We start from the raw sequence: 57,671 nt of genomic DNA on the forward strand, positions 1-57,671 counted from the left end.
AATCTTTACTCACAGGCGTTGCGATATAACCGCCACCGATACGGAGTTGCAATTTCTCTGATGGCAAGTATTCGATACCCGCTTTAATAGAACCTGCTTTTGTATAATTCTTAGGGGAATGCGTGTCAGGAGTATTTGCACCACTATAATCAAAGTTTAGTTCTTTATAAATATCGTAATTGATCACCGTTCCATCCACAGCCATTTTCACTTTGTCACTGATCGGGAATGTTACACCAACAGCAAAAGTAGATGGGAGTGGAAGTTCGGCGCTAAATTTACTATCTGGTGGAAATGTTCCTTGCGCCGCTTCAGGTACTGTGAATTTAGCATCTCCATCTTTTAATTTCGTAACAACTTTAGATCGGTAGCTCATAGAAATGGCAAATTCTTCATTTAAGTTGTAGTGAACACCGACATTATATCCTGTTCCAGTACCGGTTCCTTTTAATTCAGCCAACCCTGATGACCCATCTTGGAAATAAACGGGAACAGCACTTTGTAAATCCACAGAACCAATGTTATACACAAAACCCCCACCGATGCTGAAGTTGTCCGTTAATTTGACACTGACGGTAGGTTGGATGTATATGGCGCGTAACGACAAACTAACTAAACTGTATTTACCTGTCCATTCAGTGCCCCAGTCTACTGCACCTCCATAAGGTGTATATATTCCTATACCCGCTTTCCACCACGTATTTTTAGGTCCTACTGTGGCAAAAACAGAAAAAGGTGGCGTTATCTGATTTTTAGTATGATCCACCACAGAACTTCCTGTTGCTTGAAAAGCAGATTTAAACATAACACCATTTCCGTTTACAGAAACCGCATTGTGGCTCATTTTTGAAAGTGCTCCTGGGCTATAAAAGATGGAAGATTCATCTATAAAGTAGGCAGAACCTGCACCACCCATACCGACAGATTTTGGACTCTGAAGATTGACTTGAGATCCCTGTGCTAAAAGTAAAGACGGCGATACACAAAGCAAGGTAATTAGTAACTTCTTCATATACATCAAATTTGGTTTATCGTTTGTGTTTGAATTACAATGCTAACATAGTAAATTTTTGTGGCTTTTCGATATTATTTTGGCGAAAATTGATAAATATTTATTTTGAAAGAATGTGTGTTAATAAATGTGATTTTTGTAGTAAGATTAACAGGAAATCATTAAATTGCTAAAAAAAATAATTATGGCAACAGTAGCATTCAAAGGTGGAGCAGTTAATACGGTTGGAAATTTACCAGCAGTAGGAAATCAAGCTCCAGATTTTAAATTGACAGCAGGTGATTTATCTGATAAATCATTAGCAGATTATAAAGGAAAGAAAGTAGTTTTAAATATTTTCCCAAGTGTAGATACAGGTACCTGTGCAGCATCTGTTCGTGCTTTCAATAAAGCAGCGTCAGGATTAGAAAATACAGTGGTGTTATGTATTTCCAAAGATTTACCATTTGCTCAAGGACGTTTTTGTGCAGCGGAAGGTTTGAATAATGTGGTTACATTGTCGGAATATAAAGACAGTAATTTTTCAGATGCATATCAATTGCGTTTTTCCGATGGCCCTTTAGCGGGTTTATTGAGCCGTGTAGTCATTACATTGGATGAAAACGGTAAAGTTTTATATGAAGAGCAAGTTGCGGAAGTGACAGAAGAGCCAAATTACGAAGCTGCATTGGCATCTTTGAAATAAGCAGATCATAAATAAAGAATAGAGCCATCTTCTTGGAGATGGCTCTATTTTTTTTATTTAGTTTTTTCCAATGCCTGTAAGATATCCTGGATAATATCTTCCTGATCTTCTAAACCAACCGATAGACGCACACTACCCGGTTGAATACCAAGGTTTAGACGTTCATCTTCTGTTAATTTCGAATGCGTTGTAGAAGCAGGATGGGTAGCGATTGATCTTGCATCCCCTAAATTAGAAGTATATAAAATCATATTTAATTCGTCTAAGAAACGGAAAGCTCGCTCTTTTCCACCTTTAACAACAAAAGTGACAATACCACCACCGGCCTTCATCTGTTTTTTTGCAAGCTCATATTGCGGATGGGAAGGAAGAAATGGATATTTAACATCTTCAATTTCTTCGTTTGTTTCCAAAACTGTTGCTAATGCTAATGCGTTGCTGCAATGTCTATCCATACGTAAGCCCAGTGTATCTAAGCTTTTAGAGATGACCCAAGCATTAAAAGGAGATAAGGAAGGACCAGTATGGCGAATGAAAAACATTAATTTGTCGATCAATTCCTGTTTACCTACAACTAATCCACCAAGGACACGACCCTGACCGTCCATATATTTTGTAGCAGAATGAATTGACAAATCAAAACCATACTTTAATGGTTTTTGAAGATAAGGTGTTGCAAAGCAGTTGTCAATGGCTAAAATAATATTAGGATATTTTTTCTTTAAAGAACCTAACCATTCCAGATCTACTAATTCCAGACCAGGGTTAGAAGGTGATTCCAGGAAAATAATTTTTGTATTCGGCTGAATGGCTTTTTCCCATTCTTCGGGATCGACCGCATCAACATACGTTGTTGTTACTCCCCAACGAGGGAATAGTTGCGTAAATAGTTGGTGAGTTGAACCAAAAATAGCGCGTGACGAAACAATATGGTCACCACTTTCAACAATACCTGCAAAAGAGGCAAAGACTGCTGCCATACCCGAAGAGAAGGACAGCCCAGCTTCTGCTTCCTCTAGGATACAAACTTTGTTAATAAGCTCTGAAGTATTTGGATTGGCATAGCGGGAGTATATCATTCCTTGCTCTTCATCAGCAAAAATAGCTCTTCCCTGTTCTGCGCTATCAAAGATAAAACTAGAAGTAAGATATAGGGGCACCGAATGCTCACGTGTTGCAGAACGATCGGCTTGTTCGCGGATGATTTTAGATTGATCTTTGTTCATGATGAGGTAAAGGTACAAGTTGTAAATTTTATTTTTTATATTTTATCAAATAATTTTGCGTAAAAAATAATCAGTAGAACAACTTAGGTTTTGTAAATTTATAAGATTCCAATCTCAAATAACAGCCTATCATACAGTTAAATCGATTGTAATGCGATTCATTTAGTTTTGTCAATATTGATTCGATTCTGAATAAGTACTATTAAAAAGCTAGGATAAGTGTGGTATAGGTAGATGTGAAGCTTTAAATTTTGATAATTATCATAGTTTATGATGTATTGCGAAGGTATAAAAAGAGCGGAAGTGTATGGGTACATTTCCGCTCTTTTTATTATTGCCGAATGATTTTTTATTTTTGAGGCATATGTTTCGCCATTTCATCCATAGAGAATCCTAATCCTTTAGCAACTCCTAGTCCTAAATTCATGTCGGCTCTAAACCAATGGCACAGTTGTCGCATAACAATTTCATCTCGTTTTGGTCCTTCAATTCCGGACATAGCACCTACTATATTTTGAATGAGATGTTCTTTCTGTCCAGCATCCAATAAACGGTATAAATCACCTGGCTGGGTATAATGATCATCCTCACCAGGAGCGTTGCGGTCATAATTATCAGCCACTAGGCTATCTACTTGCAATGCAGGTTCCTTGTAGGATTGGTCTTCGTAATGACCATCAAAACTATTTGGATAATAATTTGGAGCTGCCCCTTGATTCCCATTGACAGTCATCTGACCATCACGTTGATAATTATTAGTCATAAAAGGACATCTGTTCACAGGAATCTGTTCATAATTTCCCCCTAGACGATAACGTTGAGCATCAGGGTAAGATAATATACGTCCCTGTAGCATTTTATCTGGTGAGAATCCAATTCCATCTACAATATGTGCCGGAGCAAAAGCCACTTGTTCTACATGAGCGAAGTAATTATCTGGGTTTTGATTTAATTCCATTTCACCAACCTCGATGAGAGGATATTCTTTCTGTGACCATACTTTTGTTAAGTCAAATGGATTCCAACGGAACGTTTTAGTCTCCGATTCTGTCATGACTTGGATATAAAGCTTCCATTTCGGAAAATCACCCTTCGCAATAGCTGTATGTAAATCACGTTGTGCATAATCCATATCTTTAGCGCGCATTTCATCAGCTTCTGCACCTGTCAAATTTTTTATTCCTTGTTGTGTTCTGAAGTGGTATTTGATATAGACACGTTCATTTTGCGCGTTGATCATAGAGTACGTATGACTTCCATAACCGTGCATATGTCTGAATCCAAATGGCGTTCCACGATCGGACATCAAAGTCGTTACTTGGTGCAATGATTCGGGATTGAGTGACCAGAAGTCCCAGACCATGGTTGCCGATTTACAGTTAGTATGAGGATCTCTCTTTTGAGTGTGAATAAAATCAGGAAATTTTTTAGCATCCTTGATAAAGAAGACTGGCGTGTTATTACCGACCAAGTCGTAGTTTCCATCTTCGGTATAAAATTTAACAGCAAATCCGCGTGGATCACGTTCGGAATCTGCCGAACCTCTTTCTCCTCCGACAGTTGAAAAGCGAATGAATAATTTTGTTTGCTTTCCAATACCATTAAAGAGTTTTGCTCTTGTGTATTTCGAAATATCATTGGTTACCGTGAAGGTACCATAGGCACCAGAACCCTTAGCATGTACAATACGTTCCGGAATACGTTCTCGGTTGAAATGAGCCAGTTTTTCATGGAGGAAATAATCTTGTAATAGCACCGGACCTCTTGGGCCAATTGTCATCGTGTCTTCGTAGTTTACAACAGGAGCGCCCGATGCTGTTGTAATTTTTTTGTTTCTATTGTCTTCCATTTTTAAAAAATTTATGAGTTTTCCCCTATTGTTCTACAACAAATTTAAATGAAATGAATGAGCTTATCTTATTGATAATCTTGATGCCTTATCAAGATTAGTGATGACTATTTTGTATATGTAATATAAATATAATCAATCGATTGCTTGAGGAAAATGATTTTGTTAGATTTTTAATACCCTAAAATTAAACTATATTTAAACCTTAAAACCTTTATCTAATTATATGTTTACTTTTCTATTCTCTAGTCTTCTCTGGGTAAATGGTAGTTTTTTGCTATCTGAACCGGTAAATCCACCAAAACCTTATGGAGCACTTCCTTCCGAACGGCAGTTGAAATGGCATGAAATGGATATGTATTGTTTAATACATTATACACCAACTACCTTCCAAAATAAGGAGTGGGGATATGGTGACGCAGATCCTGCTATCTTTAATCCTACAAATTTTGATGCTAATCAAATTGCTAAGGCAGCGGCTTCTGGGGGCTTTAAAGGGCTCATCTCTGTTGCAAAACATCATGATGGCTTTTGTTTATGGCCAACAGCCACGACAACTTATAGTGTAGCGTCATCTCCCTGGAAACAAGGAAAAGGGGATATGGTTAAAGATTTTATGACTGCGACGCATGCAAACAACATGAAATTTGGTGTTTATCTTTCTGCTTGGGATCGAAATGATACCAGATATGGAACAGCCGCTTATGCTGATGCATACCGGGCGCAATTGACTGAGTTAATGTCTAATTATGGTGAATTGTTTACCTCTTGGCATGATGGCGCCAATGGTGGAGATGGTTATTATGGAGGTTTAAAAGAGAAAAGGACGATTGACCGCAACACCTATTATGCGTGGGAGGAGAAAACTTGGCCAATCGTTCGTAAACTGCAACCGATGGCCATGATTTTTAGTGATGTTGGTCCAGATATGCGTTGGGTAGGAAATGAAAGTGGATTTGCGGGAGAAACCTCATGGGCTACATTTACGCCGGAAGGCCTTGATGGGAAAAAAGCAGTTCCTGGATTGGTAAATGAAAAAACACTGACTTCAGGAGTAAGAAATGGGAAATACTGGATTCCTGCGGAATGTGATGTACCACAACGACCAGGGTGGTTTTATCATGCCGAGCAGAATGCGAAAGTAAAAACACCAACTGAACTGTTTGAGATCTATCTGAAATCTGTAGGCCGTGGTGCAAATATGAATCTTGGATTGGCACCGATGCCATCAGGACAACTGCATGAAAATGATGTGAAATCACTTGAAGCTTTCGGAAGAAAGGTGAAAAAAACGTTTGAAAATAATTTAGCAAAAGATGCGCAGATTACGGCAACAACTACTCGCGATCATGAAACTGGAGAATACGGGACGAAATATATTATCGATAATGATCGCTATAGCTATTGGGCAACCAATGATGATGAGCATCAAGCTGCTCTGGAAATTAAATTGAAATCAGCGCAAACATTTGATATTATCCAGATCAGAGAAAATATTAAATTAGGACAACGTCTGGATAGTGTTTTAGTTGAGCAGAAAGTGAATGGGCAATGGACCTTGCTCACTAAAGCTACCAGTATCGGAGCAAATCGATTAATGAAACTGACGAAGCCCATTACAACGGATGAACTACGAATTCAATTATTTGCACCTGTAGCGATTACAGTAAGTGATTTTGGTTTATTTAAAGAATTTGATGAATCTTTTGAATTTGAGGATACTGGATTCAAAAAATTAAGTGCAAGGCAGTTTACGGCAGCAGCTTTTACGGAATCGGCAAAAGCAATAGATAATAATGCGGAAACTTTTGCAACAGTCACTGCTTATGAGAAAGGATTTGTTTTTGAATTGAAAGAAGCGATTAACGGGTTTGGATACTTACCTCGTCAAGATGGTAAAACAATCGGTACAGCTACGAAGTACAAAATTTACAGCAGTCAAAATAAACAGCAATGGGAACTTTTGAAGGAAGGTGAATTTTCAAATATCAAAGCAAATCCGATTTTACAGCAAATCATTTTTGACGATGTTGTAAAAGTAAAATACATCAAATTTGTTCCAACGGAAACGTTAACCAAAAATGTATTCACAGTAGCATCCTTTGAATTATATTCTAAGTAAGAAATGAAAGGTATAACAAAATCAACATTATTTGCGCTGGCAGCCATGACTTGCTTGCAGGCGCAAGCGCAAAAAAGAGACGCTTTAACCATGTGGTATGACAAACCTGCCAACCGCTGGGAAGAAACGCTTCCTTTAGGCAATGGGTTAATCGGAATGATGCCTGATGGGGGTATTCAGTCTGAATCATTGGTATTAAATGAAATTTCCATGTGGTCGGGTTCTGCCGAAGACCCTAATAATTATAACGCATATAAGAGTGTCAGTGAAATTCAGAAGTTATTGATAGCTGGAAAGAACAAAGAAGCAGAAGAACTGGTCAATAAGAATTTTGTCTGTAATGGCCAAGGATCTGCTTTCGGAACCGGAGCCAATGCACCTTTTGGTTGTTATCAGAATTTTGGATTTCTAAAATTCAATTTTAAACTAAGTGCTGAAGGTGTTTCAAATTATGAAAGATCCTTAAATATTGGCAATGCAACCGCGCAGACTTCCTTTACTGTAGGAGGAGTGGATTATAAGAGGACTTATTATACTTCTTTTGATCAAAATGTAGGTGTTGTACACTTAACTGCTTCAAAGAAAAAAAATATCAGTTTTGCTATTGCCTTAGAAAGAGCTGAAAATATTGATTCTTATCAAGTTAAAAATGGGGAGATTATTTTGCAGGGTTCTTTGCCAGATGGTAAAGGCGGCAAAAACTTACAGTTTGCGAGTAAAGTGAAGATTAGATTTAAGGGCGGAAAACTAACGGATGATGGTAAGCAATTGATCTTGACAGGTGCCGACGAAGCTACTGTTCTTTTTGCAGCGAGTACGAATTACTATGGAACTGATCCACAACAGGTGATCAGCCAGGATATCGCTACTGCTGAAAAAATAGCACAAGAAAAGCTCTATAGCAATCATAAAAAAGCATTTGCAAAGAAATTTGATCGTGTTGCTTTAACCATCGCAGATGATCAGACTAAGGTGAATATTCCGACTGGAAAACGTTTACAGCAATTTTTTGAAAATCCAGCCTTAGATAATGGATTGGCCGCATTATATTTTCAATTTGGCCGCTACTTGAGTATTTCAAGCACAGCTCCCGAACACAAGAATGCATTACCTCCAAATTTGCAGGGATTATGGGCACATCAGATTCAAACACCTTGGAATGGGGATTATCACTTAAACATCAATGCACAAATGAATCACTGGGGAGTGGAAGTAAGTAATCTATCTGAATACCATACCCCTTTTATTGCCCTGATCAAGCGTATTGCAAAGACAGGTGAAAAAACGGCTAAAGCTTATTACAATGCGCCAGGATGGGTCGTTTATATGATGACAAATGTTTGGGGTTTCTCAGCACCCGGAGAAAATGCATCTTGGGGGTCGAGTACAGCTTCAGGATGGTTATGTAATCACCTGTGGGAGCATTATCAATTTACTCAGGATAAAGCCTATTTAAAAGAAGTTTATCCTGTATTAAAAGGAGCAGCAGAGTTTTATGATTATATTTTAGTTAAGGATCCTAAGACAGGCTGGTTGGTTACTTCACCTTCAGTTTCTCCAGAAAATGGATTTCGTCTTCCAAATGGTGAAGTCGCATCAGTAGTGATGGGACCTACGATTGATAACCAAATTGTTAGAGAACTTTATGGGAACTTGATTCAGGCGGATAGTCTTTTGCAATTAAACGATCCTTTTATTCAAAAGTTAAAAGATAAGTTGACACAGATTCCACCAGCAGTAGTGGTAAGTAAAAGCGGCCGTGTGCAAGAATGGTTGGAAGATTATACTGAAATAGAACCAAAACATAGACACGTTTCACATTTATATGGATTATATCCGGCTCATTTCATTTCACCACAACAAAATAAAGAGTGGGCAGAGGCCGCTCGTAAAACATTAGAAGTAAGAGGAGATGAGGGGACAGGCTGGTCTCGCGCATGGAAGATTCTTTTCTGGGCAAGGTTGCAAGATGGTGACCATTCTTTAGAAATTTTAAGACAATTGCTCAAACCAGCTTTTGTTAATGAAACGACCTATCAAGGAGTCGGAGCAGGTACTTACCCTAATCTGTTCTGTGCACATCCGCCGTTTCAGATAGATGGTAATTTTGGAGGTTCTGCCGGAATTGGAGAAATGCTTCTCCAAAGCCATTCCGGATTTATTCACCTACTGCCGGCATTGCCAAAAGCATGGAAAGATGGCGCCGTAAAAGGATTGAAAGCTAGAGGAAATTATACGGTTGATATGACTTGGAAGAATGGACAGATCACCAATTATAAAATAACGGGACCAAATAAAACTGTTGTTAAAGTATTAAATGGATCGACATACGAAAATTATAAAATAAAATAATTTATAAATAAAATTCTGTAAATTGGTTGTAAATTCATGATGAGTTTACAACCAATTTTTTTATGAACCAACCACTTTACTATTGTCTGATATGTTTCGTCTTTTTTATAAGTTCATGTCAGTCCAATCCAGAAAAAAAGCAGGAGAAAAAAGGAACACCAATTGTCTATAAAATTACGGGGTCTTTAAATCCCGAAGTAAATGGTACCGTTTATTTGCAAGATCACGATAATTCCATGCAGCAGTTTCGTCGAGCTAAAGTAGAACAAGGCAAGTTCGTTTTAGAAGGCGAGTTGGTCATTGATGCATTTTATGATCTGATCATCAGGTCCGATTCGGGAGCTGTGAAATCCTTTAATTATAGCACGCCCCTTTATGTGGAAGCTGATGCTGATTATGATGTTGCTATCAAGGAAAAAGGCGATCATTTTAGTATTGAGGTAAAAACAAATTCATTGACGACAAATGAACTGATAGCATTCAATAAAAACAAAGAAAAAGTACAGCACGAATTAGATGAACAGCTTGCCAAATACAGCGACGAAACTGCTGCTTTGAATGCTAAGCTCATGAACTTTAGCAGAGGACAAGAGTCTGTCTATAATCAAACTATAGATAGACTTGAAGAAATAACAAAACAGTCGAATGAAATTCGGGCTAGAAAAGATGATAAAAGATTTTACGAAGAATATGTTTTGAATAGCAAACAAAAAGCATCATTTCTGATTCCCTATTCCTTTAAGTACATCAGCCTGAATAAGGAGAATTATAAAGATTATGATCAAATTTTAGCACATTTAGATCCTGCTATTCAGAAACACCCACTTGTTAAAGCAGCTGTTGCAAAAGTAGATGATGTCAAGAATTATTATGCTAATATGCCTGTTTTTCCGGCTATTACTCCTCGTAATCTAAAAGGTGATTCTTTGAAGTTTGACCAGCTAGTAGATAAGAAAATGATAATTGTTGCGGTTTGGTCAAGTAAAGGCAAAAATTCAAAAATGGATTTACCGGTTTTAGTACGCAAAGAAGCCGAATTGAAAAAAATGGGTGTTGAAGTTGTGTATTTGACCGATGATGAAGATTATGAACGTTGGAGGGCAAGCAATCGACAAATCGGATTAGGAATGAACAGTTATTTGTTAAACGTGACTGATCGTGATTTTATCGAAAATAGCTATAATGTTATTGGAACCCCACGATACTTATGGCTGGATCCAAAATCAAGAACTGTTATTGAACTGGCAGGTGCAGATCCAACGTTACCAGATTTTATTAAAAATGTCAAGAATAAATTATAATACAATTTACGTTTATTGTCCGCTATAATGTTTAAATTTGAATAATTAAACAATATCTGTTTTTTTGTAGCTATTTGTAAGAATGAAAATTGTTCAGTTTACCGTTCCTGTCCCCAATCAAGGTTCCGTTTGTGTACAAGAAGATCTGTTGGTTGAATTTTACAGCAACTATCATCGACATAAAGAAATCCAACTGACATACATTCTAAAGGGGGAAGGTACTTTTTTGATTGGCAATTTTACACATCAATTCAAACAAGATGAAATTTATATTGTAGATGCCGATGAACCGCATATGTTTCAACGATCTGAGCTAGTTCCTGATCCTGATTTAAAAGAGCAGATCCATGCGATTCATATATTCTTTGATTACGCCCGGTTTAAAGATTTCTTACAATTGCCGGAATTGACAGAAGTCCGTTCATTTCTAGAAAATATCAATGTAAGTAAAAAACTGGACGCCGCTTCAAATCCAGGGATCAAACGTAAGTTTTTACAGATTAATGAGACGGATGGGTTAGATCGTTTAACGGCATTTATGGGGCTTGTCGATTATTTAGCTGAAAAAGTAGATCTATGGACTTCACTTTATACAGGAATTCCTCAAAAAAAGTATTCTGACGCAGAAGGGATTCGCATTAATGATATTTTTCAGTATACATTTAAGCATTTTGAGAAAAAGATAGCCTTGGAAGATATCGCGGCAATTGCCCATATGACACCGCATGCCTTCTGTAAATACTTTAAAAAACACACCCGAAAAACTTATATTACTTTCCTCAATGAAATTCGCATTGAGCAAGCTTGTAAAATGCTGATACATGGTCTTTCTGAGAATGTATCGGATATCGCTTTTAAAACCGGCTTTAATAATGTGGTGAATTTTAATCGTGTATTTAAAAAAATCACGAAGGTATCTCCCAGTGAATACCTGATGCAGCACAAAATTAAAGACATGAACTAATACCTAATCAATACCTATCGTAATGAATATCAGATTACAGCATTTCCTTTTTAGTTTTATATTTTTATTTCTCCTGTTTCCCAATTGTTTTGCACAGCGTTATGCGATCGATACGTTACAATATCAAGGTACTGATCAAAAGGTTGTCAACCTAGTGATCTTGGGCGATGGTTATACACAGGCGCAGTTGATGGATTTTGAAGAAGATGCCAAACGTTTCACAGATTATTTCTTTCAAACGGAACCCTTTCGTCAGTACAGTAATTACTTTAATGTATTCGCGATTAAAACACCGTCTTTAGAATCTGGAGCTGTACATGCTTGTACTGCCAGTGACTGTGTACACGGCAATACGGATTTGAGTCAATATCCAGCCCGCTTTAATAAGTTTACAAAAAAATATCCAGTTCCTATTGCATCACCTAATACCATCTTTGGAAGCAGTTTCGATAACGGAGGACTGCACCGGCTGGTGGTACCACAAAAGTATCAGGTTATCGAGCAGGTATTAAAGGAGCATATTCCCAATTATACACAAGTTGTGATTTTGGTAAACTCTCCCTTTTACGGAGGTTCTGGTGGTAAGTATGCGACAGCAACCGTTAACTTTATGAGTAATGATATTGCTGTTCATGAGATCGGTCATTCTTTTTCTATTTTAGCCGACGAATATTGGGCAGGTAATCAATATGCAATTGAAGGTCCTAATCGTAGTCAGGAGTCTGATCCGACAAAGGTTCCTTGGAAGAATTGGGTCGGGACACAAGGTGTTGGTGTATATTCTTACGGAGGATCAGGATCAAAGTCGACTTGGTTTAGACCGCATGAATTTTGTAAAATGCAATACTTAGTGGCTCCTTTTTGTGCTGTTTGTCAAGAAGTTTTTGTAGAGACCATACATCAGAAAACAAATCCAATTCTAGCTACCCTGCCAGTCGCGAGTAAACCTGTAGATGCAGATAGCATGTCTGTTTTCTCTTTAAAATTGTTAAAACCATCCCCCAATACACTTGAAGTGAAATGGTATCTTAATAATCGGTTAATTGATCAAAATATTGACTCTATTTATTTGAATATGGGTATGCTTGAAGTGGGTGTAAACCAATTAAAAGCGATTGTGAAAGATACAACTTCATTAGTTCGTATCCATTCTCATCAACAGCATGTTTATGAAACAGTATGGTCTATTAACAATAAAATGGACTGCGCACTCGCAATGCCACTTTCAAACTGGGGCGATACGCTCGAGACCTGTTATAATGGCGGACAGGTACTATCCATAAAACATGCAAGTCGTGGATTGACTTACAATTGGTATAGCGAACATCAATTAACAGTTCCTTTCGCTACTGGATCGAATGTGAGTGTCAATAATATCCATGAATCTACTGTTTATTTCGTGGAAAGTATGTGGCAGGGCAAAAAATCTGAAAAAAAGAGAATATTAGTTAAAGTTTTTGATAAAGTTGAAAAACCAAAAGGTGCGAAAGTACGATTCGATAAGAAGTTGAATAAAATACGTGTTACTTTGAGCGAAAAGATTGATGATCGTTACAATTACTTATGGTGTAACGAAAATGGTACATTATTATATGAATGGGATGAGTTTAATGGCGAATATGTTTCTCCAAAAGGAAATAACAATGAATTACTGTTAAATAAATCGAATTCAAATTCAAAAATATATGTGATAAAAGTTAATAAAACAACAACGTGCCGTAGTGAAAAGTTGGAGATTTTAATTTCAAAGTTTTAATACTCTACTTAAGTAGGTATCTTTAAGGTTATTTATATATTATAAACCATAGATATTTTATGAAAAAGAATGTTAAATTTAATTTTAACATATTTTCTTTGGTATTCATCTTTTTATTAGCCGTTGCTTCATCATGTCAAAAGAACAAGAAAATTTCAGATGAATTAGACGAAAATGTGTTCTCAGTAAAGTTCAAAATTAAAGATTTTGAAAGTATTGTATCGCCGCTTCAAAGGGCAAATGGCGCTAGGAAATTAGTTTCCTCAAAAGCCTCTGTTAATTCTCAGGAAGAAACTTTATTTAAATGGGACTTCGATCTAGGAAATGCAGATCCTATTATTGCATTTAATCCGTTACCTGTTATTGATTATAATAATGGGAAAGTTGATTACGGTTTTACCGCAGGATGGCCTACTACAGGCAAATCAATTAGTTTTAGAGGGGTGGAGTCAATCCTTTTTAAACTTCCCGCACAGCAGATCGAATTGCTCAGTAATCTGAGTCTAGATGTGAATAGTTCGGGGACAGGTCCACGTGCCTTATTGATCGATTATTCGACCGATAAGGGTTCAAACTTTTCGAAATTGTCGGATACGATTCACTATCCACTGGATTTAACAAGCACCGGTATATCAAAGCTCCCAATCTCTCAATCTCTGAATGCGATACCGGTTATGGGTAAAGATGCCGTTTGGATACGTATACGTTTGTATTCCGGTAAACGCCCGCCTGGAAGCATTTATAATCCGACCAGCAGTACATTTAAACTTGATAATGTTTTGATTACTGGAGTTGTGAACGATACAGCATTACAAAACAAATTATATTATCATATTTATAATGCTTCAGGTAATGAACTGGTCAAACAGGGCGGTATCTCAGCAGCGGAAACTTTTGCGGTTGATCTGCCATTGGGGACATATTATTTGAGTGTACTGACAAAAAATTCCAATAGTCCTATCGTGTTTGCTAATAGTACCAATCGCAATGGATTTTATATCAGTAATTCATTTATGGAGAAGGAAGCCGAGATTTATGCGGTTCGAGATACCTTTGAGGTTAAACAGTCTATAGAAAGGACATTGCTATTAAAACGTTTATACAGTGAGGTGAAAGTAGAGTTTACCGATATAGTTGATTTAAGTCATATTGATAGTATCCGAATACAGCAAAAGCATCCCGGCTTTTATTATTATCCCTTTAGTAACAGCAGCAACAGTCAGTTGGATGCGACTTTCTTGAAGATCGAACCCAATTTTACAGAGAATAATAAAAGTTTCTTTTTTAATCAATTTATGGGGTTTCATGATACAAATAAAACGATCAAGTATGAACTCACCGTTTACGAAAAGGGATCTGTTATTAGATCATTTGAATTAAAAAGTGAAGTTAAGAATAATATGCAGGTTCTTTTTAAGGGCTTATTATTAGAAGAAATCAATCCTGGACAAGGATTTATAATACGGAAGAATGAAAAATGGGATGGAAACATCGATGTTGATTTTTAAAGTTAAATATCGACAACCAACGTTGTTTAATTAAATTTCGAAACAAAAAAAGAGCTTGCCGTTCAACAGCAAGCTCTTTTTTGTTTATTTAAGAGATTACAATACTTTTTTCAAAAGTGTGTTCCAACCAACTAGATCAGCAACAAATTTCTCTAAGTCTGCAATTGCTACACGTTCCTGTTGCATGGAGTCACGGTGACGGATCGTAACCATATTGTCTTCTAATGACTGATGGTCTACTGTGATACAGATTGGCGTACCGATTGCATCTTGACGACGGTATCGTTTACCAATTGAATCTTTTTCATCATACTGTACATTGTAATCCAATTTTAATACAGCCATAATCTCACGTGCTTTTTCTGGAAGACCATCTTTTTTTGTTAAAGGTAAGATGGCCGCTTTAACAGGTGCAATTGCAGGAGGGAATTTCAATACGACACGTGAATCTTGCTTTTCAGGTGTTGAAAGATCTTCTTGAACCAATGAATTACATAGAACTGTTAAGAACAGACGATCTAAACCGATAGAAGTTTCGACTACGTAAGGGATATAGTTCTGATTGATCTCTGTATCAAAATATTGCATTTTTTTACCAGAGAATTCTTGGTGTTGTTTTAAATCAAAATCAGTTCTGGAGTGGATACCTTCAACCTCTTTAAATCCAAATGGGAAATTGAATTCAATATCTACTGCCGCATTCGCATAATGAGCTAATTTATCGTGATTGTGGTAACGGTAGTTATCAGGGTTGAAACCTAAAGCTAAATGCCATTTAAGACGAGTTTCTTTCCATTTATTGTACCATTCCATTTCTGTACCTGGGCGAACAAAAAATTGTAATTCCATTTGTTCAAATTCACGCATACGCATAATGAATTGACGAGCAATAACTTCGTTACGGAATGCTTTACCAATTTGAGCAATTCCGAAAGGAATTTTCATGCGGCCAGTTTTTTGAACATTTAAGAAGTTAACAAAAATACCTTGAGCAGTTTCGGGACGTAAGTATACTTGTTCAGCACCATCTGCCATAGCACCCATTTGGGTAGCAAACATCAAGTTGAACTGACGTACATCAGTCCAGTTTTTAGTTCCAGAAACAGGACAAACGATATTGTGATCTTCAATAATAGTTTTTAAACCAGCAAGATCATCAGCATTCAAGGCAACGTTCAATGCTTCTAATAGCGCAGCCGCTTTTTCAGTTTTACCATCAGCTTCGTAACGCGCTATTTTATCTTCGATCAATTGATCTGCACGGTAACGTTTCTTAGAATCTTTGTTGTCGATCATTGGATCATTAAACCCGTCCACGTGGCCTGAAGCTTTCCAGGTCGTTGGGTGCATAAAGATAGCAGCATCGATACCGACAATGTTTTCATGCAATTGCACCATGGATTTCCACCAATAGGTCTTTAAATTATTTTTTAATTCAGAACCTAATTGACCATAATCATAGACAGCACTTAAGCCATCATATATTTCACTTGATTGGAATACAAAACCATATTCCTTAGAGTGGGATACTATACTTTTAAAGAAGTCGTCTGTTTGTTTGCTCATAAGTAGCAAATATAAATATTAGTATTTAGATTTTAGATAGTCGTACTTAGATAATGATAATCGTATGCAGGCCATGTATATAAATGCATGGTCGGTTGCTGTTTTATCATGATTCTAGTACTGTCAAATATTATTTTATAAGATCGCGAATTTGTTGAGATGCATTCTTATTGTCCACCTTTTTAATGATGTGAGCAATATTTCCTTGTTCATCAATAACAAATGTTGTGCGTGCAGTTCCCATATACTTTTTACCGTACATGTTTTTTTCTACCCAAACACCATAATCATTGACAATTTTCTGATCTTCATCAACCAGTAATTGAAAGGGAAGTTCATGTTTGTTGATGAACTTTTGATGAGAAGCTTCTCCATCGATACTTACCCCGATAATTTCAAATCCATCTTTCTTTAAAGACTGATAATTATCTCTAAAATTGCAAGCCTCTGTTGTGCAACCTGGTGTATTATCTTTTGGGTAGAAATATAAAATCACCTTCGTTCCAATAAAATCTGACAAAGAAATACTTTCTCCATTTTGGTTCTTAGCCGTTATTGCAGGCGCTTTCTGTCCTATTTCTAATGTAGCCATATGTGTTATTAATTAATCTAATGAACAAGATACTGATTATCTGGTGAAACTTGCTTCATAAACTCTGACATTATCTTTCCAGTCTTTGACCTCCAGCTTAAAGCTATGTTTTCCGGATCCTAAAGTGGATTCGAAGTTATGCCAGATATGACGATTTTTTGGGTCATATTTCATCAGCACCCATTCGCCATCAATGTAAGCATTGAATGACTGTATCCCGGATAGATTATCAGAAATGGTAAAGTCAATTTGCTTTTGTGCACTGACATTTTTATTGTTAATGAGATTACGGGCTATGATGGTTGGAGCTATCGTATCAACTGCTACATAGAAGTCGCCAAAACTGCGTACCAACGCTGTTACTAAACCATTTTCATATTTTCCACCCTGTGCACCACCATCTGTTGAAACGAGAAGAGCTTTACTGTACAGTTCTTTCGTCAGGTCGGCAGTTGGCCTAATACTTAATGTGTAAGAACCAAATACAGGCGTAAATTTATTATGGACGCGATGTAATTGAGAATAACCGTTGGCTGGTTTTTGACCTTCACTATAAGTAAAGTTTAAATTGTCATATAGCGTATTTTTGGGTATGGTTACTTTAAAATTGTCTGCTTGGTAAATGTTGTCCAGTAGGAAGTTGAAGTATTTACCAGCGTTTGACGGATTGTTTTTGACTACATAGTTTGCATTTCGTCGCACTTCGAAATTTATTTCTGTGGCATTGCCCTGAACATCTTTGACAACATAACGAACCTGATGTACTTTATCATCTTTAAGTTCCATAACACCGCTGTTGTCCAATTGTGCATAGATATCGATTGGATTTCCCGGTTGCTTAAAACTCTTTTGTACACGTACATTTGATTTTTTCCAATAAGGATAATCGATATAGGAATGGATAGCACGGGTCTTATCAAAAGGAATAGCTTCGAAAAGTACAGTACTGATATTTTTATTATCTAAAAATAATTCTATTGAATATACACCGTAAGTAAAGGAGATTCCTTTACGCCTATCTACGGTGTTGATCCCTAAACCAAATTTACCATTAACAGGAATCGGTGAGCTACCGGCAAGACTATAATTTCCATTGGCCAATGCTTTTACAGTCTGATGCCTTCGGGGTGTATTTTCATCGAAAATTGGATTGTCCAGATCATATAGTGTTACACCTCGTATGATAGGCTTAATACCATCTGGAAATGTAAGTCCAAAAAGTTGTGTGTTGAAAGGAAGCTGCTGTTTTGTATCGCGAATTTCAAAATGAAGATGTGGACCTGCAGATCCTCCTGTATTTCCTGAGTTTGCCAGAAGTTGTCCTTTCTTCAATTTGAACTGACCAGGTTTTAGAAATAGGTCGACGTCAAAACGTTTTTGTTTATACTGCTCTGCTTTTATAAAAGCATTGAGCTCATTATTGAAGCTTTCTAAATGTAGGTATACAGAAGTATAGCCATTGGGATGATCGAGGTAAACGGAATTCCCTCCACCCCCGATCTGTACACGGATACGCGAAACAAAACCGTCTGCAACGGCATATACTGGTATATTTATTTTTTGTTGCGTCCGATAGTCATCACCGCCATGGAAATGTGTTGCTCTCAATTCTCCGAATGAACCCGAGGCTTGCGGAGCAATATCCATAGGCGGTCTAAAATAATTTTGAGGGTATTGACGATGTTTGATGATATCCTGTGGATGGAGTGTGTTGGAAACAAGTGCAAACATCCCGATTATTGCGGTTAATTTTTTCATAGACCTTACTTTATGGTGCAACTAAACATTTGTTTCTCACCAATAAAACCAACTAAAGTATCACCGATTACAACGGGACCAACTCCTGCAGGAGTACCTGTGTAAATAAGATCTCCCTTTCGTAAAGTAATGAACTTGGAGATATAAACTATCAAATCGTCATATGAAAAAATCAGATCCTTTGTATTTCCCTGCTGCACGGTTTCTTTGTTCTTTAGCAAGGAGAAATCAAGATTTTTAAGATCATCAATCTCTTCCTTTGGAATCAACGGGCTGATGACAGCTGAGCCATCAAAAGATTTTGCTAACTCCCAGGGAAGACCCTTCTCTTTGTGTTTTTGTTGTATGTCTCGCGCTGTGAAGTCAATACCGAGTCCGATGGCATCAAAATATGTGTTTGCGAATTTTTGGCTTACATGTTTTCCTTCTTTACAGATGCGTAATACGATTTCCGCTTCGTAGTGAATGTCGTTAGAAAACTCTGGATAATAAAAGTCTTTGTTATCCTTCAATAAAGCGGTGTCGGGTTTCATGAATACAACAGGCTCTTGTGGGATAGGGTTGTTCAGTTCTTTAGCGTGGTCTACATAGTTACGGCCTATAGCAATGACTTTCATCTTGATCTTTCTTAAAGTAAAGCACCTGGATATATGCGTTGATGGTGCGGAATATACAAACTTAGCAAATGTAGAAAGTAATTCAAATTGATTCGGATCAAATTGGGAAAGTGTTATAATTTAATAGGGAGTTAATAGGGGGATAATAGGGGGATAATAGGGGTATAGCCCTACTAACTCCCTATTAAAACTGACTAAACAATATTTTATACCTAAATTAATGTATAATTTTGTATATATTTGGTATTGAGGAGTGTAAGAGGATTTGAAAACCAAATAACTATTTAAACCAATGGCAATTCAAGAGAACGGTCCTAATGGACCTTTTAAAGGTAAAGTAGGTTCAGTATATGGCTATAAGCTCAATGGTCAAAATATTATTAGAGGTGCTCGAAATAAAAATAGAAAGCCTCCAACCGAAGCTATGTTAATGAATCAGCAGAAGATGAAGGTTGCGAATAATTTTATTGTATCTGTAAAAGCTTTAATGCAGTATGGCTATCGTCATCAAGCTCCAAAGGGAAGTATAATTGGACCATTTCAGACAGCGCAACAACATATCTTAAAGGACACGATGGAGCTGGATGCTGATTGCCAATATTATGTTAATGTTGAAAAAGTTTTTGTATTTAGAGGTCCGCTTTCTCCTCCGACAGGTTGTTCTGTTGAAAGGCATGGCAAGATGTTGCATATGAAATGGATCGTTAATGCCGATTATAAGGATAAAATGTACAAAATGAGCTTCGCATTATTTAACACAAAAGAATTTATGCAACTTGACATCGGTGTCGCTGAGGTTAATTAAGGCTCTTGTACAGTACCATTAATTGGATCTTTTGACGAGAAAACTCCCATTCACGTATATTTTGTAATATGGGATTCGTACCTTGATTTAAATTCCGATTCGGTGTATTGCGGCATAGTTGAGTAGGAATTGCTCTTTGGTTTGACTATTTTTAAAGCATGAAAGATTTAAAAGCCGTATTTTTTGATTTTGATGGGACATTGGTGGATTCTGAACGTTTTTATTTTGAAGCATGGAAGCCAATTCTTAAGTATCATTTTTCAATTGATTTAGATTTTGAGACTTGGATTCAACATTTTGCAGGACATACTTTAGCGCGTAATCTATTGACGATGAAAGAGCTCTGGGACGTAGAGGTAAAGGAAGAATTTATGTGGAAAACCACCAGGGAAAATTATGCGCAGCAAGATATGCTGAGTATCCCCCTAATGCCCCATGCAAGAGAATTGATTCATTTTTTGGTTGAACAGGATATTCAGATCGGATTAGTGACTTCTAATTTTAGGCCAACTGTAGATCGCATGTTGACACATTATGATTTACATGAGCATTTTTCCTGGTTTGTAACTCGTGAGGATGTTGTTAATCCAAAACCTAATCCATCTTGTTATGAAAACGCATTACAGTTATCGGGCTTTAGTAGGGAAGAGGTCGTTGCTATAGAAGATACTGCAACAGGCGCGAGAGCGGCAATCGATGCCGGATTGAAGTGCATTGCTGTCACAAAACAAAAAGCTGAGCGTGATCGTCTGGATTTTGCAACCTATCTTTTTTCAGACTTAAAAGAGGTTAATGCTATCCTGAGGTAGCTTTTTGCATTTTTGTTACAAAAAATTAATCGTTTTAGCTTTGTTATTTTTAATATTATCTTTAATATTACAGCAGTAAGAACACCTTATTATGATGAATCGAAGAACCCTTGTTAAGCAATTGTTTATTATTGCTGGAGGAATTGCTCTATTGCCATCTTGCCTTCGTGAACAAGGAGGAGCATCTATTGTGCTCCAAAATATTAAGTTATCTGCAACAGATGAAGATTTCCTTGCAAAATTAGCTGAAATACTGATCCCTAAGAACGACTCTCCTGGTGGATTAGAGCTGAACTTACATCTGTTTGTGATGAAAATGGTTGATGATTGTGAAAGTCCAGAAAACCAACAGGTATTTGTAAAGGGCATGCAGGCATTAAAGGACAATTCCGAATCGCAGACTTCAGAGGAGCTTTTAACCTCGATAACAACTTTGGAGGGTCAAAAGGAGGGAGATGAAGTTGCTTTTTTTAAGATATTCAAAAATCGGGCTATTCAAGGATATTTAAATTCTGAATACGTGATGAAAAACAAGTTGATATACAAATTGATTCCTGGGCCTTATCAAGCTGCGGTAAAATTGAAAGCGTAAATGGCAAATATTAATATAGACAGTCAAAAAGATAGAACCTACGATGCAATTGTGATTGGATCGGGGATTAGCGGTGGTTGGTCTGCGAAAGAATTGTGTGAAAAGGGATTAAAAACTTTGGTATTGGAGCGTGGCCGTGATGTCAAGCATATCAAAGATTATCCGACAACCAATATGAATCCCTGGGAATTTGAACATCGTAATGAGATGCCTTATGCGATCAAACAGGAGAATCCGATCGTTAGTAAATGTTATGCTTTTCATGAAGATGCTGCTCATTTTTTTGTAAAAGATAAAGAGCATCCTTATGTGCAGGACAAACCTTTTGATTGGATTCGTGGTTACCAGGTAGGTGGCAAATCGTTGTTATGGGCAAGACAGACACAGCGTTGGTCTGACTTTGATTTTGAAGGCCCAGCCCGCGATGGTTTTGCTGTTGATTGGCCGATTCGATATGCCGATTTAAAGCCATGGTACGATTATGTTGAAAAATTTGCTGGGATTGCAGGAGATAAGGATGGTTTGCCGGAATTGCCTGATGGCGAATTTTTACCGGGCTATCCGCTTAATATGGTTGAAAAATATTTCAAACAATCCGTTGCATCCAATTATCCTGAACGGAAGTTAATTTCGGCACGTTGTGCACATCTTTCGAAGCCTAATCAGATTCATTTTGATCAGGGACGTGTGCAGTGCCAAAACCGTACATTATGTCAGCGTGGCTGTCCTTTTGGAGGCTACTTTAGTTCCAATGCGGTGACATTGCCATGGGCAGCAAAAACGGGTAATATGACCTTGCGTCCTTTTTCAGTTGTGCATTCTATTTTATATGATGAGCAAAAAGGGAAAGCTGTTGGCGTTCGTGTTATAGACACCAATACGAAGGAAGAAATCGATTTTTATGCACGCGTTATTTTTGTTAATGCGGCAGCAATTAATACAAATTTGATTTTATTGAATTCTAAATCAAATCGTTTCCCGAATGGATTGGGTAATGATTCCGGTGTATTGGGCAAATATGTTGCTTTCCATAATTATAGTGCCCGGATTTATGCGGAGTATGAAGGATTGCAGGACTATACAACGGAAGGACGAAATCCTGCGGGCGGTGGTTATATTCCACGGTTTAGAAACTTGCATAAGCAGGAAACAGATTATCTCCGCGGATATGCCGCAGGTTTTGGTGCATATCGGGGTAAAGACAGTGACCGAAGCGGAGCAGGTGAATCGTTAAAAAATAACTTACTGAATCCAAAGCTTGGAAATTGGCAGGTTGGCTCTCACATGATGGGCGAAACTATACCAAAAGAGTCTGGACAGGTAACCTTGGATACAAAGAAAATGGATGATTGGGGAATTCCTCTACTCCATATTGCTGTCGATTACGATGATAACGATGCAAAGATGAAGAAGGATTATCTTGATACAATGGAGGATATGTTCCAGACTGCTGGGTTTACAAATATCCGACGTGATGACGGTAACCAGGCTCCAGGTCTTGATATTCATGAGATGGGTGGAGCACGAATGGGATTGGATCCTAAAACATCGATGCTGAATAAATGGAATCAAGTTCATTCTGTACCCAATGTATTTGTTACAGACGGTGCAGCGATGACTTCCACCTCTACACAAAATCCTTCTCTAACATATATGGCTTTTTCGGCCCGTGCAGTGGATTATGCTGTAAATGAGATGAAAAAAGGAAATATCTAAAAAATTTTAAAGATTAAGTTTTTTGAAAAAAAAACTTAATCTTTAAAATTAAAGCACTAATTTAAACCAATCTTAATTATCACAAATTAAGATAAACCAAACCAAATATCTTCACATCCGGTTTATGATACGGCTTAAGGAATGATATTTACAATTTATTTGCTAAAACGATTAAACAAATTATGATATGATGACCAATTTATGTTCGAAACTAAAATGAAAAACTGAATACCCTTTTATCCATTATAATTAACAAACTGAAGTAATAATTTTGTCTGAGTGTCTTTGAAAGGGAATTCTAGCACAATATTTTTTACTCTAAATAGCTAAAACGATTAAACTATTATCAAGCTAAGGATACCTATGCTTGAAATTTTAGATGTACTGGCTATATACGTTGTATAATTAAAAACCAATAAGCAAACATGTTTCTTCTTTTAAACGGTTGAAACAAATAAATAAATCTAAAATCACTTTAAAAATTATGAACAAATTTGACGCAAGAACATTTTTGCAGTTGAAGAAAAATTCTAAATTGTTTTTTTCTTTAGCTGTTATTGCTGGATCTATGCAACAGGTAAATGCCTCGTCCGCTACTTTGTCGGGGTATGCGCATGTATCAAAAGCAAAAGAACTTGTTGCTAAGCAAGGACAGGTTAGTGGTAAAATTGTGGACAGTAGCGGAAACCCAGTTTCGGGTGTAACGGTTTCTGTTAAAGGAACTTCTGTAGGTACCCAGACTTCTGAGACCGGTAGCTTTAGTATTAATGCGAAAGTAGGGGATATGCTGGTCATATCTTCAGTTGGATTTAAGACCGCGGAGACAAGAGTAAGTAGTACCTCAGGTTTAACCATTCGATTGGAATCTGCCGCAGATGTGCTGGATGAAGTCGTGGTAGTCGGTTATGGTACTATGCGTAAATCGGATGTGACAGGATCTATTGCAATGGTGAAAGGTGCTGATATGATTAAAAATCAAGGATTTAGTCCGCTAGATAATTTAAGAGGGAAAGCATCGGGGGTAAATATTTTCTCCAATTCCAGCCAGCCAGGTGCTTATGGTAATCGTGTTATCATTCGGGGTGTTGCTACGATTAATTCTTCATCAAATCCGCTTTATGTAGTGGACGGTGTGGTGATGGAAGATTTTCAATTGCTCAATCCGAACGATATCGAAAATATCGAGGTATTAAAAGATGCTTCGTCTGCAGCAATTTATGGTGCACGAGGTGCAAATGGGGTTATTTTAGTAACTACTAAGCGTGGAAATAAAGATGGAAGACGTACCATCAGTTACCAAGGTTCGGTAGGGATAAGTACTCCACAACGTTATATGGATCTTCTGAATGCGCAGGAGTGGACAGATGCCTTTATGATTGGATTAGAAAATGAAAATAAATATCAAGCTAAATTTTTAAAAGACAAAGATAAAGACTGGAAACCTTGGTCTTTAGATAGAAAAGATTGGTTTAATGACCCTGATTATTTTGATGCCAATGGTAATCCGCTTTATGATACCGATTGGCAAAAAGAGGCTACTCGTACTGCAATTACCCATAATCATCAGTTAAATATTCAACAGGGAGATGATAAATCTTCTGTAGGAGCATTTTTGAATTACACTGATCAGCAAGGGGTAATGAACAACACTTGGAACAAGCGTGTTAACGGAAAGATGGCGTATGATTCGAAACCGACTTCTTGGTTATCAACAGCAATAAATTTATCTGTAAACCATACTTGGGGCCGTTATACTCCTGAAGATGGAGGTGGCCAAGATGCAAGAAGAACAATGATTGAAATGTTACCTTGGTATCCTGTACGCGATAAGCTTGGAAAGTATACAAATTCTTCTTCTTCAACAGTTTCAAAAACTTTAGGATTTGAAGGGATGTCGAATCCCGTTTCTATTTTAGATCTACAAAAGCGTATGCGTTACAATACGCAGATTTTTGGAAATGCCGCGTTGACATTTCATTTAGCCGATGGGTTAGATTTAAAAACACAATTGGGTGTTGATAATCATCAAAAAACTTATCGAGGTTATTCCTCTGTATTGCTGAATAATATATCTGCTCCAAATGGTTGGGCTGAGATTAATCATACCAATACTTTTTACTGGCAAGAAGAGACTTATTTGACTTATAATAAGCAATTTGATAAGCACCGCATTAATGCGATGGCCGGTTTATCTTGGCAGGGACGGACCTATGATTATGATAATTCAAGAACTGAAGGTTTTCAGGATGATTTCTACGAATACTATAATATGGGAATTGGTACGATCCCATCGGCACCAGGATCAAACTGGAATAAATGGACTATGAATTCCTATTTCTTACGGGCGTCCTACTCATACGATAATAGATATTCTGCTACTGTTACCAGCCGTTATGATGGATCATCTAAATTTGGGGAGAATAATAGATATGCTTTTTTCCCGTCAGCTGGTTTAGCTTGGAATGTGTCCAATGAAGATTTCTTGAAAGGTAACGAAACGATCAGTAATCTGAAATTGCATACGAGTTATGGCTTAACAGGAAACTCTGAAATAAGCCCATATAAAAAACTTGCAAATGTAGAAGGAGGAACCATTTTATTAAATGATACCAGACAGCCTTATTCTTTTGTGAATACGATTGCTAATCCAGATTTAAAATGGGAAAAAACAGCACAATATGATGTTGGTGTTGAATTGGGTTTATTTCAAAATCGATTGAATTTCGATATGTCTTTTTATCATAAGAAAACTACAGATTTATTACTTGACGCACCTATTCCAACAGCAACAGGTTTTCCTTCAGTGATGAAGAATATCGGATCAGTTCAAAATCAAGGTTTAGATATGATGATAACAGGAACTATAGTTGCCAATGAAAACTTTAGCTGGAAATCATCTTTAAACATGAACTATAATAAAAATAAGGTATTGAAATTGGGTGATAATAATGCCGACATCTTAATGAACAGTTGGGTTGGTGGCGCCAATAGTATTATTCGTGTAGGAGAAAATTTAAATAGTTTTTATGGTTATCGTAGATTAGGTGTTTATACACAGGCAGATGTTGATGCAGGAAATGCCGAAATACATCAAATCGGAAGGGCTAAACGTACGACAGAAAAAGAGATTATTGGAAAAGGACTGCCAGATTGGACAGGAAGTTTTATTAATAACTTAAGTTATAAGAATTTTGATTTAACATTAGATCTTCAATTTGTAAAAGGTGTAGATGTTATGCAACAATTTTACCACTCTACTTATGACCGTTTTGGAATTACCAATGGTTTAAAAGAAATTTTAACAGATGCCTATAATGGAAGTAATCCGAATACAATGCAACAGGCTATTTACTTGAGTAATGGTGGTCATGCAGGTCAAGATACGAATGTCGATGATGCTTGGGTAGCTGATGGATCATACCTACGTGTGAATATGATTCAGTTGGGGTATACATTCAAACCTGAAGCTTTGAAGAGAGTCGGTTTATCAGCGTTACGTATATACACAAATGCTAATAATCCATTTTTATTGACCTCTAGTAAATTTAAAGGGTATGATCCGGAGAGTACTTCGCAAGGAGAGAACCAATTTGGCCAGAATATGACTTTTTTCTCTTATCCAAGAGCAAAAACTTTTATGTTAGGTCTTAATGTTACATTTTAATTTTGAAAAATCTAATGAAGAAAAATAAATTGTTTTTGTTGTTATTAGCAGGGCTAGCGCTAACGACATCATGTAATAAATTTTTAGAAGAAGCACCTAAATCAACAGTTACTTTAGGATCATACTATGAGACCGAAGATCAGGCAGAAGCAACAATTAATAGTTTGTATAGAAGAGGAGCTTCTCAACGGTACTCTTTTGCTTCTAGTGCATATATAGGTCCAACGGCATCAATAAATACCATGTTAACAGGCTATTTCACTAATAGTTATGAGGGGCAGGAACGTATTTGTTTGTTTTCGCGAGAATTGACTCGTCAAAATAATACAAATTTGATTTCTGGTACCATGAATACCATTTGGGATGAATCGTATAAAACAATTAATATCGCAAATGCAGGATTGAAGTATGTACCTATAATTCCGATGTCTGATCAAAGTAGAAGCTTACTTTTAGCAGAAGCGAAATTCTTTAGAGCCTACAATTACTTTTATTTAGTAAAAACTTTTGGTGATATTCCATTATCTGCAACTGTAATTGAATCTTTGAATGATGATCTTTATTTAGAAAGATCTCCTGCTGCAAAAGTATATGAATTAATCGAGGCCGATCTTAAAGAAGCAGTAAATGTTTTACCAGCAGTTAAGTTTGCCAGTAATGGGCACCGCGTTACAAAATTTGTTGCGGCAATGACATTAGCGAACGTATATTTACAGCAAGGAAAATTTGCTGAAGCAGCAGCAATGGCTCAGATAGTGGTTAATTCTCCTCATAAAATGACGCAAAACTCGGATCTTGCAAGTAATAGTGCTTATAACCAGTTGCGTAAGATCGATGATTTAGATGAGGTGATTTATGCTCAAGAGTATAATGCAACCATTAGCAGCAGCAGCTGGTGGCCAACATATGGATTTAGTTCGTCTGCAGTATCCGTATTTGATAAATATTCGATCTTTGAACGTGTTTTTGGTCCCACAAAACAATTTTTAAATGTGTACGATACAAAAGATTTGAGAATTAAACCTAATCAGTTTTTTCACTGGTCTTATACGAATCCAAAAACATTGGCGAAGTGGGAATCTACTGAAGCTGGTATTTGGTATTATGTGGATGAGGATGCCTTATTAACAACTGGCAAAGGAACAAAAGATTGGAATTTTTACCGCTATCCTGAAGCTTTGTTGATTGCTGCTGAAGCAATTGCTAAAAGTGGCGGTGTTACACCTGAAGCAGCGGGCTACTTAGCGCAGGTTAAGGCCCGTGCGAATACAGAAGGTAAAACTGTTGCTCAATTTACTTCTGATTTACAAGCTTTATCTGTTGATAATTTTGTGAAAGAATGTTGGATTGAACGCTTGAGAGAGTTTCCATTGGAGTTCAAGATGTGGGATGATATTGTAAGAACGAAGATGTTTCCTGTTATCTCAACTACTGATGCTGGTAAAATAGATTTTGTACCCCTTATTGGTGCTAAAAATGCATCAGGTGCAGTATTTAAAGATTCTGATCTATTATGGCCAATATCACCGGATGAAATACAAAGAAATCCTAAGTTAAAACAAAACGAAGGTTATAAATAGCATAATGAGGCTGTCCAATCAAATTGGACAGCCTTTTTTAAGGATCTAATGATGAGAATATTTAGTTTTTACCTACTTTTTAATATTACACTTTTGGCGAATGGTTTACAGGCACAGGAAAAAGTACACTTTGATGTTGCAGCCGCGCAGACTATGAAACAGATTTATCATTTATTTGGCAATGTTGAAAACCAGCTTCTATTGGAAAGGTTTCCTTTTGATGAGGGTTTTAAAGCCGATTATTTGAATAACACCGAACAAGCATCGCAGCAAAAGAAATATGCTTATCTATAGCCTTTTTCGGGTAGTTTTTCAGCTGTTAATGCTTTGATGGAGTTGCCGAAGAAAAAAAGAGAATTTCAGAATGTACTCGATCAAAAAGTATTGGTCGGCCTTGCGGGGTATCGTGATCAAAAACGCCTTCCTGTGGGATATGCATCATACTTAAATAACGCTCCTGTTTCCGATCGCTTTTATGATGATAATATCTGGCTCGGTATTGATTTTACGGATAGTTATTTGTCGACGAAAAAACAAGATTATCTTACTAAAGCGAAGGAAGTGTGGGCGTTTGTGATGAGTGGTGAAGACGACCTAATTGGTGGTGGTATCTACTGGTGTGAACAAAAAAAAGAATCTAAAAATGCATGTTCTAATGCTCCTGCGAGTGTATTTGCGCTTAAGATGTATGAAGCAACGAAGGATAACCACTATTTGGAAGAGGGCAGGAGACTTTACCATTGGACCAAAGAAAAATTAGAAGATCCTAATGATGGCCTTTTTTGGGATAATATGAGCTTAAATGGACATATAGATAAAGCAAAATACTCTTATAATTCGGGTCAGATGTTGCAAGCAGCGGCTTTATTGTACCGGTTGACTCAGGAGAAGCAATATTTGATGGATGCTCAAAAGCTCGGAGAAGCCTGTTATTCTTATTTTTTTCAAGATGTCACAGGACAAGAATTTAAATTGTTAAAAAACAGCAATCTATGGTTTCATGCTGTGATGATGCGGGGATTTATCAGTCTATTTGAACAAGATCATAATCCTAAGTATTTGGCAGTTTTTGCTAATAATCTGCAATATGCCTGGAACCATATGCGAGATGAAAAAGGTTTGTTCTATACGGACTGGACACTTAAAGATAGGAAGGAAACGAAAGGGTTGCTAGATCAGTGTGCATTTGTAGAGATGTATGCGCGACTGGCAAAACTTGGATACTAATAAAAAAATAGGCTGATTATATCAGCCTATTTTTTTATTAAATTATAATACATTGATTCTTTTTCCATCCCATCCCACAGCCTTGACCTGTGTTGTACCTTTTGGAGTATGAACGGTTGTGCTGGAGACGTCATTAGACCCAGCTCCTACAAATGCAATTTTTACAAGTTTATCACCTGCATAGGTTTCAAATGCTACAGCATTTTTCCAAGCGCTGTTTTGAACAATGATTTTATCTTCTTTTTTCTCGAAACCAGAACCTTCGATCCCGTTTAAGGGCAGTCTATTTTTATAAATTGAAGTGCTGTTTGCAGTAATATAATGTAATACCGGTGTGGAAGGTTTCTTATACTTAGATGCATACTGTTTTACGGCTGCAATATCAGCTGCTGTGATGGTCATCTGTGCGCAGGTATAATCATCTACCCAAAGGTCAATAGGGATAAGCATTCCAGACTGTTCAAAGAAATCTGTGAGATCTAATTTTGACGCATCACATGCGTTTTTGATAAACTCGAGCTGGTAGTATGCGTCTTGTTTAGTTGCTGTTGCTGGAGCATTAATTGCTTTCGTAAAGATATCACCATAAAAGTTTTTGTTCTCCCATGAATTTCCTTTTCCTGCGACATTGAAGTACAGCTGTAATTGCCAAAGTGGAACTAGTTTTACGAAGTGATCTCCGCCCCAATCACGTGGACGTTGGCGATCCCACCTGTCTGGGCCGGCTTGTGTTAACCAGGGTTGACGGTGTACAAATGCAGATTCCATATAAGCAGTGATACGGCCTCCAATTTTAGGTTCATCATAGTCTTTTAAGCGTTCTCGTTCTAATTTGGGACTATGGCTGTTATACGTATATTGTGTCCATACGGAATAGATGTTATTGGTTACCTCTGTTGTACCTACCCATTTCATATTAGGCCTTACTTGGTTGACATGACCAAACTCATGCGCTACTCCCCAAGAATTTTTCCTAAGATTAGCCACATTTGCGACATCTTTCATGGTATTATCGTGAAATGCAGCGCCGATACCATCAGCATGCATAAATCCTTGCCAGATAACACGGCCAAACATTCTGTTCTTCGGAACTCTTTTTGTTTGTGTCAACCCCATGATTTGGTGCTGGATACCAATTATAGAATCATAAAGTTGGATCAGTTCTACTCCTTGATGGGGTGCATTTTCTTGTAATGATTTTACCGAATATGCAAGTTGTACTTGTTTTCCTACAATATCTAAGATGGGTCCAGAAGCATTTCCTAGCATACGATCCCAATCTTTATTGGTATGCTTACCTCGTTCAAATACATCATTCACTTTTCCACCAAGTATGTGAATGTTGATCTTTTTTGAAGATACTTTGTCTTCTGTGAAATATTGAATGTAAGCATTTCCTTTATTTTCAATTTTCAAAGCATTATAGCCTTCTTTTAGATTGTAGTCTTTTTGTTTGAAGTTTTTATCATCCCAGTTTGTTACGCGTAGCGCAATAGTGCTTCCATTGGTTTTTCCAACCCATACAATAGCTTCATCTCCTGCTGTGAAGTAAATACCAGTAGGATTTTCATATTGGGAGTAAGGGCTTGTTTTAAGTCGATTGCTTAGGCTATTGGGAGATTGATAATTTGTATAAGCGCGTAAACGTTTTTGAATGGGGTAAGATCCCTCTTTTAATTGTCTAGCAGCCTGCTTTAATATCAAATTATTGATATTTTCAATGTCCTGATCTCTGGCATTCTTTTTTAATTGACTGTAATCGTCTTTTGCAAATACTTGGCTATACTGTTGCTGAGCGTAAGACTGTACAGTTATTACAGTTATCAATAAAAAAGTAAATAGTTTATTCATCGTTATTGAATTGGTTTGAAGGTAATTTCAAATATAATCCAAAAGATAGCTTTATTTATGACCTTCATTTAAGACAAACGATTGTGTAATATAGGTTTTACTATTTATAATTTTTTCCATATTTCTTCGGTTACCCACACGGAGTTTGGAAGTTGATATTTCACTCTTATCTGGTGGTCTTTTTCTGTTTTGGAATAAAATAAGATATTGGTTATCCCTTGCAGTGATTTATCATATGAATAATCGATGTCTTCATATATCTGATTATTTAATGCTGTAAATCTACCTGATAATTGTTTGGATCCATTTGAACTGGTAATTATGAAGGATCGATCTGCGTTATACTCTTTTATATTGCCAAAAGAAGTTTTTTCTCTTGGTACTGTGCTCTGTCCCATCGGATAGAATCCGAATGTTAGTGATTTCAAGAAGTTTCCATTTACCGACTAAAAGTTTATCAAATCCTGCTGAAACAATGACTTCTTCCAGTTGATTGGCGGGCCTTGGTATTAATTTTAAAGTTGTTATCTCGTGAGTAAGATCGCTGGTTTTTATAGTGAGCATGTTATAATTGAGATGCGATATGCGTATATTTTTACTTTGTGTATTTCCTAGACGTGCAATTCCATTTTCATCCGAAACGGTTCCATTATTTTCCTCTTCTAAAAATATACTTGCTTTGGGTATGGGGTGTGATGTTGTGGCATCAAGCAGAATAATTTTTTTTAATTGGGCTTGGCACAGATGGGTGCAACATAAGTATATAATTAAAAAGCTTAGAAATACAAGTGTGCCTGAAGGCTGTTTTTGCAATGTGGTCATAATCGTCAGGTTTAGGTTATCTACCTATATGACTACGACGGATTCAATTAGTTTAAAATAAAAATTCCCTTTACATAATCTGTAAAGGGAATCGCTATAATGGAATTTAGATAGTTATACGTTGACCGTGGCATCCATTTTAAAATCGTCATCTTTCAGGTGTACGATTTCCATTGATTTTTCGTAGTTTGTTGATTTTTTCGAGAAGAAATCATGTTGCGTTGTTTCTGTATTTAGGCCATTTAAAACAATTGGGTTCACCTGCTTCACTTCAAAGATCGGATCAAATCCAAGATTCATTAATGCCTTATTACCGTTGTAACGAACATATTCTTTTACCTCTGCTGTTAAACCAACTTCGGTATAGATTTCCTCTGTATATTTCATCTCGTTGTCGAACAATTCGTTCAATAAATTGATGAATTTTTGTTTCACTTCTTCTTGATTTTTTAGTTTTTTGAAGACTTCTTGTGCCATTAATCCAACGAAAACACCGTGGATAGACTCATCGGCAATAATTTTTTTGATGATATCTGCTGAAGCAACCATTTGTCCTTGACCACATAACCACAATGGTAAGAAGAAACCTGAATAAAATAGAAATGACTCAAGAAGCACTGAAGCTGCCAGTGTCATAAATAATTCTTCATTTGTTGGATTCTTTTTGTCTAATACATGGTAATAAGAGTCAATGGTGGATGCTTTGAATTGCAAAAATTTATTTTGTTCAACCCAACCAAAAATATCATTGATTTCGTTTGTAGTAGATACCGTTGTAAAAATAGTCGAATATGATTTTGCGTGGATCGCCTCCATCATACACATATACGATAATACAGCCTTATTTTGTAACGATTCTGTATGTTCGATGATTTTTGGCATTCCTGTATGGCTCTGTAAAGTATCTAACAAAGTCAATCCGCCCAATGCTTTTTTGTAGCATTCTTTCATTTCCCAGCTTAATCCTTTCCAACTATCAATATCTTTTGAAGGGATATATTCGGTATCAATCCAGAATTGTCTAATATTTTGCTCCCAAAACATCAAGGCATAATCATTATCTGGCGTATTCCAGTTTACAGCAGTATATTGTTTACTCATTATTTTACAGCGAGAATTATTGAATGTATATGTTAATAGCGCTATTCAAAAGTTTTAATAACTTTTGAATAGCTTATGGGTTTTATTTTAAATGAAGTTTATGCTGAACAAGAAACACAATCTTCAATAGATGACTTACGTGTACGCGTATAATACAATGATTTTAATCCTAATTTATGTGCATAAATGTAGTATCTAGATAGATCACGTGTATTATCTTTAGAATTTGTATGTAAAATAGTACTTACTCCTTGATCAATGTGACGTTGGATTACAGATACTAATTTAAGTACCTTGAATTGATCCATGTCGTATGCCGATTTGAAGTAGAAGTAATTATCATTTGTCAAATAAGGCATTGGGTAATAGGTTGTACTATCTCCATATTCGCGAACTTCGATGATATCCACAATCGGCATAACAGAAGCGGTTGCGTTCATGATATAAGATGTAGATTGGTTCGGTGCAATAGCCAAACGATAAGCATGATAAATACCGTGCTCTTGAACTTCTGCTTTCAATTTTTCCCAATCTTCAATTGTTGGAATATGTACTCCTTCAAATAATTCTTTAACCTTATCTGTTTTTGGCAAATAATCGCGTTCTGTATATGTGTTGAAATATGATCCATCTGCATAAGCTGACTTTTCAAATCCTACAAATGTTCTTTGACGGTCACGTGCGATTTCCATCGATGCTTCCAAAGAGTAGAAGTTCATCATCATAAAGAATGCATTGGCAAAGTCTAATGCTTCCTCCGATTCGTACATAATAAAGCTTTTCGCTAAATAACCATGTAGATTCATAGCTCCAAGTCCTACTGAATGTAATTCTTTATTTGCTTTGGCGATAGAAGGAACCATTTTGATATCTGTTACATCAGATACCATTGTTAAAGCACGCATTGCTAATTTAACAGATTCTTTAACACGCTTATTATCCATTACGGTAGCAATATTCAAGGAACCTAAGTTACACGAGATACCATATTTGATTTGATCTTCTTCTCCGTAGATATTTATTTCTGAAACTTCAGACACCTGCATGATCTCAGTACATAAGTTTGAGAATTTTACTTTACCAATGCCATTCAATGCATGAGCACGGTTGGTGTTTTCTTTGTAGAAGATATAAGGATAGCCGGACTCTTTTTGTGTCTGTGCAACCTTTACTAACATGTGACGGGCGTTGATTTTCTTTTTCTTGATATTCGGATTGGTAATCAACTCTTCGTACATCTTGTCCATATCCATTTCATCCAATGGAATGCCGTATTCCAGCATCACAGTATGTGGATATATTAAGTAACAGGCTTCATCTTTTTCAGCCAACTCCATGAATTTATCAGGAATAATGATACCTATAGAAAGGGATTTGATACGTACTTTCTCATCCACATTGATTTTTTTACAGTCTAAGAACTCTTCAATGTCAGCATGAAAAATGTTTAAGTATACAGCTCCAGCACCAGGACGCTGACCCAGTTGGTTGGCATATGAGAAAGTATCTTCCATGATTTTCATGATTGGAAGAACACCTCCTGCGCGACCTTCAACTCCTTTGATGGCTTCGCCACGAGCACGAATTTTCGAAATATTGAATGAAACTCCGCCTCCGATGGAAGATAATTTCATTGCTGAATCAACCGCATAGCCGATACCATTTAAATTGTCACCAATTTCATCTAAGAAACAAGAAACCAATTCTCCAGAACGTTTTTTACCTGCATTTAAGAATGTTGGTGTTGCTGGTTGATATTCTTGATTGATGAATAATTCGGCATAAGCAATTGCTTTTTCTACACCTTCGTGACGCGCTAAAAATAAAGCTACTGCTACGACACGGTCTTCATAACGTTCTAAGAACTTTTCTCCAGAATCGTCTCTTAACGCATAGCTTTGGAAAAATTTAAACGCAGCCATGAAAGAGGCAAAGCGGAATTTTTTTGCGAAAACAAAATTATAGACCGTTTCCATTTCTTCGTATGTAAACCATTCGTAGAAATTGATATAGTAATTTTGCTCAATTAAGTAATCGATTTTTTCTTTTAAAGTATAAAAGAACACCGTGTTCTTATTTACATACTCTAAAAAATAGGCACGTACGGCCTCTTTATCTTTATGTAAGCTAAACTCGTCATCATGTTTAATCATGATTTCGTTGTTAAGCAATATCCAGTTTTTTGCTACCTCGTTTGCTACCATCGCAGTTGTTCTTTATGATGTCAATAAATTGGTTAATATCCTCCATTGTACCAGACAATTCAAATTTGAAAGCCAATGGGATGTCAAAGTCAGCTGAAATTTTATCAGCGGCAAGTCCAAAGTTCTGTCCCCAGTTGCGGTTCCCGCTCGAAGTGACCGAATATATTTTAGACGCGTTTGCTGTCATAAATATGCGGGTCGTTTCGGGCATTTGTCCGAAATTAGTTGTGAACGTTACGAGATGCCCCGATTCTTCAGCAATAAGATCTGTGGTTATTTTATGAGCATGCCAGCCTGTGATTTGGGTAAGCTTGTCCATAAAACGTTGCACATTTCCAGTTTTGCTATCGTAATAAATATGTATCATGGATTATAAAAATTTGATACCAGATTATTATTATAATGCGATCGCTCCTAATTCTTCAGGCTTAAATCCAATGATACGGTGTTGAATTTCGTCATTTTCCAAAACGATTACGGTCGGAACTGTGCGAACTTTAAATTTTGCAGCTAAATCTGGTTGGTCAAATGGGTTGATAGACTCATATTTGATACCTTTTTGATCTAGATATGCAGATACTTGCGCACAAGGTGCACAATCGTTTTTCTCGAATTTGATGATTCTTGCCATGATTATACTTAAATTTAAAAATCGCGCTTCCTAAAAGAAGGCGAGTTGAGTTGAATGATTTTAACAAGTTTGAGAAGCCTAATTTCCCAACTCTAACAAATATCATAAATTTAATTTGAAGCTGTAATTTGACTTTTCCACATTGGTGGAAAAAAATGATCGATATAGGGCTTTGCGCATGCGGAATATTTGTATTCGCTTGGTTATCAATATTAATTTAATGTTGATAACTTTAGAAGATAGAAAATATCTGTATTTTAAGAATCTTTTTTTAGTCTAATATTTATGTCATAAAGTGACTACACTTTCTTCGTTTAATCTAATTATTTACTATATTTTGACAGCTTATTATATTAAAATATATATATGAAAAAATTACTTTGCGGTTTACTATTTTTATTATCTCTGGAAGCCTCCGCTCAAGAGAATGTCACTTTCCAAAAACCTTCTTCTGAAATTTTAGCCTTAGCTGATTTTATACGCCCTCCACAGATACGAATGTCTAATGATCATAATTGGATCTTATTTTTATATCGACCTACTTATAAGTCTTTGGCAGAATTGGGGCAGGAAGAGATGAAGCTGGCCGGTCTTCGTATCAATCCGGCAACAAATGTTGAAAGTGCAGAAACCTTCTTTAGTAAATTTTCTTTAAAGAAAATTGCTGATGATAAGGAGATTACAGATTTTAGAGGCATGCCTGCTAATCCTTCATTGGCAAATTTAACGTTTTCACCAGATAATGCGAAATTAGCTTTTACCAATACAAATACTACCGGTACGGCTTTATTTATATTAGATTTAAAATCATTGCAGGTTAAACAATTGACATCATATGTGTTGAATACGTTATTAGATGCACCTTATAAATGGTTCCGTAATTCTGAACGTTTGTTGATTTCAACACTACCAGTAAATAGAATAAAATTAATTGACCAAACAAAAGATTTGCCGACCGGGCCAGTTGTTTCGACAAGTGATGGACAGGTGTCGCAATTGAGAACATATCAGGATTTGCTGAAAAATCCACAGGATGAGACTAATTTTGAAACGTTGGTTCAGTCTGAATTACAAATTGTAGATCTAGAAGGTGCAGTTCAAAAGTTTAGTGATAAAGCAATTTTTGCCGGGACCTCTTTTTCTCCAAATGGCGAATATATTTTAGTGAATACCATTAAAAAGCCTTATTCTTATATTGTACCTTATTCTAGATTTCCCCAGGAAACAGCTATTTACGATCTGACAGGCAAATTAATTACCAAGGTAAATGATGTTCCTTTGATAGAAGTTATGCCTAAGGGTTTTTCTGCTTCACGTACAGGTCGTCGGAATTTGCATTGGAGAGATGATAAACCAGCAACTTTAGCCTATGTTGAGGCTTTGGACGGCGGTGATCCCGGGAAGAATGTTGAATTTCGTGATGCTTTATATACATTGGACTTTCCTTTTACCTCATCCCCTAAATTGATCACCAAAACCAAAGATCGCTTTGCTGGTGTCATCTGGGGAAATGATGAATATGCAATGGTCAGTTCGCAATGGTATGATACCCGTAATGTGAAAACATTTTTGATTAATCCAAGTTCTGGAGCGTCAAAATTGATTAATGACCGCAATAGCCAAGATATCTACAATGATCCTGGGGATGTGTTTAAGGCACGTAATAACTTTGGAACGTATCCGATGTCAATTCAAAATGATAAAGTGTTTTTAATAGGGAAGGGATTTACAAAGGAAGGGGAATTTCCTTTTGTGGATGAGCTGGATCTAAAGAGTTTAAAGAAAAAAAGACTTTACACCGCTAAAAAATCAGATCTTCAAGAACGTATTATTCAGCTTATTGATCCGAAAACGGGAGACATGATGGTTTCTCTGCAATCTGCTTCGGTATTTCCCAATTATTTTACAAAGAATATTAAAACAGGAAAACAAAAGGCATTGACACAGTTGAAAAATCCATTTACGAATTTAGAAAAAGTACACAAGGAGATCTTGAATTATAAACGTAAAGATGGTGTTGATCTTTCAGGTACTTTATACCTGCCTGCAGGTTACGATTTTAAGAATAAGGAAAAACTTCCTTTGTTGATCTGGGCTTATCCAAGAGAATATAAAGATAAAAATACAGCTGGCCAAAGTACTGCAAACCCGAAAGAATTTACCTATCCGAGTTATGGATCATTTATTTATTGGGTGTCTAAGGGGTATGCCGTATTGGATAATGCCGCATTCCCAATTGTTGGCGAGGGTACTCAGGAACCAAATGATACTTTTATTGAACAGCTTGTTGCGAATGGTGCAGCGGCAATCGATGCGGTCGATAGTTTAGGCTATATTGATAGAAAGAAAGTGGCTGTTGGAGGACATTCTTACGGTGCTTTTATGACCGCACATCTTTTATCTAATTCAAATTTATTTGCTGCTGGAATATCAAGATCTGGTGCTTATAATCGTACGTTAACTCCTTTTGGATTTCAAAGTGAACAACGTAACTTTTGGGATGACCCACAACTGTATATGACCATGTCTCCATTTGTAAGTGCTGATAAGATGAAAACTCCTTTATTACTTGTACATGGGGGGGCAGATAATAATCCGGGTACCTTTACATTACAGACAGAGCGTTATTTCCAAGCATTGAAAAATCTTGGAGCTCCTGTTCGTATGGTTATTTTACCGCGTGAGGCACATGGTTATGTTGCAAAGGAAAATATTTTCCACCTATTGTGGGAACAGGATAAGTTTTTAGAAAAATATTTAAAAAACAAATAACCCTTAGTAAAAAGCCAGATAAAAATTATCTGGCTTTTTTAATACATATGCGTTTTTAACGCATGTCAAATGTTATTTTACAGTTTGATCTCTTTTGAAATTCTTAATTATAGCGCAGCTTTGACTTGGACTGGTAGTAAATGATCGCCCCATATTAATGCAATTTTACCAGACTTATCCACATCAATTTTAAATTGTTCCTGTGGTGTAGTGCTTGTTGAATTTCTAACATTTACACGTAATGCATCTTGTGCTTGATCATATTTTGTTCCCCATTGATTCCATGTTTTATTGAAAATAACAATTGTCTCTTGTTCACCGGGAATAGTATATAAGCTATATTTTCCTTTTGTTAATTTTTTACCTTCAATAAGTACATCTTTATCAAATGCTACAGTTGTTGCTTCATTTGCACCCGTACGCCATATTTCTCCAACTTTGACAATATCAACACCAATTTGTCTACCTTTTAAAGATGGACGGCTGTAGTTTACATCAATGGTTACACCATCACTAGTAGTGACTTTAACACTATCAGGTGGGCTTGGTCTCTTGGTTTTATCAGTTTGTCCAAATACAGTGGTACAAATGATCGTTAACATAAATAAGATAGCTGTTGTTTTCATAATATTTTTTAATTAAATATACATAAAAATTTAAAGTAAAAAATTGATAGTAAGCTTTTTAAAGTAATTTCTTGTATTTAGAGATATCGATGCCACAATTTTAGTTTTGTTGATACATAGGTAGATCGTATGGTAAAGTTTTGGTGTAAATGAGGAATAGTTGTACTTGGAGAAGGCTAGAAATAAATTTTAATACAAAAAGGGGAATATGTGTTTTGCATATTCCCCTTTTATTTTTTCTCATTAAGCACTTAAACAAGGTATTCAAATAAGGTTTGATCTTTATTTAATTCGATATATTCAAATTTGTTTTCCGTCATTCTTTGTAACAACGATTGGTAATCTGCCGGGTTGTTTAGTTCGATACCAATCAAGGCTGGACCACGCTCGCGTTCGGTTTTTTTGATAAATTCGAAACGGGTAATATCATCTTTGGGGCTTAATACCTCGGATACGAATAGTTTTAAAGCTCCTGGGCGATTTGGGAAACGTACAATAAAGTAATGTTTATATCCTTCATATAAGAGTGATAATTCTTGGATTTCACTCATACGGTTAATATCATTATTGCCTCCTGAAATAATACAGACAACTTTTTTTCCTTTTATTTCATCTTTATGAAACTCTAATGCCGCTACCGAAAGCGCTCCCGCAGGTTCTACGACGATTGCATCTTTATTATATAGCTCTAATATGCAGGTACAGATTTTTCCTTCTGGGATCGATCGGATATCATCTAAATATTCGCGGCTGATCTCGAATGTAAGGTCTCCAACTTTTTGAACAGCAGCACCATCGACAAATTTATTGATCTTCTCGAGTTCGACAGGTTTTCCCGCTGTAAATGCCGCCTGCATAGAAGCTGCTCCTTGTGGCTCTACACCATAGCATTTGATATTGGGATTTTTGTTTTTTAAATAGTAACTCGTTCCTGCAGAAAGTCCACCGCCACCGATTGGAATAAAAACAGCATTAACATCTGGTAAGTCTTGTAAGATTTCTACGGCTACTGTTCCCTGTCCTTCAATAACCTTTGGATCATCAAAAGGAGGAATGAAGGTCATGTTATTTTCTTCAGTATAAATGCGAGCCGCTTTCTGACAGTCATCAAAAGTATCTCCGGTCAATATAATTTCGATATTGCCATTGCCCCACATTTCTGTTTGTGTTATTTTTTGTTTTGGTGTTGGGCCGGGCATAAAAATAACACCTTTAATATCGAGCTTTTTACAAGAGAAGGCAACTCCCTGTGCATGATTGCCTGCACTTGCACACACCACACCACGCTTTTGCTCTTCTTGGCTCAGCGAAATTATTTTATTATATGCTCCTCTTAATTTGTATGATCTAACGATTTGCAGGTCTTCTCGTTTCAGATAGACATCTGCGCCATATTTCTCAGAAAGATAAGTGTTGTATTGCAAAGCTGTGCGATTGACGACGTCCTTGATACGATGGTAAGTGCTTTCTGAGTCGATTTGTAAATTAGAAAAATCTAAACTCATTTTGTTCTATTATGATTAGGTGATTGTTTTTTTTTATTCAAATAAAAAAACGTCATTTCGACTTAGAATAAAAGTAAATAAGTTTTTTGACTTTTTACTTGCAAATTTATTCTTTGTCAAAATGACGTTTTAATAAGTTTTTGTGTTATTAAACGCTTTCTGCGAATAAACTTCTGAGATCATCGTCGCAAATATCTTTTTTGGCATCTGCTAGAATTAGGAAGCGCTCATATGTTTCTGCAAGGGCTTCTTTTTCTAAGGTGTAACCGAGACGTTCTAAGTGATGCTTTAAAGCATGACGACCGGAACGAGCGGTTAAGATAATACCTGCTTCTTCTAATCCCACATCTTCGGGGCGAATAATTTCATAAGTCTCACGGTGTTTTAAGAAACCATCTTGATGAATACCGGAGCTGTGCGCGAAGGCATTACGCCCAACAATTGCTTTATTAGGTTGTACTGGCATATTCATCATTTCACTTACTTTACGTGAAAGGTAAGTGAACATCTTGCTGTCAATATTTGAAGTTAGGTTACCGAAAGACTGATTATGAACTTTTAGAATCATAGCCACTTCTTCCAAAGAGGTATTTCCAGCACGTTCGCCGATACCATTGATGGTACATTCTACCTGACGCGCACCATTTTGGATTGCAGCAATGGAATTGGCTGTTGCTAATCCTAAATCATTATGGCAATGTGCAGAAATAATCGCTTGATCAATGTTTTTAACATTTTCTTTCAAAAACTTTATTTTAGCGCCATATTGATCAGGTAAACAGTAACCGTTCGTATCTGGAATGTTGACAACAGTAGCACCTGCGGCAATAACTGCTTCGACCATTTGCGCTAAGTAAACTAAATCAGCGCGGCCGGCATCTTCTGCGTAAAACTCTACATCTTCAACATGTGATTTTGCATATTTTACTGCCGCAACAGCGCGATCTAATATTTCTTCGCGTGTGGAGTTGAATTTATACTTGATATGCATATCAGAAGCTCCGATACCCGTATGGATACGTGGTCTTTTTGCATATTTTAAGGCTTCTGCCGCAACTTTAATATCATTTTCATTGGCACGTGTCAAAGCACAGATAATAACATCATTTACGGCCTTGGATAATTCAACAACCGATTGAAAATCTCCGGGACTAGAAACTGGGAAACCAGCCTCAATAACATCGACACCCAGTTTCTCCAAATCTTTTGCAATGTCGATTTTTTCAGGAGTAGTTAATTGACATCCTGGTACCTGTTCGCCATCGCGAAGAGTGGTATCGAAGATGTATAGATGATTTGGATCGTGTAACATAGCTTTATGTTTATAATTTAGAAACTCTGTTCAGTCTATTTAATAAATTCTAATACTTTAGCACCCATTTCTTGTGTGCCTAATATTTTGTCTGCAGGTGTATTTACATTTGCAATATCATCTGTTCTCCAGCCAGCTTTTAAAGTTGCTGCAACTGCTTCCGTTACTTCTTTAGCTTCTGCTTGTAAACCAAAACTAATATCTAACATTAATGCAACAGATAAAATCGATGCCAATGGATTGGCTTTATTCTGTCCTGCAATATCGTGCGCTGAACCATGGATAGGTTCAAAAAACCCTGTACCGTCACCAATAGATGCAGAAGCTAGCATGCCCATAGAACCAGCAATCTGTGAAGCTTCGTCTGTTAAAATGTCACCAAATAAGTTGGCGGTTAGTACCACATCAAATTTCTTTGGATTTTTCACCAATTGCATCGCAGCATTGTCAATAAACATATGTTCAGTTTCGACATCTGGATATTCTGTTGCAATCTCTTGCACGACTTCTCTCCAAAGACGGGATGTTTCTAATACGTTTGCTTTATCTACCGAACATAATTTCTTAGAACGTGTACGGGCAGCTTCATAAGCTTTACGTGCTATACGTTCTACTTCATAGCGGTTATAATTCATTAGATCTGAAGCGAAATTATTATCTTCAGAACGATTTTTCTCACCGAAGTATACGTCTCCTGTTAACTCGCGGAAGAAAAGGATATCTGTTCCTTTTAATACTTCTGGTTTCAAGCTAGATGCGTCTAATAGTTCATCAAATAACAAGATGGGACGTAAGTTTGCATAAAGACCTAATTCTTTACGGATTTTTAATAATCCTTGTTCCGGACGTACTTTAGCAGATGGATCATTATCGTATTTAGCATGTCCAATGGCACCGAATAGGATTGCATCACTTGATTTTGCTTTTTCTAAGGTTTCATCTGGCAATGGGTTTCCGGTAGCTTCAATAGCAACGTGACCCATGATCGCTTCATCAAAACTGAATTCATGACCATATTTTTGTCCGATTTTTTCTAGAACTTTTTTACCCCAAATAGTTACTTCTTGTCCTATTCCGTCACCAGGAATAACGAGTATATTTTTTTTCATCAGATTAATTATTTTGAGTGTATGTTTTCAATTGGATAATCGACTCCATTTCACTCGTTTTTATTTTTTATGATGAAACTATCATGCGCATATCTACTGTATGTTGGGAGTAGCGTGGGCATGATAGTTTCCTGTTATGCGTACTGTAAAATATCTTCAATGGTTTTAACCATTCCTTTTTCTAATATGATTTTCTTTTCAAGGCATGCCGGTAGCTGTGTCTCAAAATGGCCAACATAAATTAATGTTTTTCCATAGGTGCATAGTTCATCTACAACTGCATTGAAATGTTGTGTTTGTTCGTAATCAAGACCCTGGCAGGGTTCGTCCAAAATTAATAATTCAGGATTCTTAATCACTGTTCTTGCTAGCAAAGCTAAACGTTGTTTGCCTAAGGGTAGTGTATTTAATAATTTATTTTTATCTTCTTTCAAATCAAAGAAATCCAATACTTGATCGAGGAATTGTTGGTTTTCAAAGCTGAGATTACGGAATAGTCCAACGGAATCAAAAAAACCTGAAGCAACACTTTGCCAAACTTTCGCTGACTGATCAAAGTACCAATGCATTTCAGGTGAAATAATTCCTAAATGAGCTTTGATGTCCCATATACTTTCTCCAGATCCTCTTTGTTTACCGAAAAGAACAATATCATTGGCATAGGCCTGAGGGTGATCTCCATTGATTAAACTTAATAACGTAGACTTTCCAGATCCATTATGCCCCTGCAATAACCATTTCTCACCTGCTTTTACTTCCCAACTAATTTTTTTTAGTACCTCTTTTTCACCATACCTTACATCCACATTGGACATTTTTACCATGGTTTGGGAAGTAATACGTGGAGATTTCTGTAAAAAATGTGGAAGTGGTTTTCTTGCGCGCTCTTTTTCTCTTGAGAATGCTGCTTGTGAAGAAACTTCAAGTAACTGACCTCCTTGTATTTCTGCAAAATGATTGATACAGGTTGGCACTGTTTGATCATTACTGATTAATATCAAAGTCACTCCAGCGTGTGCTAAATCATCGAACGCTTGATTAAGTTCTTGGCGAGATTGACGATCCAGACCTGTATAGGGTTGGTCAATAATCAATACTTGTGGCTTTAGCCATAACGCTTTAATTAACTGCAGTTTTTTATGTTCACCACTGGATAATTCTATAAGCTGTGTGTTTTGAACATCTTCAAACCCAAAAGTTTGAAAGTATGGTTTTACCTCTTCAAATTGCAAATGTTTTTCTTTTGCAAAATGTAGAAATTCGGCCTGTACTGTTAAAGTATCGTTGGTTTGATGTTTGTTGTAACGTTGCTGGTAATAGAAGTTTTTATCGCCTTCTAAATTGGTGAATTGATACCAATTTGAAACATATAAAACTTCTGCAGGAAGAGGAGAGCTGCTGTTAAAGTTAATTTTTAAAAGTCCACTGTATGGAATTTGGCCTGCAATTGCTTGTGCCAAAGTAGTCTTTCCCGTACCGCTTCTACCACCGATTAACCAGTGCTGACCTGGTTCAATTTGCCAATTCAAGTCCTGCAGTACCACATGATATTGGTGCTGGACAGTTAAATTGGCAATATGGACGACAGGTTCTATCATTATCTTGTTTGTTCGAAAGTTTCGATTGCACTTTTGTTGTTTAGGATGAAATCAATATCATCATATCCGTTAATAAGACATGATTTTTTGTAAGGATTAATTTCAAAAGATTGTTGTGCACCTGTTTCAGATAATGTAACGGTTTGATTTTCTAGATCCACGATAATTTCTGTGTTCGGGTTTTTAAATACGGTATCAAAAATAGTTTCTAAAAACTCGTCTGTTACCTGAATCGGCAATACGCCATTATTCAAGGCATTGCCTTTGAAGATATCTGCGAAGAAACTACTGATCACAACATCAAATCCATAATCCTGGATAGCCCAAGCAGCATGCTCACGACTGGAACCACAACCAAAGTTTTTACCTGCTACAAGAACTTTTCCTGTGTAAGTAGGGTTGTTCATTACAAAATCAGACTTGGGTTGATTTTCGCTATCATAACGCCAGTCGCGGAATAAATTGTCACCAAATCCATCCCGTGTAGTCGCTTTTAAAAAGCGTGCTGGGATAATCTGATCGGTATCTATATTTTCAATCGGTAAAGGAACTACCGTTGTTGTTATTGTTTCAAATTTTTTCATCTAAATAATTTGTTATTTTATGTTGATGAAGCTATCATGAGAAGAGTATTTATCTCCTTTTTGAGCCACTTTTGCCTCATGATGGTTTCCTCCACTTCATTATTTACGAGTATCTGTCTTTAACTGTATCAATGAACAACTCGTTTCACTTTATATGTGAGCTGTTTCAAGCTCTTGATATTTTCCGTGTTATGTTGTTGTCAGTGCAATGTTTTATTTTAAAACTGCTCTAACTTCTCTAAGCTTCATAGTCATGCTGACGGCTAAATTATCAGCCCAATTGTTGTAATCTTTAATAGCATCTAAACGTTCTTGATCGCTCACATACCCTTCTTCTACCATTTGTTTTGAGTTGGCTACCTGCGACCATATTTTTAATTTGTCTAGGTGTAATGGGTTGTTGCGCTCATAATGTTCATCGGCGTTAAAGACTTCGATTTGACCAAAACCATGTTCTTCAAAAATGTCATCCAGATCGTATCCGATTCTATTGTTCATACCAGCGTCATTTCGCCACATCAAAAACATGTGATAATAATGTTCCATACTTCTGGGTATTTTTGGAGTCCAATCGATGGCTTCATGATTATAATCTAATATCGATACTTGCCCATTGGGTTTTAATAACGTTTTCAATTTATCAATCGCTTTATCAAGTGTTGAAATCCATTGAAAAGTACGTGCTGAAACGATCAGGTCAAATTTTTCGATGCTGTCAAAATCTAGTAAATCACAATGAATCAATTCTAGATTCTGGATACTACCAAATAGATTTTTTCCTTCCGTAATAAAAGACTCTGTATTATCAATTCCAACAACAGCACCTGATGGGCCGACTATGGCTGCGATATCTTTTGTGATCGCACCTGTTCCACAACCGATATCCAAAACTCTTAATCCTGGTTTTAGAGCAGATTTCAATGTATGATAATCTTTTTCCAACGTTCTTTGATTAAAGATTGCGTTTGCACTTTGCTCTTCACGTTGAATCACTTTATTTTCGGTGACTGCGACTGTCTGACAAATTTGGCACATTTGTAAAAGTTATTTAAGAACAGCTACTATTAGCAATTAGATTATATCAACTCCCTAACATCGGTAATTTTACCTGTTACAGCTGCCGCTGCCGCAGTTAAAGGTGATACCAGCATCGTGCGGGCATCAGGTCCTTGACGTCCTTCAAAATTTCTATTTGATGTCGAAACACAGTATTTTCCTGCAGGAATTTTATCTTCATTCATGCCTAGACATGCTGAACAGCCTGGTTCACGTAATTGAAATCCTGCCGCTTCGAAAATTTTATCTAATCCTTCTTCGATTGCCTGTTTTTCAACTTGTTTTGAGCCGGGAACGATCCAAACTTCTACTTGTTCTGCTTTTTGTTTTCCTTGAACAAATGCAGCAACTTCACGTAAATCTTCGATACGGGAGTTTGTACAGCTTCCAATAAAGACATAATCTACTGGTTTTCCTAAAATTGGAGCATCATCAGCAAAGCCCATATAGTTGAGTGCTTTTTGATAAGATGGCTGTTCTGATTCAGGTTGTGACTGTGTAGCTGGAATACTTTCTGTAATGCCCATACCCATTCCTGGATTAGTACCATAGGTGATCATCGGTGCGATATCTGCTGCATCAAATTCTAATACAGCATCAAATTGTGCGTCATCATCAGAATATAATGTTTTCCAATATGCTAATGCTTTATCCCATTCTTCTCCTTTAGGAGCGAATTCACGTCCTTTTACATAATCGAAAGTAGTTTGATCGGGAGCAATTAAGCCTCCACGAGCTCCCATTTCAATACTCATATTACAAATGGTCATTCTAGCTTCCATACTTAATGAACGGATTGCTGAACCAGCGTATTCAATAAAATAGCCTGTACCACCTGCTGCAGAGATTTTTGCAATGATGTATAAGATAATATCTTTTGCGCCTACTCCTTTTTGCAAATCACCATTTACTTCGATTTTCATCGTTTTTGGTTTTTGTTGCAGTAAGCATTGTGTTGCAAAAACTTGTTCCACTTGAGAAGTGCCTATTCCAAAAGCAATAGCACCAAATGCACCGTGTGTTGAGGTATGACTATCTCCACATACCATAGTTTTACCTGGTAATGTAATCCCTAATTCTGGCCCAATCACGTGTACAATACCTTGGTAGGGGTGACCTAAACCATATAGGTTAATACCGAATTCAGCACAGTTTTTAGTCAACATATCAACTTGGTAGCGTGATAATTCTTCTTTGATGGGAAGGTGCTGATTTAAAGTGGGGACATTATGATCTGCCGTGGCAACAGTTTGGTTGGGACGAAATACCGGTAAACCTCTTTTGCGCAGACCATCGAATGCTTGTGGGGAAGTTACCTCATGGATAAGGTGGGTGTCTATATAAATAATATCTGGAAATCCTTCTTCACGTTTGACGACATGCGCATCCCAAATTTTTTCTACTAATGTTTTTGACATTTTCTTCTCTAATGTTAATTTTTCAATTTAATTCGGTTGTTTTTTTGGAACTTCCTAAAAACAACCGAATTTTTGCAGTCTAAATTACGAAAATTTAAACAGTTTTTATAGCTTTCATTGCAGTCATTGCTTGACGTAATTTACGACCTACAATTTCTACTTCATGATTACGTAAAATATCATTAATTTCCACTAACTGAGCATTATCTACTGAAGCGTCTTTACCAGCATTATAGTTTTTACCTACTAAATCAGTTTGTATTGTTTTCATGAAATCAGCTAATAATGGTTTACAAGCTTGATCAAATAAATAACAGCCATATTCTGCTGTATCTGAAATAACACGGTTCATTTCAAATAATTTTTTACGAGCGATTGTATTCGCGATTAAAGGAGTTTCGTGCAATGATTCGTAGTAAGCTGATTCTGGTTTAATTCCGGCTTCAACCATAGTTTCGAAAGCTAATTCAACACCAGCTCTGATGAAAGCAACCATCAAAGTATAGTTGTCAAAGTACTCTTGCTCTGCAATTTTCACATCACCTGCAGGAGTTTTTTCAAATGCTGTCTCACCAGTTTCAGCTCTCCATTTTAATAGATTTGCATCACCGTTAGCCCAATCTTCCATCATCGTTTTACTGAATTCGCCAGAGATAATGTCATCTTGGTGTTTTTGGAATAGCGGACGCATGATATCTTTCAATTCTTCTGATAATTCAAAAGCTTTGATTTTAGCAGGATTGCTTAAACGATCCATCATACCACTTACACCACCGTGCTTTAATGCTTCAGTAATAACTTCCACACCATATTGAACTAGTTTAGATGCATATCCAGCGTCAATTCCTTGTTCAACCATTTTATCGAACGATAAAATAGAACCTGTTTGCAATAAACCACATAGGATGGTTTGCTCGCCCATTAAATCAGATTTTACTTCAGCAACAAATGATGATTTCAATACACCAGCTCTGTGACCACCTGTACCTACACAATATGCTTTTGCTTCAGCCCATCCTTTTCCTTGTGGATCGTTTTCTGGGTGAACAGCAATTAAAGTAGGAACACCAAAACCACGCACATATTCAGCACGTACTTCAGATCCTGGACATTTAGGTGCTACCATAATAACAGTAATGTCTTTACGGATTTGCATACCTTCTTCTACGATGTTGAAACCGTGTGAATAGGACAAAGTAGCACCTTCTTTCATTAAAGGCATTACAGCATTGATCACAGCAGTATGTTGCTTATCTGGTGTTAAGTTAATTACTAGATCTGCAGTAGGAATTAATTCTTCATAAGTTCCTACTGTAAAATTGTTATCTGTAGCATTTTTCCAAGAATCTCTTTTTTGCTCAATAGCTTCTTTACGTAAAGTATATGATACGTCTAAACCACTATCTCTCAAATTTAGACCTTGGTTTAAACCTTGTGCACCACAGCCTACGATTACGATTTTTTTACCCTTTAAAGCATCTACACCGTCAGCGAATTGACTGTTGTCCATAAAATCTGCTTGACCTAATTGATGTAATTGATCTCTAAGTGGTAGTGTGTTGAAATAATTTGCCATTGTTGTTGTTAATTTCTTTATTGATGGTTTGTTGATTATTTTATTTACTGTTTCTAATTGCTTTGCGTTGTGCTAAGGCATATCCCCAATGCAAATTGTCGTGCGATAGGGTTGCGATTAGTACTTCTTCGATTGTTTTCATCTCAGCACCATAGGTTGCTGTAGCGTAAGGAGTGATAGTCGTAAAAATACCTTTCTCATAGTCGCTTTGAATCTGATCGACGGTTGTTAGTGCTAATGCTTTCAATTCATCTACTTCTTCCTGTGTCACGTTACGTGTCGGTTTAGTATCTTTTTTATAGTCTTCATTGTACTTTACTGATAACGTATCTGCTAAGATACCGGTGCGAACATAACTCAACGTTTGTGTTGAAACGACGATATGCGCAAAATTCCAGAAGATGTTATTATTGAATCCTTCTGGTATAAGATTTAATTCGTCTAATGTCAAATCATCTAGCAATCTTATAAATCCTTTACGGCTACTGATAATAAATTCAAATATGTGTTGTGTCATTTTTTACTTTTTTAATCGAAATTTTCAATGAGGCAATGATTTTTATAGGACATTGCCTCATTTTTTGAAAGTTAAGAAATGTTGCCATTACATGGTGAAAACATCATCTCCTTTTTCGAGATATTCGTTTTCAACGACATCTTCAGAAGGTTCTCTGCGTTCAAATTCTTTTAATTTAGCATGAAATCCAGCACTTTCTTTAATGATAGCGATACGTGCACCACGTACAAATTCTATTAAATTATACTTGGTCAACTCTTCTGTTAACTTATCAATTTCCTCACGATGACCTGCGGTTTCGAAGACGGTGTAGTCTTTGCGGATAACAACTGCAGATGCGCCATATTGACGTAATAGTCTTTCTACATACACTTTTTCTGTAATGACTTCTGTTGGAACTTTGTATAAAGCTTGTTCTTGCCAGATTACTTCATCATTAGTATTGTAGTATGCTTTGAGTACCTCTACCTGTTTTTCGATTTGACGGCATAATTTGCGTACTACTTCTTCTATTTCAGTAATTAAAATCGTAAAGCGATGAATCCCTTCTACTTCGGAAGGAGAAGTGTTTAAACTTTCGATATTTATTTTTCTTCTTGAGAATATGGTTGATATTCTACCGATCATACCGATAGAATTTTCTGTATATATTGTGATTGTATATTCTTGTTTTTCCATTTTATTTCAATCTAATTTCTGAAACACTTGTCCCTTGGGCAACCATTGGAAATACATTGTTTTCCTTGCCAACCATTACTTCGAGAAGGTAAGCTCCATCATGATCCAACATCGTTTTTAAAGCTGTTTTCAACTGATCTCTTTCTGAAACTTTTTGCCCTTCTATGTAGTATGATTTTGCTAAGGCAACAAAATCTGGACTGGTAATATTCACGAAAGAATAGCGTTTTTCATTGAAAAGCTGTTGCCATTGGCGAACCATTCCTAAGAATTGATTGTTTAGGATCAAGATTTTTACTTTAGCACCAAATTGCATAATAGTTCCCAACTCTTGGAGTGTCATCTGGAATCCTCCATCGCCAATAATAGCAATAACATCGCGATGTGGAGCGCCATACCAGGCACCTATTGCCGCAGGTAGACCAAATCCCATGGTTCCTAATCCTCCTGAAGTAACATTGGATTTGGTTTGATTGAATTTTGCATAACGGCAGGCAACCATTTGATGTTGACCGACATCGGTCGTGATAATTGCATCTCCGCCAGTCAATTCATTTAATAAATGAACAACTTCACCCATTGTTAGCACATCACCTGTAGGGTGAAGCTCATTTTGGATGACCTCTTTAATTTCTTCTTTTTCTAAGGTTCTGAATTGTTCTAACCAATCGGTATGTTCTTTTTTGTCAATTAACTCGGTCAGTTGCGGCAAAGTTTCTTTACAATCTCCCCAAACTGCAACTGTTGTTTGAACATTTTTATCAATTTCGGCAGGGTCAATATCCAAATGAACTACTTTTGCCTGTTTAGCATATTTGTCAAGACGTCCCGTAACACGGTCATCAAAACGCATACCTATAGCGATTAAAACATCACACTCGTTAGTCATCACATTAGGTGCATAGTTACCATGCATACCAAGCATTCCAACATGTTGTGGATGATCTGTTTCGAGTGCGCTAAGCCCCATTACTGTGGCTGCAGCAGGTATTCCTGATTTTTCTAAGAAATCTTTAAACTCCTGCTCAGCTTTACCTAAGATAATACCTTGACCAAATAGTATAAATGGTTTTTGTGCACTATTGATTAAAGCTGCCGCTTCCTGTACATATTCTTTTCTTACAATAGGAGATGGACGGTACGAACGGATGTGCGTACATTTTTCATAACCTAAATAATCGAATAATTCCATTTGTGCATTTTTGGTAATATCAATCAATACGGGACCTGGACGGCCAGTACTGGCAATATGAAAAGCTTTTGCTATAGCTGTAGGAATTTCTGATGCTTCTGTCACCTGATAACTCCATTTGGTGACAGGAGCAGTAATATTAATGACGTCTGTTTCTTGAAAGGCATCGGTACCCAATAGACTAGCAAATACTTGTCCAGTGATACAGACTATAGGGTTACTATCAATCATAGCATCGGCTAAACCAGTAACCAAATTTGTTGCTCCGGGACCAGAAGTTGCAAATACAACACCGGTACGACCTGAGGTTCTTGCATAGCCTTGTGCTGCATGAATACCACCTTGTTCGTGGCGGACTAGAATATGAGTCAATTTTTCATTGTAATCATATAATGCATCATAGATGGGCATAATAGCCCCTCCAGGATATCCAAATACGGTATCAACACCTTCACACAATAAGGCTTCTAATACCGCCTGCGAACCTTTTAGTTGACTAATAGGTTGAGGTTGCTTCGCACATTCCTTGCTTTCAGTTTTTTCCAGCGTACTCATTATTTTTAATTTATTCGATTTTTAATTCTTTGTTTTGTTGATTATTCGGTCTTCTCCTTTATAGATCTGTTACACAGCCTTCTGATGCGTCAGCAACAGTTTTAGCATATTTGTAAAGTACTCCTTTTGTTACTTTTAGTGCTGGTTGTATCCATTTTGCACGTCGAGCAGCAATTGTTGCTTCATCTACTTTTAGATTTAGTGTATTGTTGATGGTATCAATTTCAATGATATCTTCATCTTCTACTAATCCGATCAAACCTCCTTTATACGCTTCAGGGGTAATGTGTCCCACGACAAAACCATGCGTACCTCCAGAGAATCTTCCGTCTGTGATTAATGCTACGGATTTACCTAATCCTGCACCAATAATAGCTGAAGTAGGTTTTAGCATTTCTGGCATTCCAGGTGCTCCAACCGGTCCTTCATTTTTGATAACCACTACATCTCCTTTTTTGACACGTCCTGAAGAGATACCTGCGATAAGATCTTGTTCTCCATCAAATACACGTGCGGGTCCGACAAATTTTTCTCCTTCTTTTCCTGAAATTTTTGCTACCGAACCTTTCTCGGCTAAGTTTCCATATAGGATCTGTAAGTGTCCATTTGCTTTAATAGGATCGGCTAGTTTATGAATGATCTTTTGATCATAATCTATTACGGATTTAACATCTGCTAAATTCTCAGCCAATGTTTTTCCTGTTACAGTCAAACAGTCCCCATGTAGCAATCCCTCATTTAATAAATATTTTAAAACTGCAGGGATTCCACCGTACTGATGTAAATCTTGCATTAAGTATTTACCTGATGGTTTAAAATCAGCTAAAACCGGGGTTTCATCCGACATACGTTGGAAATCATCTTGTGTGATATTTACTCCAACGGATTTGCCAATTGCTATAAAGTGCAATACGGCATTTGTACTTCCTCCTAGTATGATGATCGCACGGATGGCATTTTCAAATGCTTTACGTGTCATGATATCGGAAGGTTTGATATCTTTTTCTAATAAGATACGGATATATTTACCTGCTTCTAAACATTCATCTTTTTTATCTTGTGATACAGCAGGATTGGATGATGAGTAAGGTAAACTCATTCCTAATGCTTCGATGGCAGCAGCCATTGTATTTGCGGTATACATTCCACCACAGGCACCTGCTCCTGGACATGTATTACGGATGACACCATCGTAATCTTCGTCGGAAATATTACCACATATTTTTTGCCCTAAAGCTTCAAATGCGGAGACAATATTTAAATCTTCGCCTTTATAATGACCGGGTGCAATTGTTCCACCATATACCATAATCGCAGGACGATCTAAACGGCCCATAGCGATAACTGCACCTGGCATGTTCTTATCACATCCTGGGATCGCAATCAATCCATCATAATATTGGCCACCACAGATTGTCTCAATGCTATCAGCAATGACATCCCTGCTTACTAATGAATAACGCATACCCGCAGTACCATTACTCATACCATCGCTGACACCGATTGTACCAAATGTTAATCCGACTAAATCACTTGCCCAGACACCTTTTTTAACGACTTGTGCTAGATCATTTAAATGCATGTTACAGGTGTTCCCATCATAACCCATACTTGCAATACCTACTTGTGCTTTTTCCATGTCCGCATCCGTAAGACCAATACCATAAAGCATTGCTTTTGCTGCGGGTTGTGTTTCGTCTTGTGTGAATGTACGGCTGTATTTATTCAATATTTGTTCTTTATCAGATGATGACTTCATAGTTCTCGTTCTCTAATACTAAATTTTTATATCTTCTTTGTATAGAAGCACCTATTGTATGCTCCCAATCTTCTTTATAAATAATGTGATCGACTTGTTTGATTCCTATTATTTCTGCTGCCGTTCCTGATAGAAAAGCTGAATCTGCTTCGTGGATATCTTGCACTGTCAACCTTTTCTCAATTAGTTCAATTCCTAATTTTTTACAGATCAGCATGACTTGTTTTCGGGTTATGCCAGGAAAAATATTCTGAATAGGCGGTGTATACAGTTTGAAATCTTTTTCAATAAATAAGTTTTCACTTGACGCTTGTGCAACATAACCATCCTGATCTAACAACAGTGCTTCGTCATATCCATTTTTTATTGCTTTACTACTTGCTAAAATGGAGTTGATGTATTGGCCTGATATTTTTGATGAAATCGGAAATGCCTTTGAACTTGGTCGCTGAATATCCGATATTTCAACCTTTAATAAATTTTGTCCTAAATAAGGTCCCCATTCCCATGCCGCCATCATGATCCGAGCTTCTGTTGATGAAGTGAGATGCATGTTGGATCCAGAGAATACCAATGGACGAATGTAGGCTGAACGTAGATTGTTGATGGATAATAATTCATAAGCACGGTCAATCAACTCCCTATTATCCCACGTATATGGTATGTTGATTGCCTCACATGACTTCTCTAGACGCTCAAAGTGTTCCAGTGCCTTAAAAATACGAGGTCCATTGTGGGTGTTATATGCCCTAAGACCCTCAAACGCACCATATCCATAATGCAAAGCTTGAGTATACAGGTCAAGACCCGTAGCAAAAGCTTTGACGTAAGATCCGTCTAAGTAAATTAATGTGTTCTCGTCGTAATATTTCATAACCTTGTTATCTACCCTCCCTATTAGTAATAATTAGAAAATGACCTGTTTTTGTTTCCCTTGGGTAAATGTAATTTAAGCGTAAACTTTACTGCTGAAATTATTTCTTTAAGTTACTCCGAATAAAAATAATTGGCAATAGCCTTATCTAACTTTTTTGATTAAGTATATAATTTTGATTATTTGTTTTTTGCAAAATTAAATTTTTATATTTTTAATATTAGTGATATTTTAGAATGCAGTAAGTAGACCGTATTTAAAATCGGTCTACTTGGGTCAAAAATATTTTTTTTCATTTTAACCTCAAATTCTTCTTAAAAATTGATAATTCCTTATTCTTTTTATTTTTTTGAGTGTTATTTCTTTGAAGCGATACTCCGTTTTTTTTGATTCATGAGACTACAGTTTATGAACAATATGTGGAAAAAATTTTAAATGGGATGATGGGGGGATAGGTTGTGAAAACTGGGGACTTGGAAACCGACAAGTTGCATTGCTTTAAACAAATTGTTGATAGCTTTCAGATTGCTGGGTGTTAGATTGGATGTGTCTTGTGGATCTGTGTATGGAGAAATGTCAAGAATGGGTCAGAACGTTTTTATTATGGTGGAATTTAAGAGTCTTCTAAAGTGTTTGTTTAAGATGATTTTTTTGTCTTAGTATAAGGAGAAAAACTAATCTTGATGCATAATGCACTATTTTGTCAACTTATCCACATTGTGGACAAATGATGTTTATTTTAGGTTGGAGGATATGCCACTTTTCTATTGACATGTTAAGAGGGAAATCATTTTCGGATTTATAATAGTTTTTCAACAATTTGTTTATAATGTGTTGAAAAAATAAAAGCCTCTTATTTTTTAATAAGAGGCTTTTGAGATCATCGTAAGATGATTATGCTTCAATAATTCCTTCGGCCAAAATGGTAACGACATTATTCTTAGCTTCTACAACACCACCTTTGATGTTTAAGATCTGCTCGTCTTTACCTTGCTGAACAATTACTTTTCCGTCTTCCAAAGTCGAAATGATAGCCGCGTGATCTTTCAATATTTGAAAAGATCCTGAAGTTCCTGGAACAGTTACTGCAGTTGCATCACCTTCAAATACTATTTTGTCTGGAGTGATTATAGATAATTTCATTATTTTTAGATATAAGATTTGAGATTTGAAATTTGAGAACTTGAGGTCTTCAAATAGATATGAGATAATAGCGTCTCCATTACCTCATATCTAATGTCTAATATCTAATTAAACTGCTTCAGCTAATAATTTTTTACCTTTTTCGATTGCTTCTTCGATGCTACCTACTAAGTTGAAAGCTGCTTCAGGATATTCATCAACTTCACCTTGAAGGATCATATTGAATCCTTTGATTGTATCTTTGATATCTACTAATACACCTTTTAAACCTGTAAATTGCTCCGCAACGTGGAAAGGTTGAGATAAGAAACGTTGAACACGACGTGCGCGTTGTACTGTTAATTTATCTTCTTCAGACAGCTCATCCATACCTAAGATAGCGATGATATCTTGTAATTCTTTGTAACGTTGTAAGATTTCTTTAACACGTTGTGCTGTATCGTAGTGCTCATTACCTAAAATTGCAGGGCTTAAGATACGAGAAGTTGAATCTAATGGATCCACCGCAGGGTAAATACCTAACTCAGCAATCTTACGAGACAATACTGTTGTTGCATCTAAGTGAGCGAATGTTGTCGCTGGTGCAGGGTCAGTTAAATCATCGGCAGGTACATATACCGCTTGAACGGATGTAATTGATCCATTTTTAGTAGATGTGATACGCTCTTGCATTAAACCCATCTCTGTTGCCAAAGTTGGTTGGTAACCTACTGCAGAAGGCATACGGCCTAATAAAGCAGATACTTCAGAACCAGCTTGTGTAAAACGGAAGATATTATCAATAAAGAATAATACGTCTTTACCTTTACCATCTTCTTCACCATCACGGAAATATTCAGCGATTGTTAAACCTGATAAAGCAACACGTGCACGCGCACCTGGAGGCTCATTCATTTGACCGAATACGAAAGTACATTTTGATTCTTTCATTAATTCAGTATCGATAGCATCTAAAGGCCATTGACCTTTTTCCATCTCTTCCATGAAATGCTCACCGTATTTGATAATGCCTGATTCCAACATCTCACGTAATAAGTCATTACCCTCACGTGTACGCTCTCCAACACCAGCAAATACAGATAAACCA

45 protein-coding genes (2 of these 45 only partly in view) are annotated in these 57,671 nt (G+C 36.7%); 16 read left to right on the forward strand and 29 right to left on the reverse strand.

All coding sequences use genetic code 11. The annotated features are described in order from the left end of the window. Window positions 1-1,012, reverse strand: the 5' portion of a protein-coding gene (locus WH188_RS13320) for an OmpP1/FadL family transporter (RefSeq protein WP_132841032.1). It extends 206 nt beyond the left edge of the window; 1,012 of the gene's 1,218 nt are visible here — the first part of the coding sequence; its start codon is at window positions 1,010-1,012; its stop codon lies beyond the left edge, outside the window. 184 nt (window positions 1,013-1,196) lie between these two features. On the opposite strand from WH188_RS13320, the gene tpx reads away from it, so the two are divergent. Then, on the forward strand, window positions 1,197-1,697 hold the full coding sequence (gene tpx, locus WH188_RS13325; protein ID WP_132769257.1) for a thiol peroxidase: 501 nt from the start codon (window positions 1,197-1,199) through the stop codon (window positions 1,695-1,697). A gap of 53 nt (window positions 1,698-1,750) precedes the next feature. On the opposite strand, the gene WH188_RS13330 is transcribed toward tpx, so the two are convergent. Together WH188_RS13330 and WH188_RS13335 are read right to left on the reverse strand one after the other, a co-directional pair. Continuing rightward, window positions 1,751-2,923: a trans-sulfuration enzyme family protein gene (locus WH188_RS13330; RefSeq protein WP_021188037.1), complete on the reverse strand. Its 1,173-nt coding sequence runs from the start codon at window positions 2,921-2,923 to the stop codon at window positions 1,751-1,753. Between the two features lie 349 nt (window positions 2,924-3,272). Then, window positions 3,273-4,772 carry a catalase gene (locus WH188_RS13335; RefSeq protein ID WP_132769255.1) on the reverse strand — a complete coding sequence of 500 codons (1,500 nt, stop codon included), beginning with the start codon at window positions 4,770-4,772 and terminating at the stop codon, window positions 3,273-3,275. Between the two features lie 226 nt (window positions 4,773-4,998). On the opposite strand from WH188_RS13335, the gene WH188_RS13340 reads away from it, so the two are divergent. The 6 genes from WH188_RS13340 (at window position 4,999) to WH188_RS13365 (ending at window position 14,775) form a co-directional block, all read left to right on the forward strand. Then, window positions 4,999-6,894 (forward strand): alpha-L-fucosidase, encoded by a 1,896-nt coding sequence (locus WH188_RS13340; RefSeq protein WP_132769253.1) that lies wholly within the window; start codon window positions 4,999-5,001, stop codon window positions 6,892-6,894. Between the two features lie 3 nt (window positions 6,895-6,897). Then, complete coding sequence (locus WH188_RS13345; protein WP_168127604.1) at window positions 6,898-9,246, forward strand: glycoside hydrolase family 95 protein; 2,349 nt, start codon at window positions 6,898-6,900, stop codon at window positions 9,244-9,246. 62 nt (window positions 9,247-9,308) lie between these two features. Further along, entirely contained in the window at window positions 9,309-10,547 is a 1,239-nt protein-coding gene (locus WH188_RS13350; protein WP_132769249.1) for a hypothetical protein, read from the forward strand. An 82-nt stretch (window positions 10,548-10,629) separates the two neighbouring features. Then, on the forward strand, window positions 10,630-11,511 hold the full coding sequence (locus WH188_RS13355) for an AraC family transcriptional regulator (protein WP_132769247.1): 882 nt from the start codon (window positions 10,630-10,632) through the stop codon (window positions 11,509-11,511). A 22-nt stretch (window positions 11,512-11,533) separates the two neighbouring features. Beyond that, window positions 11,534-13,267 carry a M64 family metallopeptidase gene (locus WH188_RS13360; protein WP_132769245.1) on the forward strand — a complete coding sequence of 578 codons (1,734 nt, stop codon included), beginning with the start codon at window positions 11,534-11,536 and terminating at the stop codon, window positions 13,265-13,267. A 59-nt stretch (window positions 13,268-13,326) separates the two neighbouring features. Continuing rightward, complete coding sequence (locus WH188_RS13365; protein WP_168127603.1) at window positions 13,327-14,775, forward strand: hypothetical protein; 1,449 nt, start codon at window positions 13,327-13,329, stop codon at window positions 14,773-14,775. A gap of 96 nt (window positions 14,776-14,871) precedes the next feature. Here the strand turns inward: WH188_RS13365 and WH188_RS13370 are convergent, their stop codons facing one another. The 4 genes from WH188_RS13370 to WH188_RS13385 all read right to left on the reverse strand — a co-directional run bounded on the left by WH188_RS13370 (window position 14,872) and on the right by WH188_RS13385 (window position 19,308). Continuing rightward, window positions 14,872-16,341, reverse strand: coding sequence for a glycine--tRNA ligase (locus tag WH188_RS13370; protein ID WP_132769241.1), 1,470 nt, complete (start codon window positions 16,339-16,341; stop codon window positions 14,872-14,874). A gap of 130 nt (window positions 16,342-16,471) precedes the next feature. Next, window positions 16,472-16,933, reverse strand: a complete 462-nt coding sequence (bcp, locus tag WH188_RS13375; protein WP_021191329.1) for a thioredoxin-dependent thiol peroxidase — start codon at window positions 16,931-16,933, stop codon at window positions 16,472-16,474. Between the two features lie 36 nt (window positions 16,934-16,969). Beyond that, complete coding sequence (locus WH188_RS13380; protein WP_168127602.1) at window positions 16,970-18,691, reverse strand: M23 family metallopeptidase; 1,722 nt, start codon at window positions 18,689-18,691, stop codon at window positions 16,970-16,972. A 5-nt stretch (window positions 18,692-18,696) separates the two neighbouring features. Further along, window positions 18,697-19,308, reverse strand: coding sequence for a fumarylacetoacetate hydrolase family protein (locus WH188_RS13385; RefSeq protein WP_168127601.1), 612 nt, complete (start codon window positions 19,306-19,308; stop codon window positions 18,697-18,699). Window positions 19,309-19,600: 292 nt separating this feature from the next. Here WH188_RS13385 and WH188_RS13390 point away from each other — a divergent pair, with 292 nt between their 5' ends. The 8 genes from WH188_RS13390 to WH188_RS13425 all read left to right on the forward strand — a co-directional run bounded on the left by WH188_RS13390 (window position 19,601) and on the right by WH188_RS13425 (window position 29,701). Continuing rightward, window positions 19,601-20,113 (forward strand): DUF6266 family protein, encoded by a 513-nt coding sequence (locus tag WH188_RS13390; RefSeq protein ID WP_168127600.1) that lies wholly within the window; start codon window positions 19,601-19,603, stop codon window positions 20,111-20,113. Between the two features lie 158 nt (window positions 20,114-20,271). Next, a complete protein-coding gene (locus WH188_RS13395) occupies window positions 20,272-20,922 on the forward strand; it encodes an HAD family hydrolase (protein ID WP_168127599.1) in 651 nt (216 codons plus the stop codon). Window positions 20,923-21,013: 91 nt separating this feature from the next. Then, window positions 21,014-21,514, forward strand: a complete 501-nt coding sequence (locus tag WH188_RS13400) for a gluconate 2-dehydrogenase subunit 3 family protein (protein ID WP_237682822.1) — start codon at window positions 21,014-21,016, stop codon at window positions 21,512-21,514. Next, the gene (locus tag WH188_RS13405) at window positions 21,515-23,230 is read left to right on the forward strand and encodes a GMC oxidoreductase (protein WP_168127598.1); all 1,716 of its coding nucleotides are present in this window, start codon (window positions 21,515-21,517) and stop codon (window positions 23,228-23,230) included. A 484-nt stretch (window positions 23,231-23,714) separates the two neighbouring features. Continuing rightward, complete coding sequence (locus WH188_RS13410) at window positions 23,715-26,894, forward strand: SusC/RagA family TonB-linked outer membrane protein (RefSeq protein ID WP_206368536.1); 3,180 nt, start codon at window positions 23,715-23,717, stop codon at window positions 26,892-26,894. 14 nt (window positions 26,895-26,908) lie between these two features. Next, window positions 26,909-28,474, forward strand: a complete 1,566-nt coding sequence (locus WH188_RS13415) for a RagB/SusD family nutrient uptake outer membrane protein (RefSeq protein ID WP_168127597.1) — start codon at window positions 26,909-26,911, stop codon at window positions 28,472-28,474. Between the two features lie 48 nt (window positions 28,475-28,522). After that, the gene (locus tag WH188_RS13420; RefSeq protein WP_339424102.1) at window positions 28,523-28,768 is read left to right on the forward strand and encodes a hypothetical protein; all 246 of its coding nucleotides are present in this window, start codon (window positions 28,523-28,525) and stop codon (window positions 28,766-28,768) included. 36 nt (window positions 28,769-28,804) lie between these two features. Beyond that, the gene (locus WH188_RS13425) at window positions 28,805-29,701 is read left to right on the forward strand and encodes a glycoside hydrolase family 76 protein (protein WP_339424103.1); all 897 of its coding nucleotides are present in this window, start codon (window positions 28,805-28,807) and stop codon (window positions 29,699-29,701) included. 42 nt (window positions 29,702-29,743) lie between these two features. Here the strand turns inward: WH188_RS13425 and WH188_RS13430 are convergent, their stop codons facing one another. From WH188_RS13430 to WH188_RS13455, 6 genes are all read right to left on the reverse strand, one after another. Further along, a complete protein-coding gene (locus tag WH188_RS13430) occupies window positions 29,744-31,552 on the reverse strand; it encodes a M60 family metallopeptidase (protein WP_168127596.1) in 1,809 nt (602 codons plus the stop codon). 339 nt (window positions 31,553-31,891) lie between these two features. Further along, a complete protein-coding gene (locus WH188_RS13435) occupies window positions 31,892-32,374 on the reverse strand; it encodes a carboxypeptidase-like regulatory domain-containing protein (RefSeq protein ID WP_168127595.1) in 483 nt (160 codons plus the stop codon). Between the two features lie 114 nt (window positions 32,375-32,488). After that, window positions 32,489-33,475: a class 1b ribonucleoside-diphosphate reductase subunit beta gene (gene nrdF, locus WH188_RS13440; RefSeq protein WP_021191849.1), complete on the reverse strand. Its 987-nt coding sequence runs from the start codon at window positions 33,473-33,475 to the stop codon at window positions 32,489-32,491. 98 nt (window positions 33,476-33,573) lie between these two features. Continuing rightward, on the reverse strand, window positions 33,574-35,679 hold the full coding sequence (gene nrdE, locus WH188_RS13445) for a class 1b ribonucleoside-diphosphate reductase subunit alpha (RefSeq protein ID WP_132841062.1): 2,106 nt from the start codon (window positions 35,677-35,679) through the stop codon (window positions 33,574-33,576). Further along, entirely contained in the window at window positions 35,639-36,046 is a 408-nt protein-coding gene (gene nrdI / locus WH188_RS13450; RefSeq protein ID WP_206368532.1) for a class Ib ribonucleoside-diphosphate reductase assembly flavoprotein NrdI, read from the reverse strand. Before nrdI ends, nrdE begins: the two co-directional genes overlap by 41 nt. 30 nt (window positions 36,047-36,076) lie before the next feature. After that, complete coding sequence (locus WH188_RS13455; RefSeq protein ID WP_021191847.1) at window positions 36,077-36,310, reverse strand: thioredoxin family protein; 234 nt, start codon at window positions 36,308-36,310, stop codon at window positions 36,077-36,079. Window positions 36,311-36,676: 366 nt separating this feature from the next. On the opposite strand from WH188_RS13455, the gene WH188_RS13460 reads away from it, so the two are divergent. Next, window positions 36,677-39,082: a S9 family peptidase gene (locus tag WH188_RS13460; RefSeq protein WP_168127594.1), complete on the forward strand. Its 2,406-nt coding sequence runs from the start codon at window positions 36,677-36,679 to the stop codon at window positions 39,080-39,082. A gap of 107 nt (window positions 39,083-39,189) precedes the next feature. On the opposite strand, the gene WH188_RS13465 is transcribed toward WH188_RS13460, so the two are convergent. The 16 genes from WH188_RS13465 to atpD form a co-directional block, all read right to left on the reverse strand. Continuing rightward, window positions 39,190-39,708 (reverse strand): DUF2911 domain-containing protein, encoded by a 519-nt coding sequence (locus WH188_RS13465; protein WP_132769218.1) that lies wholly within the window; start codon window positions 39,706-39,708, stop codon window positions 39,190-39,192. A 251-nt stretch (window positions 39,709-39,959) separates the two neighbouring features. Continuing rightward, on the reverse strand, window positions 39,960-41,213 hold the full coding sequence (ilvA, locus tag WH188_RS13470) for a threonine ammonia-lyase IlvA (RefSeq protein ID WP_021191845.1): 1,254 nt from the start codon (window positions 41,211-41,213) through the stop codon (window positions 39,960-39,962). Window positions 41,214-41,361: 148 nt separating this feature from the next. Next, window positions 41,362-42,525: a 2-isopropylmalate synthase gene (locus tag WH188_RS13475; RefSeq protein WP_021191844.1), complete on the reverse strand. Its 1,164-nt coding sequence runs from the start codon at window positions 42,523-42,525 to the stop codon at window positions 41,362-41,364. A gap of 35 nt (window positions 42,526-42,560) precedes the next feature. Next, on the reverse strand, window positions 42,561-43,634 hold the full coding sequence (leuB, locus tag WH188_RS13480; protein WP_339424104.1) for a 3-isopropylmalate dehydrogenase: 1,074 nt from the start codon (window positions 43,632-43,634) through the stop codon (window positions 42,561-42,563). A gap of 134 nt (window positions 43,635-43,768) precedes the next feature. Further along, window positions 43,769-45,232: an ATP-binding cassette domain-containing protein gene (locus WH188_RS13485; RefSeq protein ID WP_206368530.1), complete on the reverse strand. Its 1,464-nt coding sequence runs from the start codon at window positions 45,230-45,232 to the stop codon at window positions 43,769-43,771. Next, a complete protein-coding gene (gene leuD / locus WH188_RS13490; RefSeq protein ID WP_132769212.1) occupies window positions 45,232-45,816 on the reverse strand; it encodes a 3-isopropylmalate dehydratase small subunit in 585 nt (194 codons plus the stop codon). Before leuD ends, WH188_RS13485 begins: the two co-directional genes overlap by 1 nt. Before the next feature lie 213 nt (window positions 45,817-46,029). Continuing rightward, the gene (locus WH188_RS13495; protein ID WP_021191842.1) at window positions 46,030-46,851 is read right to left on the reverse strand and encodes a methyltransferase domain-containing protein; all 822 of its coding nucleotides are present in this window, start codon (window positions 46,849-46,851) and stop codon (window positions 46,030-46,032) included. Window positions 46,852-46,892: 41 nt separating this feature from the next. Next, on the reverse strand, window positions 46,893-48,290 hold the full coding sequence (gene leuC, locus WH188_RS13500) for a 3-isopropylmalate dehydratase large subunit (protein ID WP_021191841.1): 1,398 nt from the start codon (window positions 48,288-48,290) through the stop codon (window positions 46,893-46,895). Between the two features lie 94 nt (window positions 48,291-48,384). Next, complete coding sequence (ilvC, locus tag WH188_RS13505) at window positions 48,385-49,866, reverse strand: ketol-acid reductoisomerase (RefSeq protein WP_168127593.1); 1,482 nt, start codon at window positions 49,864-49,866, stop codon at window positions 48,385-48,387. A gap of 40 nt (window positions 49,867-49,906) precedes the next feature. Beyond that, the gene (locus WH188_RS13510; RefSeq protein ID WP_132769204.1) at window positions 49,907-50,383 is read right to left on the reverse strand and encodes a DinB family protein; all 477 of its coding nucleotides are present in this window, start codon (window positions 50,381-50,383) and stop codon (window positions 49,907-49,909) included. An 87-nt stretch (window positions 50,384-50,470) separates the two neighbouring features. After that, the gene (gene ilvN, locus WH188_RS13515) at window positions 50,471-51,061 is read right to left on the reverse strand and encodes an acetolactate synthase small subunit (RefSeq protein ID WP_021191838.1); all 591 of its coding nucleotides are present in this window, start codon (window positions 51,059-51,061) and stop codon (window positions 50,471-50,473) included. A 1-nt stretch (window position 51,062) separates the two neighbouring features. Continuing rightward, on the reverse strand, window positions 51,063-52,808 hold the full coding sequence (gene ilvB / locus WH188_RS13520) for a biosynthetic-type acetolactate synthase large subunit (protein WP_132769202.1): 1,746 nt from the start codon (window positions 52,806-52,808) through the stop codon (window positions 51,063-51,065). A gap of 58 nt (window positions 52,809-52,866) precedes the next feature. After that, window positions 52,867-54,567, reverse strand: a complete 1,701-nt coding sequence (ilvD, locus tag WH188_RS13525) for a dihydroxy-acid dehydratase (RefSeq protein WP_021191837.1) — start codon at window positions 54,565-54,567, stop codon at window positions 52,867-52,869. Continuing rightward, complete coding sequence (gene ilvE / locus WH188_RS13530) at window positions 54,551-55,441, reverse strand: branched-chain-amino-acid transaminase (protein WP_021191836.1); 891 nt, start codon at window positions 55,439-55,441, stop codon at window positions 54,551-54,553. Before ilvE ends, ilvD begins: the two co-directional genes overlap by 17 nt. An 894-nt stretch (window positions 55,442-56,335) precedes the next feature. Continuing rightward, window positions 56,336-56,584, reverse strand: a complete 249-nt coding sequence (gene atpC, locus WH188_RS13535) for an ATP synthase F1 subunit epsilon (RefSeq protein WP_132769200.1) — start codon at window positions 56,582-56,584, stop codon at window positions 56,336-56,338. Between the two features lie 108 nt (window positions 56,585-56,692). Continuing rightward, window positions 56,693-57,671 carry the 3' portion of a F0F1 ATP synthase subunit beta gene (gene atpD / locus WH188_RS13540; RefSeq protein ID WP_132769198.1) on the reverse strand. 524 nt of this gene lie beyond the right edge of the window, so 979 of the gene's 1,503 nt are visible here — the last part of the coding sequence; the start codon falls outside the window, past its right edge — the gene reads right to left on this strand; the stop codon is at window positions 56,693-56,695.

Origin of the sequence: Sphingobacterium sp. MYb388, assembly GCF_037479535.1 — a bacterium.
GTDB lineage: Bacteria > Bacteroidota > Bacteroidia > Sphingobacteriales > Sphingobacteriaceae > Sphingobacterium > Sphingobacterium anhuiense.

Coding starts and splice junctions, on each gene's coding strand:
- tpx (WP_132769257.1), top strand. CDS start 1,197: ATGGCAACAGTAGCATTCAAAGGTGGAGCAGTTAATACGGTTGGAAAT.
- WH188_RS13330 (WP_021188037.1), bottom strand. CDS start 2,923: ATGAACAAAGATCAATCTAAAATCATCCGCGAACAAGCCGATCGTTCT.
- WH188_RS13335 (WP_132769255.1), bottom strand. CDS start 4,772: ATGGAAGACAATAGAAACAAAAAAATTACAACAGCATCGGGCGCTCCT.
- WH188_RS13340 (WP_132769253.1), top strand. CDS start 4,999: ATGTTTACTTTTCTATTCTCTAGTCTTCTCTGGGTAAATGGTAGTTTT.
- WH188_RS13345 (WP_168127604.1), top strand. CDS start 6,898: ATGAAAGGTATAACAAAATCAACATTATTTGCGCTGGCAGCCATGACT.
- WH188_RS13350 (WP_132769249.1), top strand. CDS start 9,309: ATGAACCAACCACTTTACTATTGTCTGATATGTTTCGTCTTTTTTATA.
- WH188_RS13355 (WP_132769247.1), top strand. CDS start 10,630: ATGAAAATTGTTCAGTTTACCGTTCCTGTCCCCAATCAAGGTTCCGTT.
- WH188_RS13360 (WP_132769245.1), top strand. CDS start 11,534: ATGAATATCAGATTACAGCATTTCCTTTTTAGTTTTATATTTTTATTT.
- WH188_RS13365 (WP_168127603.1), top strand. CDS start 13,327: ATGAAAAAGAATGTTAAATTTAATTTTAACATATTTTCTTTGGTATTC.
- WH188_RS13370 (WP_132769241.1), bottom strand. CDS start 16,341: ATGAGCAAACAAACAGACGACTTCTTTAAAAGTATAGTATCCCACTCT.
- bcp (WP_021191329.1), bottom strand. CDS start 16,933: ATGGCTACATTAGAAATAGGACAGAAAGCGCCTGCAATAACGGCTAAG.
- WH188_RS13380 (WP_168127602.1), bottom strand. CDS start 18,691: ATGAAAAAATTAACCGCAATAATCGGGATGTTTGCACTTGTTTCCAAC.
- WH188_RS13385 (WP_168127601.1), bottom strand. CDS start 19,308: ATGAAAGTCATTGCTATAGGCCGTAACTATGTAGACCACGCTAAAGAA.
- WH188_RS13390 (WP_168127600.1), top strand. CDS start 19,601: ATGGCAATTCAAGAGAACGGTCCTAATGGACCTTTTAAAGGTAAAGTA.
- WH188_RS13395 (WP_168127599.1), top strand. CDS start 20,272: ATGAAAGATTTAAAAGCCGTATTTTTTGATTTTGATGGGACATTGGTG.
- WH188_RS13400 (WP_237682822.1), top strand. CDS start 21,014: ATGATGAATCGAAGAACCCTTGTTAAGCAATTGTTTATTATTGCTGGA.
- WH188_RS13405 (WP_168127598.1), top strand. CDS start 21,515: ATGGCAAATATTAATATAGACAGTCAAAAAGATAGAACCTACGATGCA.
- WH188_RS13410 (WP_206368536.1), top strand. CDS start 23,715: ATGAACAAATTTGACGCAAGAACATTTTTGCAGTTGAAGAAAAATTCT.
- WH188_RS13415 (WP_168127597.1), top strand. CDS start 26,909: ATGAAGAAAAATAAATTGTTTTTGTTGTTATTAGCAGGGCTAGCGCTA.
- WH188_RS13420 (WP_339424102.1), top strand. CDS start 28,523: ATGATGAGAATATTTAGTTTTTACCTACTTTTTAATATTACACTTTTG.
- WH188_RS13425 (WP_339424103.1), top strand. CDS start 28,805: ATGGAGTTGCCGAAGAAAAAAAGAGAATTTCAGAATGTACTCGATCAA.
- WH188_RS13430 (WP_168127596.1), bottom strand. CDS start 31,552: ATGAATAAACTATTTACTTTTTTATTGATAACTGTAATAACTGTACAG.
- WH188_RS13435 (WP_168127595.1), bottom strand. CDS start 32,374: ATGACCACATTGCAAAAACAGCCTTCAGGCACACTTGTATTTCTAAGC.
- nrdF (WP_021191849.1), bottom strand. CDS start 33,475: ATGAGTAAACAATATACTGCTGTAAACTGGAATACGCCAGATAATGAT.
- nrdE (WP_132841062.1), bottom strand. CDS start 35,679: ATGGTAGCAAACGAGGTAGCAAAAAACTGGATATTGCTTAACAACGAA.
- nrdI (WP_206368532.1), bottom strand. CDS start 36,046: ATGATACATATTTATTACGATAGCAAAACTGGAAATGTGCAACGTTTT.
- WH188_RS13455 (WP_021191847.1), bottom strand. CDS start 36,310: ATGGCAAGAATCATCAAATTCGAGAAAAACGATTGTGCACCTTGTGCG.
- WH188_RS13460 (WP_168127594.1), top strand. CDS start 36,677: ATGAAAAAATTACTTTGCGGTTTACTATTTTTATTATCTCTGGAAGCC.
- WH188_RS13465 (WP_132769218.1), bottom strand. CDS start 39,708: ATGAAAACAACAGCTATCTTATTTATGTTAACGATCATTTGTACCACT.
- ilvA (WP_021191845.1), bottom strand. CDS start 41,213: ATGAGTTTAGATTTTTCTAATTTACAAATCGACTCAGAAAGCACTTAC.
- WH188_RS13475 (WP_021191844.1), bottom strand. CDS start 42,525: ATGTTACACGATCCAAATCATCTATACATCTTCGATACCACTCTTCGC.
- leuB (WP_339424104.1), bottom strand. CDS start 43,634: ATGAAAAAAAATATACTCGTTATTCCTGGTGACGGAATAGGACAAGAA.
- WH188_RS13485 (WP_206368530.1), bottom strand. CDS start 45,232: ATGATAGAACCTGTCGTCCATATTGCCAATTTAACTGTCCAGCACCAA.
- leuD (WP_132769212.1), bottom strand. CDS start 45,816: ATGAAAAAATTTGAAACAATAACAACAACGGTAGTTCCTTTACCGATT.
- WH188_RS13495 (WP_021191842.1), bottom strand. CDS start 46,851: ATGTGCCAAATTTGTCAGACAGTCGCAGTCACCGAAAATAAAGTGATT.
- leuC (WP_021191841.1), bottom strand. CDS start 48,290: ATGTCAAAAACATTAGTAGAAAAAATTTGGGATGCGCATGTCGTCAAA.
- ilvC (WP_168127593.1), bottom strand. CDS start 49,866: ATGGCAAATTATTTCAACACACTACCACTTAGAGATCAATTACATCAA.
- WH188_RS13510 (WP_132769204.1), bottom strand. CDS start 50,383: ATGACACAACACATATTTGAATTTATTATCAGTAGCCGTAAAGGATTT.
- ilvN (WP_021191838.1), bottom strand. CDS start 51,061: ATGGAAAAACAAGAATATACAATCACAATATATACAGAAAATTCTATC.
- ilvB (WP_132769202.1), bottom strand. CDS start 52,808: ATGAGTACGCTGGAAAAAACTGAAAGCAAGGAATGTGCGAAGCAACCT.
- ilvD (WP_021191837.1), bottom strand. CDS start 54,567: ATGAAGTCATCATCTGATAAAGAACAAATATTGAATAAATACAGCCGT.
- ilvE (WP_021191836.1), bottom strand. CDS start 55,441: ATGAAATATTACGACGAGAACACATTAATTTACTTAGACGGATCTTAC.
- atpC (WP_132769200.1), bottom strand. CDS start 56,584: ATGAAATTATCTATAATCACTCCAGACAAAATAGTATTTGAAGGTGAT.